The organism is Marinomonas sp., assembly GCF_039940335.1.
Lineage (GTDB): Bacteria > Pseudomonadota > Gammaproteobacteria > Pseudomonadales > Marinomonadaceae > Marinomonas.
Map to the genome: position 1 here is coordinate 115,344 of NZ_JBDVGW010000005.1, position 57,376 is coordinate 172,719.

The window sequence follows — 57,376 nt, forward strand, 5'->3', positions numbered from 1 at the left end:
CACATTTAAAGACATTGCAAGAAAGATACGAACAAGCCATGAGTCACTTTGGCTTACAAGCAATAGTCTTGGCCAGTGGTGCTAAAAGTTATTATTTCCAGGATGATCACGCATTTCCTTACCATCCGTATTCAGGCGCGCAACAATGGCTACCTTTTAGCATAGGACCTGAAACCTACATAATTATACGAGCAGGTAAGAGGCCGACATTAATTTGGCCAATACGCGATGATTTCTGGCATGCACCAAATCCAGTACCAGCAGGTGAGTGGAGTCAAGAATGGCTGATTGTCTGCGCTCGCCAAGACGATAAGGTGTTTAGCCAACTCTCTCAAGACACTGCATGGCTTGGTCCTCAGCCCCAAGATTTCACCAAGCCTTGTGATGGCCTGAAAGCATTTGTTGATTACGATAAAGCTATAAAAACAGACTTTGAAATCGCCGCCATTCAGCAAGCTAACGAGCGCTCCGTACTGGGTCATCTAGCCGCCAAACACGCTTTTTTAGAAGGCGCGAGTGAATTAGACATTCACCTTGCCTATTTACAAGCCAGCCGACAAACCGCTGACCAAGAGCCTTACCCAGGCATTGTTGGTGTGGATAAACACGCAGCGGTGTTACATTACGAGCATAAAAGTCCACAAAATAACCCTCAATCTCGCACCCTACTGATTGACGCCGGAGCCAGCCAGCATGGTTACGCCAGTGATATTACCCGTACCTTTACTCGTTATGATGATGAGTTCAGCGCATTGGTGGAAAGTATGGATGCTTTGGAGCAGAAAATCGCCAACCAAGCGCTGGCTGGAGTGGACTACCCAGCGCTTCATGAGCAAACCTTAATCGCCATTGCACAGTGTTTGAAAACCCATGATATTTGCCAATTGAGTGTAGAAGAACAGCTAGCCAAAAGAATTCCGCAAGTTTTCTTCCCCCATGGAGTCGGTCATCTACTCGGCCTACAAGTACACGATGTGGGCGGTTTTCAACAGGACCGAGCAGGTAACACTCGTAAAGTTGAACAAGCTCCCTTTCTACGTCTTACTCGCCGCCTAGAAGAAAACATGGTTGTAACTATCGAACCTGGCTTGTATTTTATCCCGATGTTACTGGAAAAAATGCAAGATGAAATTAAAGACCATGGTTGTAACTTAGAGAAAGTCAAACGCTTGCTGCCTTATGGTGGCATTCGAATTGAAGACAATGTGGTGGTGAAAAAGGAGCTAGCCCTTAACCTGACCCGCGAAGCTTTTTTGCAAGCACCTACACATTAAATCATACGCGGCCTTTGACTCCTCAAAGGCCGCGTCCAAAGCCTGTATTCGTAGTCGTTATAGTCGCTATCCTAGCACGCTTAACCGGTGAAAAATCACCCAAAAAAGCGTACTATAACAGCCTAGCTTACACCACTTAGTCACAAGCCGAGTGGACTTCAGTCAGCGTTTGAAACAGGACACATACAATGGATACAACCCTTCTTTTTTTACTGCTCGCAGGCCTACTCTCAGGCTTTTCTAAATTTTCTATCGGTGGCATGGGATTGCTTGTTCTACCGCTTCTTATGGTGGTTTTTCCGGGTCCCGAAGTATTGAGTATTTTAATACCCATTAACCTCTTGATTGATGTACTTGCCATCATTAGCTACCGCAAAGGTATCAGTTGGTCTGTACTAGCCAAAGTCATCCCTCTGGCCTTGGCCGGTGTATTACTAGGCACCTATTTACTGTCTTTTATTAATGCAGAGTCTTTTAATACCATTCTTGGGGCAATCATCGCCGGTATGCTTTTGTTGGGGCTTTGGCTCGACACCCACGATACAAGTTTTATGCAAAGCAAAACCACTGGTGGTGTGTTAGGCGCCTTTGCAGGATTCATCAGCATGGTCTCAAATGCTGCAGGCCCTCTATTCAGCCTGTATCTTATGGCGCAAAAGCTACCCAAAGAGCACTATGTCTCGACCCGTGCTTGGTGTATTTTCTTTATCAATATTTTCAAACTCCCCATGTTCTATAGTCTAGGACTACTTACAACAGACAGTCTAGGCTACAGCGTACAAGCGCTTCCTGGTTTATTAGTAGGTTGTTTAATAGGATATTGGACGGTGAACAAGCTGAAGTTTAGCCAAGTGAAGTGGCTGATACGGATTATGACCACCATTGCAGCGGTACGCCTGTTTAGTAGTCACTAATCTGGCATTTTCGTCGCCTGAGTGACATTGAGAAAGTTTATCCCCATAAAACCACTACTTAGCCGCTTTATGAGGAAGCAAGAAGGTATCAGCTAGTTTTGTGGATAAGACCTTGGATACCAAGTACATAGCCTTGTATGCCCATTCCCACCACAATCCCCGCCGCCACAGGCGAGATATAAGAATGATGACGAAACGCTTCACGGGTATGTACGTTGGAAATATGCACTTCGATAACCGGCACCTCAGCCCCTTTTATCGCGTCATGCAGCGCTACTGAGGTATGAGTGTATGCGCCCGGATTAAAGACAACACCGAGCATTTCACCCGCTTTGATACGCTGCCCTGCTTCATGTATGGCATCGATCAGCGCACCCTCATGGTTTGACTGACGGCACTCAACTTCATGGCCGTAGCGTTGTGCTTCTGCAGCGCACATGGCTTCTACATCCGCTAAAGTTTCGTGGCCATATTGCTCCGGCTCTCGACTCCCTAGTAGATTAAGGTTAGGGCCGTTTAGCACCATGATCTTCGACATTCAACACTCCTCAATTGCTTTGTACTGTCCCATTTGGGCGTAATGATAATGACCCGATAGTCTATACCAAAAAACTTAACATTACGCTCAGGGTAAAAAATGACAACACTGTTGTCACTAATAAGGCACTGGCACAGAAACCTTTCTCTCCATACTCACCAAAAATGATTGGGTAGGAAGTGAACATAGGCATAGCCGCCAGTATCACCACCGCGAGTTTTAAGTCTTGGTGCATGTTCGGGGTGAATACTAACAAGAGTGATGCAATTAGCGGAAACAGCATGAGTTTCACCACGGCCACCAAACCAATTTGGCTTAACTGCCCACGAATGGAAACCCCCACCAAGGAGCCGCCTATAACGATCAGAGCCGTAGCGGCTGCCGCACCGCCTAACAAAGTAAAACTCTGCTGCATGAACGCTGGCAACTGCCAGCCTAACAAAGAGCAAACCAACCCGCTTACCACAGATAAGAGTAATGGATTTGTCACTAGACGTTTCGCCACCACGGCCATAACCCCAGCACCAGAGTTCTGGCCATTCGCTTGACTTTGCCCTTTCATGGTTTCCACGAAAAATAGGTAAATAGGTAAAAACACCACATTCTCGACAATTAAAGCCATCGCAAAAGCTTGAGTCGGAGCGTGCTCAAAAGACTGAATAAGAACAGGCAAGCCAATGAAAGCGCTATTTGGCATACTACCACCTACACCTCGTACGCCAGATAAATCCCAGGGCTGTCGGAAGACAAAGCGAGCGATTAAAACGGTGATGCTAAAGGCCAGCAGTCCACCTACGGCGTACACAAAAATATAATCCAGATCGACTAGGTCACGGATATTCATACTGGAAAGCTTGGTAAAAATAAGTGCAGGCAAGGCTAGGTAAAGAATAAAACGACTTAAAGAAGGCAAGGCTTGGGGCGCTAAGAAACCATGACGTACAGCTAAAAAACCTAACAATATTACAAAGAAAATAGGGGCAGTAATGGTTAACATAGCTTCCATGGAAGAATACCCTTGCTAAAAAGCACTATACAGTTGCAATGAAGTTTTAACTAAAAACTGTTAACAAAAAAGAGATGTCGGATAGAGAAAATTTACAGATCCGAATATTCTATTTTGTCATACTAATAGAAACTAAAATAAGACTCAATCTTAAAAAACACCGGCTAAGTGTTTAATCTAGCAATACTTTTACATGAATCTTCTTAAATAAAGGAAGCGGACAAGATGTCACAAAATAACCCATTTAACTTACCATTTATAGGTTTAGGGTGCATGAATGTGTCCCATGCTTACGGGGAGCCATTAGCTGACGCCGAAGCTATAACACTTATCCAACGCGCGGTGGATATGGGCTATCAACATTTTGATACCGCAACCCTTTATGGTGGTGGTAATAATGAAAAGGTTGTCGGCGCAGCACTAAAGCCCAGTCGAGAATCAGTCTTCTTAGCCAGTAAATGCGGAATGGAAAACCTCAATGGCAAAAGGCAAATTAATGGCCGACCAGACAACTTACGACGCCAATGTGAAGGCAGCTTAAGACGTCTACAAACAGATCATATAGATCTCTATTATCTTCATCGCATGGACAAAGATGTCCCCATTGAAGAAAGTGTCGGTGCCCTTGGTGACCTAGTAAAAGAAGGCAAAATCGGTGCGGTGGGATTATCCGAAGTATCTGCCCCAACCCTTATCAGAGCACACAAAGAGTTTACCATCAGTGCCCTACAATCTGAGTACTCACTATGGACTCGAAACCCCGAAATAGCAGTACTTAACGCCTGCCAACAGCTTGACGTTATGTTTGTTGCTTTTAGCCCATTAGGGCGAGGTTTTTTAAGCAACCAATTGAGAGAATTAAATCAATTGGAGCGCTCGGATATGCGTCACGCCATGCCTAGGTTTTCTCCAGAAAATTTTGAGCAGAACCTACCTTTGTTAAACACTTTGCAATCCATGTCCGCAGAACTGGCCTGCACGCCGGCTCAGCTAGCTTTAGCTTGGTTAAGCTCAAAAGGTGAACATATTCGAGTCATTCCAGGCAGCCGGTCTTTACCCCACATGGAAGAAAATTTAGCTGCTAAAAGCATTTCCTTAACATCCCAGCAACTAGATTTACTAGACAATGATATAAATCAAAATAATATTTACGGTGCGCGGTACAATCAAGAGCAGCAACAAGATATTGATACAGAAGAATTTAATTGATAGTTAAAAGAACCTATATGTTGCATTCGATATATATAAATTAAATATATGCGAGACTGCTCTACTATTCCTTATTTTATGAACATTGATGATAAAAAACCAACGCATTGGTTACATAAACTTACACTATTAATCTTTGTTTACATCTATATTATTTAGACTAAAATGTAAGGATATTCCTACAGCAATTTCATCACTTTTAGAAGGTTGACTATGTTCTTTAGAAAACGCCCAGATATAGAAGCAGAAGCAAAAAACGATACGTTTCTAGAAGACAGCGCCTTTATTCAAGCAATGAATAAGTTTTGTGCCACCATCAGTTTTTTACCCGATGGCACCATCCTTGACGCCAATGAACACTTTCTTAAAGCCTCCGGTTATACCCTTTCTGAAATACAAGGCAAGAAGCATGTGATTTTCTGCCCGGTAGAAGTGGCACAAAGCACAGAGTATAAAAACTTCTGGCCTCAATTAGCCGCAGGTAAAAGTCATCAAGGCACATTCCAACGTGAACGCAAAGACGGCTCTGATTTATGGCTGGAAGCGACTTACTTCCCTGTTGAAAGAGACGGTAAAATCGTAAAAGTGGTTAAAATTGCAGCGGATGTTACTGAAGCTAAAGAAATGTCCGATCGGCAACAGGCCGTGTATTCGGCCATTGACCGCTCTGCCGCTACCATCGAGTTTTTCCCTGACGGCACGATCATTACTGCCAATGATAACTTCCTGGAGACCATGGGCTATGCCCTAAAAGATATTGCCGGACAACATCACCGTAAGTTCTGTACCGAAGAGTTTTATCAAGAGAATCCAAATTTTTGGCAGTATCTTGAAGAAGGCCATTTTGTGGCAGGGCAATTCGAACGTATAAACAAGCATGGTCGTAGAGTTTGGCTTGAAGCCAGCTACAACCCAGTTTTCCATGAAGGCAAAGTGGTCAAAATACTAAAAGTTGCTTCGGATATAAGTCAGCGCATTGAAGAGAAGCACGCGATACAAGACGCGGCTGAAGTTGCTCACACCACTTCTCTTAAAACCGCTCAAGTATCTGAAAGTGGAGCCGAAATTCTACGAAGAACAGTTGCGACATCAGACCAAATTGTTGAAGACGTTAGCTCATCCACTCACTTGATCGAGCAGTTACATCAGCAATCAGAAAACATTGCCAAAATTGTCACGACGATTGGCTCCATTGCAGACCAAACAAACCTGCTTGCTCTCAACGCTGCGATTGAAGCAGCCAGAGCTGGCGAACATGGTCGTGGCTTTGCGGTCGTCGCAGATGAAGTTCGTACTCTAGCGGCGCGCACCAGTACTTCTACCGTTGAAATTGAAGATATGGTTGCCCAGAATAGTGAGCTGACTCGTAAAGCTAAAGCAAGCATGGATAAAGTAAGTGAACGATCTAGTGAAAATGCTCAGTTAATCAATGAGGCTTCTGGTCTGATCGATGAGATCTTACAGGGCGCTGAACACGTAACGTCCACTGTCACTAAATTACTACACAATAAATAATTCCTTTACCCCACAAAAAAGGCGCTCTAATAAATCTAGAGCGCCTTTTTTATTCGCTTTAAAATAGTCTACAACTGAGATAAAACATACTCTGCTGAGCTAACTTTATATTCGCCAGGCTCATCTAACCATAGCTGCTGCACAATACCGTTATTGACCAGCATAGCGTACCTCAGGCTACGAACGCCCATTTTCGCGGCTGAAATATCTAATTCAAGACCAAGAGAGCAAGTCAGTTCTGCTAATCCGTCTGATGCCATGATAAGGTGCTCAGCGTTATGTGCCTGCCCCCACGCATGAACAACAAACACGTCATTGACTGTCAGGCAGACAATGTCATCAACCCCTTTCTCTTTAATCGCATCATAGTGCACCACATAACCCGGTAAGTGACTGGCACTACAGGTTGGTGTAAATGCTCCTGGCACAGCAAACATGAGCACTGTTTTGCCGCTAAAAAATTCAGTGACATCAAGGGTTTCAGGACCTTCTTCACCCATGACTTGGAACTGCCCATTTGGCAACATATCACCGATTTGAATCGACATTTTTATCTCCTAGCAACTAAGTTGCGCTTATCTTACAACAAAGTCAGCGCTAAGGTTGAATGCTTTTAACCGTGACACGCGTTCTAAACCGTAAACTGTTGCAGCAATGCCTTTTGACGATCCGAGAGTGAAGAAAGCTCTGTGCTCCCTGTTTCACTTTGCGCCGCACTTTGCGAGACTTTTTCAGACATATCTGCGATATTATGAATACTGCGATTGATTTCCTGTGCTACAGCAGATTGCTGACCTGCGGCGGTTGAAATCTGTGTACTTAAATGACGTATTTCTTCCATACACGTTTGCAGTTCGGTTAATGACTCACCCACTGAGCGAACATCTTCCACACTAGTGTGAGCACTCTCACAGCTGCTTTGCATACTTAGCACTGTTTCTTTGACACCTTTTTGTAGCTGTGTAATAACGCCCTGAATTTCTTCAGTTGAATCATGGGTACGGTTTGCCAACGTTCTCACTTCATCGGCGACCACGGCAAAGCCTCGGCCTTGCTCTCCCGCTCGAGCGGCTTCTATCGCTGCGTTCAAAGCCAGTAAATTGGTCTGCTCGGCTATGCCTTGAATCACTTCTAGAATTCGTCCGATGCTTTGCGAGTATTCATCCAACTGATTAACAACTTGGGCAGATTGCTCGATGTTTTTCACTAAGCTTTCTACCTCTGCAATATTACGTTGCATTTTTTGTCGGTTATCCATCGCACGTTGATCAAGGTCTTGAATCTGGTAGAAAGTAATCTCAGTATTTTTCTCCACCTCTTGCACTGTCGCCACCATTTCTGTCATTGCCGAAGCAACACTGGTCGTTTGATCATTTTGCAACGACATTTGTAATTTTGAGTCAGCAGCCAAACTAAGATTAGACTGGGCTGCACTGGCCACATCGTTAGCTGCTTGATCTATGTTCTTAATGACTTCTTGTAGGTTGCTTACTAGCTGATTGACCCAACGAGACAATTCGCCAAACTCGTCGTTACTGGTCACTTCACTACGACGAGTAAAGTTGCCTTTAGAGATATCCCCTAGCACCAACATAATTTCAGCCAAAGGTTTACGTATACTTTTACTCACCCACAACGCCACTAATACTGCAATCAAAATAGAAATACCAGAGACAACAGCCATCATCACCATTGAAAATCTAGCGACATCATTCGCTTCGTTTTTTGCTTGATTGCGCATCACCGTTGTTTCTGTGAGCAATAATGCGGTGTTGTCCACCACCACTTGCATACTACTCGCTAAGTTTTTAGCTAATACTTCAGCGCTAGCGGTCAAACTTATGTATTCATAATATTCAGCAACAACGCCTTCTGGAGAGACAACACCCTGCTCTACTTCTGCAATCAATTCGTTTATGTTGTCATCATTTACATATGACTGCTTGGACTTGATACTCGAGATAGTCGAGGCCATCTGTGATCGGAAGGATTCGAGTGACTCAAGTTCGTTTTGGTCAAAGTAATCATTCACCGTAACGGCTAAACTTTCCATTTGGCTAAGCATGTAGGAGGCCGCAAATTGGATTTCAGAAGTATCCCCTCCCTCCACGAGAAACCCTAAATCCTCAACCGAAAAATTTAGCGCGTCTTTTAAATCCAATTTCTCGTTAACAATTTTGTTTTGTAATTCCAGCATTCTTTTATGGTTTACAAAAGCAACACTACTGCTTTCAAAAAAAGCATTCGCTTGACCATCAATGTTTGTAAGAGAGTTCAACATCTCTGGTTGATTCTGAACCAGAGACATTAGCGTTTTAAATGCACTTTCATATTCTTCACGGTGATGGGTAAAATTCTCCTCCAAACTTGCCAAAGAGTCTGGGGATTTACTCAATAAATATTGCATCATTGAAGTATTGAGAAAGGCCAACTCATCACTCACATAATTACTGGTACTCACAATATCGGTGACTTCGCCCGTCACGACATTAAGTCGAGACTCGAGTTTCGCAATACCTGAAAAACCAGATGCAGCAAGCACTAGCAAGAGCAGCAATAGCACACCAAAACCCAGAACAATTCGCTGTATGACAGACAATGACATATTCCAATAACCTTTAGAGAAAGTGTTCTGTATTGACACTAAGTCACTACCACTATACAAACCCTGTATTAAAAAGTAGTGTCATTACAGATAATAAAAAAACCAAGGCGTTCTCCGAATGCCCTCAGTTTTTAGCGATTGGTCGAACTGTAAGGGTTATTTGCACGAAATTCATGCGCCCATACTTAATATCGACCATTTGGTTAACCATATAAGCACAAAGCATACCGATTTCATTCGAAGGGTCAATCTGGTAAATTAATCATCAACACTTTTGAGCTCAATGATGAAACATATGGACGCGCCCCTTTACGAGAAAATCGCCAATACAATTGAACAGCAAGTTCAGGAAGGCATTTTCCCCGCGGGTGCGAAAATCCCTTCCGTTCGAAAATCCAGTAAGCAAATGGAAGTCAGTGTTGCGACAGTCCTACAAGCTTATAGCTTGCTTGAGGATCGCGGAATTATTAAAGCGCGACCTCAAAAGGGCTATTTTGTCCAAGAGCATTACTTAACAAAATCTCCTGTCGCGCCTGACATCTCCCAAAAAGACACCAGCACCCATGCCCTACTAAGCCGATTGCTACACGCCTCTCAAGATGAAGACATCATCCAATTTGGAGCGGCGATTCCTAACAGCCAATTCCTACCGATCCGACAGCTACAACGTTCTGTGGGGCGATTAATGCGTTTAGAGCCAGAAATTTGTGCTGCTTATGAGTTTACACCCGGTTCGTTAAGTTTGCGTCGACAAATTGCCATTCGCATGCTCGATGCCGGCTGCCAGCTACAGCCTGATGATATTGTCATTACTCTTGGCTGCCAGAATGCTTTAATTCTTGCATTACAGGCGGTTGTTCAGGCGGGTGATACGATTGCTATTGAAAGCCCAACTTACCATGGCATATTGCAAGCGGTAGAAGTGCTTAACCTGAACGTGATTGAAATACCTTGTGACAGTGAGCATGGAATAGATTTAGAGCTGTTGAATGACACGGTTCATAACCAATCCATTAAAGCTTGTATCGTTACACCAAATAATCAGAATCCGACGGGAGCCACCCTCTCTTCAGCCAATCGAAAACGCTTACTAGAATGCGCTGACCAGCATAATTTCATGATTATTGAAGATGATGTTTATGGGGAACTTGGGTATTTCGCTAAACGTGAAAGAGCACTAAAAGCCGATGATAATCTCGGAAGAGTTATCTATTGCAGCTCCTTTTCGAAAAGTATTGCGCCGGGATTCCGCATTGGATGGATCATAGGTGGTGCCTTACACACTAAAATCAATCATTTAGCCTATGCTCAATCTCTGGCGATCCCGACTCTTACTCAAACTGCTATTGCAAACTTTCTAGAAAATGGTGCATACGATAGGCATTTGCGCAAAACTAGACAAACCTACCAAGAGAATCTACTACACTGTCAGCAGCTAATACAGCAACACTTCCCTGAAGGCACACAGGTCTCTAGCCCGAAAGGCGGCTTCTTACTTTGGGTGACTCTACCTAAGGAAATAGATGCTATGCAGGTGCACGCCCAAGCCCTAGAAAACAGCATAGGCATATTACCCGGCTTGGCCTTTAGCATGAGTGCTGAATTCAAACATCACTTTCGACTCAATTACGCATTGAGCTGGGATAACTACTCTGATGCCGCCCTGCGTATGCTGGGTAAACTTTGTTACCAGCAACTCAGTTGAGCCTAAATATCCCGAATAATTTACTTTATTCTCTATATATCGAGCAATTTTAGCTTGTCATTAGCAATACAATTAAAGACCGAGCGCTATATAAGCGAAATCTATAAAAATCATGACGACTAGGTCAAATTTCATCTGTACAGGCAGAACAAAAAGCGTACAATCGCTCATTCTTTTTTAAACCTTGTGCCGTACTGGCCGATAAATTAATTGTCTAGAATAAAAATTGGCTTGTTTCGATGGAATTTGTTGCACACCCAAATGAACTTCCTTTAAAGCTCACCACCATTGAGGATCAACACTTTCCTCCATGTAATAGTGAACGAACTGGATTTGCAGGCATTACCTACTTAACCTCATGCGCTTTTGACAGTGGCGCTTGTGTTGAAGTGACTCTAGAAGAAATTGACCCTAATTTCTGTGTCTGTGGACGAGTTGCCTGGTGTAATCAAGAAGAAGGCGGTTATCTGATTGCCATCGAATTCCCCACCCAAGAAGCCTGTTATTCCGTACGCATGGTAGAGCAGCTATCCCAGATAGAGCACTATCGACGCCGAGCTAAAAATGAAGGTCGCCGTCTTAATTATAATGAAGCCGCCGCCGAATGGATTCAAAAATTCGCCGCACAGTTCCCAGCATTCACCCTATAAAAAGCACACAATACCCACATGACCCAAACAATTTCTCAAGGTGATATAGATATCATCACGTCACAGCTTGGCCGCACCCCTAGTGGTATCAGTGCTATTGCTCATTATTCTCCTAATGGCATTCCTCAAGTTCTAGAAATGGAAACTTGGGTATTTAATCAGCCCTTTCCAACCCTATATTGGTTATCAAGCAAAGCCATTGATAAAGCACTAGCAAAGATTGAAAGCCAAGGCGTTGTGAAAGAGCTAGAACAGCGCATTAAAGACGATGAAGACTTAAGAGAAGCCCATCACAACGCTCATCGCGACTATATCGCACGCCGTTGGGATGTGATGCAGCCTGAGCATAAGGCGATTATTGAAGAGAAAGGCTTTAAGCCTTTGTTTGAAAAGTTAGGCATAGGTGGCATTGCTAACTGGGATCAAGTACGTTGCCTACACATGCAATATGCTCATCACCTTGCTGGCGATAATGTCATTGGTCGCATTTTAGATGAAGAGTATGGCATACGTGCCATTGCCGACGCAGAGTAACATTTTTAAAAGAAGAAAGACAGGATAAGAACGTCTAGTACAACTGTCTTTCTATTTTGTTTTTTCTAGGTAAGCGCGCAATGTTTCAGGCTTTTTAACCTTATGAAGAACCAAGCGGATTTTATTAAAAGCGGCTTGAGCCACTTCTGGTCGCTGTGCGTACGTAGTGAGCGCACCACCTGTCCAGCCAGCCAGTTTAACCATTTCATTTTTGTAGTTATTTCCATTAACTCCGTGACCACCTAAAGCCATCAAGGCATCTTCAATTTCTAAGTAGCTGGGACGTTCGCCACCAAACTTCATAAAGTCATCTTGTTGTACTTCTGCAAACTGTTTGGACATTAATCGAGCCTTCTAAGAATCAATGGGCAAATGAAGTAAACTTCATTTAAACCCATTAAGCCTTCCTGAATCAATACTAGTTACGAGTTCTTACACGCTCTACCGCGTTTTGCCAGCCTTGATATAAACGCTCGCTTGTCGCGCTATCAATTTCTGGCTCGAAGGTTTTATTAGCCTTCCAGAAGTCAGCAACTTCGTCTAGAGACTGGTAAATACCACACTTTAGTCCTGCCAAGAAAGCCACACCAAGTGCGGTGGTTTCTGTAATTTCAGGACGTTCCACACGAATATCAAGAATATCACTTAGGAATTGCACAACAAGATCGTTCACCACCATACCACCGTCAACGCGCAATGAATGGAACACAGCACCATCTTGTTGCATCGCCCCCACCAAATCTTTACTTTGATAACAAACAGAACGTAGTCCGGCACTGACAATGTCTTCCACACTGGTATCACGCGTTAAACCTATCATGGCACCTCGGGCATCCGGGTCCCAATAAGGCGCTCCAAGTCCAGTAAAAGCAGGCACCAAATATACTGAAGCATCATTTTTCGCTTGCATGGCAAGGCGTTGAGTTTCTTTGGCATCCGTAAAGAGTTTTAAACCGTCTCTGAGCCATTGAATAGCGGCCCCGGCCACAAAAATACTGCCCTCAAGCGCATAGGTGACCTCACCATTAATACGGTAACCTACTGTGGTTAGCAATTTATGCTGTGAAGTGATGGCCTTGTTACCAGTATTTAGGATCATAAAACAGCCCGTACCATAGGTGCTTTTGATCATGCCGGGTTTGAAGCAAGCTTGGCCCACTAATGCTGCCTGCTGATCTCCAGCAATACCATTCACCGGAATCTCAGCACCTAACCACTGAGCATCAATTACCCCAAAGTCATCACTACAATCCATGACTTCTGGCCACTGAACATCAGTAATACCCAAAATATCAATAAGTTGCTGATCCCATTCTTGGGTATGGATATTAAACGCCATGGTTCGTGCAGCGTTGGTTGCATCAGTTTTATAAGATTGGCCGTTCGTTAAACGCCATAGCAAGAAGGTATCGACGGTGCCAAACGCCAGACGTCCTGCTTGAGCTTTCTCTTTCGCCCCTTCCACATTGTCCAGCACCCAACGGATCTTGGTAGCCGAAAAGTAAGGGTCAATTAATAGACCCGTTTTTGCTTGCACCATCTCAGAGTAACCGTGGTCATGCAAAGACTGGCAGAATTCACTGGTTCGTCGGTCTTGCCAAACAATCGCATTGTAAACAGCTTCGCCTGTTTCTGTGTCCCACAAGATGGTTGTTTCACGTTGGTTAGTGATGCCGATACTGGCTACCGATTTGGCATCAATACCTGTATCCTTTAATACTGAACGGCACACAGCAATGGTAGAAGACCAGATGTCTTCTGGGTTATGTTCAACCCAACCATCATTAGGAAATATTTGCGGAAATTCTTGCTGGGATTGCCCTAGGCGAGCACCTTTTTCATCGAATAAAATAGCCCGTGAACTGGTCGTTCCTTGATCTATTGCAAGAATATATTGAGTCATGTGGAATTCTCTTTGATGTTGTTGGCACTCGAAAACGAGTCGCCTATTATTATTTTTGAACTTCAATATTCAAAATCGAATGTTCCATATTAAAAACCAATGCCTACACCTTTAGCAAGCATAAACATTTTGGAGTCGTAAAACCTATGGGACAACTCACTCGCCAAGAGCAAATAGTCATTCTTGTTAAGAACACCGGTTATATTAGTATTGACCAGCTTGCTGAGCACTTTGCGGTGACACCGCAAACCATACGTCGTGACATAAATGTATTAGCCAAAGCAAACAAGATTCGCCGACATCATGGCGGTGCGAGCTACGACTCCAGCACCACCAATGTTTCCTATGCTACCCGTCAGATTTTGCAGCTTTCCGCCAAGCAACAAATCGCCAAGCGAATTGCCGAACAGATCCCCAATAACGCCTCACTATTCATCAATATTGGTACCACCACAGAGACAGTGGCTAGAGCATTATTAAACCACCAAGGTCTTCAAGTCATCACCAACAATCTTAATGTAGCGACTATTCTAAGCGGTAAAGAAGACTTTAACGTGATTATTGCTGGAGGCGCTATCCGCTCTCGTGATGGTGGAATCATGGGGGAAGCCACTATTGATTTCATTAACCAATTTCGCGTCGACTACGGCATCATTGGTATTAGTGGTATCGACCCAAATGATGGCTCTTTGCTGGATTACGACTACCAAGAAGTGCGTGTTGCCCAAAGCATTATTTCCAATTCGCGCACGGTTTTCTTAGCCGCTGACAGTGAAAAATTTGGCCGCAATGCGGTGGTGCGTTTAGGTAATCTTACTCAGGTGGACCGCCTTTTCACTGACCTAACGCCCCCTAAAGCCATTATCAACCTCATGTCTGAGCATCAGGTTCACCTAGAACTTTGTAAAACCAAATAGTTTTTCCCGCCGTCATCACCTCCAGATTGCACACTTTGATCTGGAAGGTGTGCATAGTTTTTCAACAATTTTTCCGTTCATCTAGGTTGCCAGCGGCATTTTATAAGTTTAATATCGAACAATAATGTTCACTTTCGAACATACTGATATTCATTACTTATGGGGAATAGCATGGCAAACTCGCATTTTGATCTATTTGTTGTCGGTGGCGGCATTAATGGCACAGGTATCGCTGCCGATGCCGCAGGACGCGGATTGCATGTAGGCCTGTGTGAAATGGGAGATTTGGCTCAAGCAACGTCCTCTTCTAGCAGTAAGCTGATTCATGGTGGTCTACGTTACCTAGAACATTATGAATTCCGCTTAGTAAAAGAAGCCTTAACAGAGCGCGAAGTGCTGTTAAAAGTGGCGCCTCATTTGGTGACGCCGATGCGTTTTCAAATGCCTCATCGCCCACACCTACGCCCTGCTTGGTTAATTCGTATTGGGCTTTTCCTTTACGACAATCTAGGTAAGCGCGACACGCTATTAGGTTCCCATAAAGTGAAATATGGTGCGGACAGCCCATTAAAATCCGATATTACCCAAGGCTTTGAATATTCAGACTGTTGGGTAGATGACGCTCGCTTAGTGGTAACAAATGCCCTAAGCGCACAGCAAAACAAAGCTGAAATTTACGCTCGTACCCGTTGTACTGGCGCTAAACGTGTCGATGGCCAATGGCAAATTAGTCTAGAAAATCAAATCAGCCAAGAAACTACGACGATTACAGCGAAGGCACTCGTTAATGCGGCGGGTCCTTGGGTGTCTTCATTCATCGAAACCAAGCTTGAGAAAAAAGCACCCTATGGTATTCGTATGATTAAAGGTAGCCATATTGTGGTACCTAGAATTCATCAGTTCTCTAATGCCTTTATCATGCAAAACACGGATAAGCGTATCGTTTTTGCTATTCCTTACCGTGACAACTACACCCTACTTGGCACGACGGATGTTGAGTACAAAGGCAACCCTAGCGATGTAGAAATCTCAGATGAAGAAACCAACTACATACTTAATGTTGCCAACGATCACTTTAAAAAGGATCTCTCCACAGATGATGTGATTTGGCACTATTCTGGTGTCCGCCCATTATTGGAAGATGAGTCAAATGACCCTTCTGCTGTGACTCGTGATTACACTCTGCATTTGGAAGACGATAATAGCCAAGCGCCGCTATTAAGTATTTTTGGTGGCAAGATCACGACTTATCGAAAATTAGCCCTGTCCGCTATGGGTAAGTTAACACCTTACTTTGATCAGCTTGGGCCAGAATGGACCCACAGCCAACCCTTACCAGGCGGTAACTTGGGCATGTCCCTGGAAGCATTTACTTTATCACTTCAGCAGAGCTACCCATTTATCGGTTCGCATTTGGCGAAGCGCTTTGCCAATAGTTATGGAGATCGAAGCCACCTAATCTTGGAAGGCAAAACAGACTTAACCGAACTTGGTGAGCACTTTGGCGCAGATCTGTATCAAGTGGAAGTGGATTACCTACTAGAGAAAGAGTGGGCTTACACCAGTGAAGATATTTTATGGCGCCGCAGTAAACTTGGGCTGGAGTTCAACCCAGACCAAGTGACACGACTCAGCGACTATATCGCCGCCGCTAAATAAACTAATTACTACTCCTGCCTAGCCCACTTAAGACATTGTCTAAGTGGGCTTTTTTTGATCTACTAAGGTACTAAAGATTCTTCTGCCGAGATCAAAATGGACTTTTTGTTTGCTGACATTTCCCTCTGGGTATACCTAGCCTTATTCTGTGTTGCCCTAGTCGCAGGTATTATTGACGCCATCGCAGGCGGCGGTGGTTTGATCACCGTCCCCGCGCTGCTCGCAGCAGGACTATCACCTGCAGAAGCCCTAGCAACCAATAAACTGCAAGGTTGTGCTGGCACCCTATCTTCCTCTTTTCATTTCGTTCGTAAAGGTCATGTCAAACTAGCCGACATGATATTGCCAATTGCCATGACGGCGATTGGTAGCGCCTTAGGCACAATATTGGTGTCTTATATTGACAGCCGATTACTTATTCAAGCGGTGCCAATTGTCCTTATAGCAGTGGCTATATTTTTTCTCTTTTTGCCAAAAGTTCAGCCTCTCATTGCCAGTAAGGTAGCCCTATCTCAAACCCAATTTGCTTTTATCATCGGCACCAGCATTGGTTTTTACGATGGTTTGATTGGTCCTGGCACAGGCGCTTTCTTCTCAACCGCGTATTTATGTTTCATGGGCTTATCCATTATTTCTGCAACGGCACACACCAAGGTGCTAAACGCCACCAGCAACCTAGCCTCTCTTATTATGTTTGCGTTTACTGGACATATTGTGTGGATGCTAGGGATCGCCATGGGCATAGGTCAGTGGATCGGTGCTCAAATCGGCTCACAGTTAGTGATCACAAAAGGTTCTAAGTTGATTCGCCCTCTGGTGATTTTTATGTGTTTAGCCATGTCAATCAAGCTCTTAATGGACGCCTAACACGCTCTCATTGGTGTTTAGCTCACACCTTTGTTCATAAGAGTTTTGCGCATAACCATGTGCGTTTTCATCCTTTGTAAAATCCATAGCATCTGTACTAGAGTGGTGCTTATCGCTCATTGACCTAAATTGGAAAGCCCTATGCATCAGACAGAATTTTTTTCGGCTTTATGGCAGCAATACACCCAAGTCACGCCACAAGCCCAGCGTATTCAAGCTCTATTTGAACAGCAGGGAGAGTCTGTCCTAAATGACCATGTTGCCTTTCGTACCTTTAATCAGTCACCTATTTCCTTGGAAATACTGGAAGGACAACTGATCGTATTAGGCTATATTGCCTACGGTGCTTTCCGTTTCGAAACAAAGCACTTGCGCGCTCGCTGTTATAAGCATCAAACAGATAATAAAGCGCCTAAAATTTTTCTCTCGGAACTCTTGGTAGAAGAATTACCTCAAGATTGCCAAGACATCATTCAAACCCTAATCGCGCAGATCCCCGCTGATGTCGTAAAAACACCGGCTATTTTCTGGGCGGGATTATTGTGGAAAAAACTAACTGAACAAGATTATCTGACGCTGACAAAACACTCTGAGTATGCCGCTTGGTTATCCACCATGGGATTGCAAGCCAACCACTTTACCGTCAGCATTAACCATCTGAAGAATGTCACGAGCATTCAACAAGTAAACCAATTGTTGCTAGATGAAGGTTATGTACTTAATCAGGTGGGCGGTTTAGTTAAAGGCTCTCCTGAGTCCTGTTTGGAACAATCTTCTACCTTAGCCGACAAAATCGATTACGTATTTAGTGACGGAAAAAGTCGAGAGATTCCTAGCTGTTTTTACGAGTTTGCTCGTCGTCATCTTCAAGCAGATGGAAGCCTATTCGACAGCTTTATTGAGGGTAATGCCGACAAAATTTTCGATTCGACAAACTCCTAACTAAACCACTACACAGAGCCTCTTTTTGAAGTGTGCCCTGTGTATTTTCTGCTATTCCCTCCTCCCACTCCGTTTTTTGTAACTCATTGGAACCTCTTCACTATTGAAGCTAGCGAGGAAGGTAAAACTCTCTGGCAAGAAACCTCTTATAAGTGCTTTGAAGGCCCTCTGAACTATGTACCGATTCCGTTCGGCGTGTATAATGCTGGCAGTTTTAATACAGGTCTTAACTATTATGATGAATCAATTTCTTGAATTTTCGATGAACCACTGGGAAATGGTAGCTGTTTTTTTCGCTATCCTAGCCACTTTACTATTTGTTGAGAGCAAAGGCGGCGCTCAAGGTGTTAGCCCATCGACAGCAACCACCATGATCAACACTGATGATGCAATTGTGGTCGATATTCGCCCTGAAAAAGAGTTCAAAACTGGACACATTACTGGCGCAAGAAATGTTCCAGCGACAAAAATCAAAGATCAATTGTCTAGCCTTGAAAGTTACAAAGACACCCCCATCATTTTAACTTGTAAGACTGGTATCAACGCTGGTACGAGTGCGAAAGAAATGAAAAAAGCGGGTTTCAATAAAGTATTCAAATTACAGGGTGGCATTGCTGAATGGCAATCTTCTAACATGCCTCTTGTAAAATCTTAAGAGGGTTAGATTTCGCCATGGCAAATGTCACAATTTATTCAAGTAATTACTGCCCTTTCTGCATTAGAGCAAAACAGCTTTTGAGTTCAAAAAAAGTGAAATTTCACGAAATTAATGTAGATGGCAAACCTTCTGCACGTGCAGAAATGACTCAAAAAAGTGGCCGCACTTCCGTCCCACAAATCTGGATCGACAATCTTCATGTTGGCGGTTGTGATGAGTTGTATGCGCTTCAACATGCTAATAAACTGGATGATTTACTGGCCAAGTAATCGCTCTAATGAGCACTTGGGGTAAGGTCGAATTATTTATATAACACTATAGGATAAATCATGTCTGACACGACGACTGCAGCAACAGAAACACAAGAACAGCAAGCGCCACAACTGTCTTTACAACGTGTGTTCTTAAAAGATATCTCTTTTGAATCACCACGTTCTCCAATGATCTTCCAAGAAGAGTGGAAACCTGAAGTTGGCTTAGAACTAAACACTAAAAGCCGTCAGGTTGGTGAAAACGTTTATGAAGTCGTCTTAGAGATTACTGTTAACGTTAAAAACGGCGACGAGCCAGCTTACCTAGTAGAAGTACAACAAGGTGGCTTGTTTGTCATTGCCGGTCTTGATGACCAACAACTACACCACGCGCTAGGTGCTTTCTGCCCAGCGACACTTTTCCCATACGCTCGTGAAAACATCGATGCGGTGGTTGTAAAAGGCAGCTTCCCAGCAGTATTGCTAGCGCCAATAAACTTCGACGCTTTGTACCTAGAAAGCTTACAAAAGCAGCAAGCAGCTCAAACTGAGCAATAATACGCAATAAATAGCTTGATATAGAATCCAAAAGGGGACTTTGTAAGTCCCCTTTTTCATTGCTGCACATATGGGGTACAGTGTGTAAAGTTAGGTTAAGGTAAGACCCATGAAAAAACGAAAAAAAACCTGCTCCTATTGCCTTAAAGTAAGATGGTTCGTACTCTATCTAGCTTGCATAGCTCTGATTGGGTTATTGGTTGCAAATCGATTTTTAAGCTAAGGAAGCGGACGTGAAGCAGGCGGCACTTTGGATTCTAATACTTTTCCTGACAGGTTGTTCAACCTATCAGCAAGACATAGAAGAAGGACTAACGTTAGCCCAAGAAGGCGATTGGCATGAAGCTGAAAGCCAGCTCGAAAAAGCGCTTAGTAGCAAACAAGATCAGCTACTTTACTATTTAGAAATTGGCGCCTTGGCACAGAACCAAGGCGACTACGAAAGAAGCAACACGCTTTTGGAAGAGGCAGAAAAACTCAGCGACACATTCTTCCAAGAAAACTACAGCAATCGGGCCTGGGCACTGCTGACCAACCCAAGACAAAGTGACTATCGCGGCACGGGCTTAGAGCGCGTGTATATTAGTTACTTAAAATCCCTCAACTACATCGCCCTTGCGAAACAAGCCAAAACCTCGTCGCAAGCTTTAGTTTTACAGGATGCCGCTCTTGTCGAAGTACGCCGTATTGAACTAAAACTTAATGAAATCAAAGCCCAAACTCCGAGTTATCAAGATTTAGACGATGCAGATAACCAAGCCTTTTACCTCAAAGCACTTAGCTGGTTAGGGGATTTTTATAAAGGCGGACGTAATACCGATAAATACCTTTACCGTGATGATGCCTGGGCTCGTTATATGGAAGGCCTACAATATGAGCTGCAAGCAGAATACGACGATGCACGCATTAGTTATCAAGCAGCAGCCAACCTCTATGAAGCGGGTTATGCCCAGCAATACAGTCTCGCAGATTTAACCACTGAAAGAGCTTGGCTAGACACCATTCGGATGATGCAAAAAACAGGCTGGGGTAGCGATGAAATACAGCGCCTAATCGATACCAAGCTTTCCTCTAGCATGCAACAAAAGCTCAACAGCTACCAAGCCGACAGTGCCGAAATTGTCGTACTTGAGCATCAAGGCTTTATTGAAGACAAAAGCGAAATGACCTTGTTGCTCAGTGCTGACCCACGCAGCTACTCTTTAGTATTACAGCCGCTACACGGTGGCAATAACATTGAGCAAAACGACTCATTTCGTTGGTTTACCATGGCTTATGCGGACATCAGCCCGTTAAACCTTATCGCCAACTATAAAACCGGCGGCGCCTGGGGCAGTCTTTCTGGTTTATTTACCAAGCGCGTCATCTTGGGCAGCGGCATCTGGCGACAGCTGCAAGATATACACATAGAGAGCTTGCTCTCCCAATATCCAGTGCGAGTCACCGTACCTTTTTATCGCCGTTTCCAATTAGATAACCACCAGCCTAGCTTACGTTTGTCCGGGACTCTTTCGAATCAAGAAGAGTCCAATACTTCCACAATAAGAATGACCTCTCTGTCTGATATCGCCTTACAAGAGCAACTGGCCTACGCCCAAAGGGATATTTATGAGGGGCTATTACGAGAGCTTATTCGTAGCTGGCTAGCTTATCGCCTTGCCAGTAGTGTTCAAGACAGCACCGCAAGCTTATTATTAAGCCTTGCAGGACAAGTGGCGGTTTTTGCATCCTCTGCCGCAGATACCCGAAATTGGCTAACCTTACCGGCACAAATACGCTTAACTCGTGTATCGGTGCCCGCTGGAGACTACAATCCAGAATACAGTGTGAACAGCAAACAATTTAACCTAGGTGAGCTCCACCTTAAAGCGAATCAAATTGAAGTTTGGAACTTGCGAAATCCTGATTAAGCTTTCAAAATTAATCGCCTTCTTTAGGCATAACGAATAAGGAAATAGACATGAGTATCCCAATGTTTGGTAAGTTACAATGGAAAGGCCTGCTTGTTATGGTCATTGCTACCACATTAGTCGCCTGCTCCAGCGGAAGTGTGAAGCGCTTAGATAACAACGAGGAAGTCGCCCTATCGGATCGCTGGAACGATACGGACTCTCGCTTAGTCTCTGAGGAAATGATGGGCGACATGCTTACCTTCCCATGGTTCCGTGACTACAACTTCAGTCAAAAAGGTAACCCAACGGTTATCATTCAAACCATTCGCAACAAGACCGCAGAGCACATTCCTGTTGATACCTTCATCAACGATATTAAACGTAGTCTACTGCGAGCAGGTAAAGTGGACTTTGTTGTCTCAGGAGAAGAACGCGAAGAAATTCGTAATGAGCGTGAAGAGCAAGAATTGAATGCCGCACCAGATACGGTTGCGAAATTCGGCTTAGAGCAAGGTGCTGGGTTCGCGCTATCAGGTAGTATTAACTCTATTGTTGACTCAAATGGCGATCAACGTGTGAGCTTCTATCAGGTCGATTTGAAACTGATTGATATGACCACTAACCGCGAAGTATGGAATGGTCAAAAGAAAATCAAAAAACTGGCTGATAAGGGATTCTTTTAAGCATGAATACCTACAACCACCAGATACCCATGTTTAAATCTTTGTCGATCATTGCTTTGGCTATGGGTCTGGCGGGTTGTTTTGGCACAAATAGCCAATCAAGCGGTAACACGAGCGCTGAAGAAATCCCAGACTGGGTGACATCACCGCCAAAAAGCAGCACTTACCTTTACGGTGTGGGCAGTGCCTCACGTATCGAGAACCTTGCGCTGGCGTTCACGCAAGCGGAGCAAAATGGTAATGCTCAAATAGCTCAACAGCTACGTACCCAAGTAAGCCAGGTGAATACCCAAGACATTCAAGTCAATTCATCCGGTAATGGTGCAGAAGATGTAAGAAAGACCAATACGGCTTACACCCGTGTCAGTACCGCTCCGATTGAGTTAGAACAAGCTGTGAATGAACAGAGGTTTGCTGGAGAGCAGTATGTGTATGCCCTCCAGTCGGTTGATCGTTCACGTATTGAGTCCCGCCTACAGCAAAAAATCATTGAGCAAGACTCGCTAATTCGCCAACAAGCCAATCGTCTGAACCCCGGCATACAAACCCAAGATTGGTCCACTTACATGGGGTTGATCCCACTTTTCGCACAGCGTAATTCCTATCAAAGTGAGCTCAACCTTTACTCCACCAACCATGATATTCAAGGGCAGGCCGCTACCGATATTCGTGATATTGAAACCCAGCTCAATGATGCTTTACTGAGCTTTGGTTTCGATGTCTCAAACAGTGAACAAGCAAGTTCATTGGCAAGCGCCCTGTCTGGCTTTGGCTTTACGCCCAAGGCCAATGGCGTCTTCCAGTTGCAGAGTAAGACCCAGCAACATAACGAAATCCAGAATGGCCGCTATTACGTGTTTGAAGAGGGAACGCTGGACCTTATCGGCCCAACAGGTGAACATTTAGCCTCTTGGACCGTCAGCGCCCGAGGCATTGGCAAGAACCAGTTGCGAGCAACAGAGCAAGCCTCAACCGCTTGGTCGACTCAAGCTGTAGAAGCCATGTTTCTGTGGTTAACTCGCATAGACTAGGCGCTAAGTCGTTTTCAAGGTGACAAATAAAATAGGTGAATATTTCTCACCATTCGATTGAATATTGATCGTTTGTGGTTTTTATAGGCAACTCTTAATATTAACCACATAGACGATATTTAACCGAAACAGGAGATACACCATGAACAACGATTTAAAATATGACGAATTTGGCAACTTAGACACTGACTACTATGTAGAACAAGCTTACGCTATGCGCAACACTTACTACGCTGAAGCGATTAAGTCTGCAGCTAGCCGTGCAAAAGCATTCTTTTCTAACCTTGCAAACATTCGTTTTACTCAAACCCCAGTACACTCTAAATAATTATTAGTCTTTCTCCTCTCTGGAGAAAACTAAGATAGCACTCGTTACCGAAGATCTAAGGTTAAAATAACAATACAGATCCGGTTACGGGCTAGCCATTCAACACCAGCCCTTTTATCTACCTTTACATTACAATCCTCAATCTGCCATTAAACTGTCACAAATACGCAATAAACTGGTTACCTCTTCAATTTAACTAGTCGTATATGGGACATTATGAATCAAGAAAGCCTATTAGATTTGCTGAATCGCATTCTTAAAGATGGATTAGTCACCCCATATTTTCAGCCTATTTACGATTTAACCAATGGCAAAATTCACGGTCATGAAGCCTTATCTCGCGGCCCAAAAAACTCGCCTCTGTTCTCTCCCGAGCCATTATTTAGCCTTGCGTTAAAGGAAGGTAAATTACACCAACTAGAAATATTGTGCCGTAAGAAAGCTATTACGAAATTTTCGACTCTGGCCTTAGAGGGACTGCTATTTTTAAATGTCAGTGCTTCCTTGCTGTCTTCCCCAGACCACCAATCAGGTATGACGCTCGCCATTCTAAATCAGCTGGGTCTTGATCATAAGAAGATTGTCATTGAACTGTCCGAGCAACACCCCTATGACCACAATGGTTTGTCTCGTAATAGCGTTGATCACTATCGTGAAATGGGCTTTCAAGTCGCAATTGATGACCTAGGGGTCGGCTATTCGGGTTTGCAGCTGTGGTCTACATTACAACCAGACATAGTTAAAATAGACAAACACTTCATTAAAGATATTGATAAAGATGATATTAAGCGGGCATTCGTTCAATCTATTGTCACCATTGCCCAGCGCCTAGGTTGCACCTTGATTGCAGAGGGCATTGAGACACAACAAGAACTCGATCAGCTGCTCGAAATTGGTGTTAAATATGGGCAAGGTTATTTCTTGGGTCGCCCTTGTGAGCACCCAGATTTCCATGAAAACAGTTACCTAGCGAAGCAAGCTCAGCGCCGCACACATTTCCAAGAAGATTTTGGTGAGTCTGTGCTGTCTTTGTGTAAAGCAACCCCTGCGATTACTTTAGACAGTGAACTAATCGACGCTTCTCGATACTTCAAACAACATGGCGATTTATTTGCTATTCCAGTGCTGTCTGAAGGCAGCCCTGTGGGCGTGATTCGTCGCCACCAATTGCACGAGCTCTTTTCGACACCTTATGGCCGATCTCTCTACGAAAACAAACCTGTAACTCATTTATTGAGTGATGAAATACTCATTGTTGAAAGTAACACAAGCCTTTCGAGCGTTTCTGCGTTACTCACCAATCAAGAAGCCGACACCATCAGCCACGAAATTATTGTGGTTAACAATGGCCAGTATGTGGGCACAGGTCATTTAAAAGACCTACTGAAACGTATTACCGAATTAAAAATTCAGACCGCTACTTACTCCAACCCATTAACCTTGCTACCAGGTAATGTCCCCATCCATAAGGATGTAAGCCGTCGCCTATTGGCCCACGGACACTTTCATGTGGCCTATTTTGATTTGAATGACTTTAAGCCCTTTAATGATTTTTTTGGTTACGCGAAAGGCGATATGGTTATTCAGCTGCTGGGCTCCTTAATCAAAGACATCGTCAGCTTAGAGCGTAATTTTATCGGTCACATTGGTGGCGATGATTTTGTGGTAATTTTTGAGTCGGCCGATTGGCGTCAGCAATGTGAAGAAATTTTGCGACAATTCTCCCAGCGCATCCGCGAATTCTACCCAAAAGAAAATCTCAAAGAAGGAGGTGTGTGGAGTAAAAATCGTCATGGGGATATCGCCTTCCACCCTATTCTCAGCTTAGCTATTGGCGTAGTAAACCCAGACCCAAGTCTTTATCAAAACCATCATGATGTTGCGGAACTCGCGGCGTTAGCCAAAAAGTTCGCAAAACAAAATGGGGGCAATTATCTGTATCTACACAAAGAAAACACCAGCACGAATCAACTCAGCGCCTAGTGTTATAGAACTGTCACAAAGCCCACACCTGATTGTCATATTTTCCCCTTAGCCTAAGGCTATAAACTTAGGAGGCAAGTATGCAAACGACCTTTAGATCTGTGTTTATTTCTGATGTTCACCTTGGCACAAAAGCCTGCCAAGCAACTCATTTGTTGGATTTCCTACAAAATATTCAGACCGACACATTGTATCTGGTTGGCGACATTATTGACCTTCAAGAAATGCGTCACAAAGCCTATTTTGTAGAGTCCCACAACAAGATAGTCGAGCAGATTTTAGCCATGGCGAAATCGGGCACCAAGGTAATTTATATTCCCGGAAATCATGATGCCTTCTTCCGAAAGTTTGCGGGGCAAACGTTGTCTGGGATCGATATTCGACTTAACGTTCGCCACCAAACCGCGAATGGTCGAACCTTCTATGTTAGCCATGGCGATGAGTTCGATCAAATGGTGAAAATCAGCCCACTGATGCTGGCCATTGGTGACCGTGCCCATGGGCTTATGCTGTCGTTGAATCAATGGATCAATGGCATGAGGCGTTTTATCGGTTTGCCATACTGGTCTCTAGCAGGCTACCTAAAAAGCCACATTAGCAAAGCCAAAGAGTTTATCGAGCGTTTTGAAACTGCAGCGTTAAAGTCTGCTAAAAACCAGCAGGTAGACGGGTACATCTGCGGCCACATCCACTTTGCTTCTTTTCGCATGAAAGACGAGACGCTGTATTGCAACGACGGTGACTGGGTAGAACACTGTACGGCACTAACAGAATCCAAGGCGGGCGAGTTAAGCCTATTACATTGGTCAGAACAACCAAAGATCATTGCCACCGAACCTGCACCACAGAGCTGGGGCTTTCAACCCATCCCCAATCGCGGTTAGCCCCTATTAGCTTGACGTCAGCTTAGTTTGACCGCCACCTAATTGATTCAAGTCTTGTAGCTGGCAGTCTTTGCCTTGATAAGCCACTTGCGCCAACAAAAGTTCTGCGGTCGCCAAGGCATCCGTCAAGGCATCATGACCTTGATAGTCAGGTAGCCCATAACGCTCTCGGCATTTGCCAAGGCGAAAACCACCTTCTTGAATAGGTTGTTGGGCACGGTGTGATTTATGCCGCTCTATAGCTAGGGTATCTAGCCATACCAAAGGAAAAGGCGCTAAGTTTTCCGTCTTCCAGCCCTGTTTCAAAAAGCTCAATTCTAAAGGGGCGTGATGCATGACTAAAATTTTCCCCCGCAGTAAGTGTCGCAAGTACCTCAACACACTGAGCTGTTTCTTACCTTGGGACTCTATGTCTTCATCCGTAATAAGATGAATACCTATCTGACTAGACACATCTGCCGCTTCCAAGAGAATATGACGGGCACTGTCTAGATCAATCCGGCCATTCCGAATACACACCCAACCTACACTGACAATATGCCCTTGTTTGGCATCCAGGTGGCTGGTTTCCATATCCAGCACAAGATAATCCCACTCAGACCAATGCTTCTTAGCCGACTGCCAATAGTGATATTTTTGCTGAAGTGTTTGCCAAACATAGCCCAACATCTAGCTGTAACCTCTTAGAAAGTGCTGCTGAGCCACTTCTTGAGCCTCACTAATGATGCTAAAGGTGGTTTTCAAATGCTTACGCTCCAAGGAGCTAAGCGCTTTCGGATCAAGATAACCACTGGCGCTGCCGTTTTCTTGCCAAGCGCGGCGCTGCGCGTCCAAACGCAGATGATTTAACTCGTTCCACGCATCCATCAAACTACGAGCTACCTCTTGGCTTAGGTGTTTCTCCCGCATGGCTTGCGCAATACGCTCTAGGGTCGAAGTACGGTAGGTCGTGCAGGATAATCCATAGAGTCGTCCTAGATCGTTAACCAGTGCCAAGCCTTGGTGTTTTAAATCTAGCTGATTTTTATGCTCCCCCGAAGACTCCAAAACGAAGTGACGGAAAAAACCCAGCGGGGGCTTAGCTACTAAAGCGCTGCGGGTCAAAGTGGCCAAAAACAAGCTATTTTTAGCTACCTCTCGTTGCATCTCTGCCACCAATTCTGCCACATGGCGTTCATCCCCATAAATGCAACGTATATCGAAAAAGATACTGGCGTGTAGCAAAGCGCTAGGAGCACTGCTGGTTATCCATTGGCGAAATGTCTGCTGCCATTGGTCTTTAGACATTCTCCACTTAGGGTTAGACGCCATGATATTGCCGGGGCAAGTACGTATGCCACAAGCAGCCAAGCCCTCACAAACAAATAGTCCTAAGGCACTAAAATACTCCGCTTCTATTTCGTTAGGGGGGCGCTCTAACATCAAGCCATTATCCTGGTCACTGCCCAGAGATTGGTCTTTGCGTGCTTGGGAGCCAAATACCAAAAACTGAAACCCCATAGGCGCAGGGCCTAGCTGGTCGATTGCCAGTTCTATCAGGCGTTTGGTAAGGTTATCGCTCAAGGTCGCTAACACCTTGCCAATGTCCGCAGGCTTCATATCGGTGACGATCAAGTTAACCAGTAACGTTGGCCATTGCTGACAGACTCTCGCCAAACTCTGCACATCAGTTTGACGGTTAATCTGGTTGATTAACAACAGCGGGCTCAATTCCTGATGACGCAATAAATCTGCCGCCGTCAGCAAGCCGATAGCGCGTTGCTGTGTATCGATAATGGGTAAGTGATGCACGTTTTGCTCACTCATTAGAATTTGCGCATGCATCACCAAGGCCCCACTGGGCAAACAAGTGGGTTGAGTCGTCATAATCGTTTTTACCGGCTGTGAAGCATCGCCTGCCAGTGCCAGCACTCGAGACCTTAAATCCCTATCCGTCACTATGCCGAGTAAACGTTCTTCTTCGATCACCAGAATCGAGCTAACCCTAGCTTGGGTCATTTGCTGAGCAACACACTGAATGGATGCCTCTGCCCCAGTCTGTATCAATTGCCGAGTCATAATATGATCAACGGCAATGGATAATTGTAATGTTGGTGAAGTGAGATTGGTTTTTAGACTGCGGGAGAGTTTTCGTAGACGATTATGACGGGTATGTTCAAAGAAAATCGCAAAGGCTTCATTCTTTTCCAATGTCTCAGTAAAACGTGTCTTATCTAAGCGATACACCAGACTGTCTTCTAGGGCCACAACGTCAAGGTTATCAGGGTTCTGAGCCATGGCACTGGACACTCCAAAGCACTCTCCATCAGCGATTTGATCCACCAGCACGCCTTTGGCGGTGCGAATTTCACAAGCGCCTCGACGAATTAAATGTACCGTCGCGTCCTCTCCTTGCAAAGGAACTATCTGCCCTTGGCGAACATAAGTCATAGAAACAGCGCGCAATAAATGACTGCATTCGAGTGCCGACAAACTGGAGAAAGGTGGAATCGTCGTTATAAATTTTTGCACTTCAGGAATGTCTAACGCAGCCATATTTTTCCCCTATCTTCTTATTGTTATTCAGTGTGCACTTTTATCCGACAGAAAAAAATGCTCTTTAGACTAAGGTCTAGCTCGCCAAACCAGAAAAAGAATTCTTTATATATCAAGCAAGTATAGAAAAGCCGCAAAAATTGCAACGTTATCTATTGACGGCAGCAAAAAGTTACCGGTAACATTGCGCTTAGTTACCGGTAACATTACACTGTAACAATTAACTATTTCCTAAAAAGAATAAACATCAGGAAGACATATCATGAGCAAATTCAGCACCGCACTTCTTAGCACAGCCTTGGCTGGCGTACTTTCTACTTCAGCATTTGCTGCCGATTACAAATTCAAATTTCAATCCTCTGACCCAGCGGGCGATAAAAACTTTCAGGTACAGAAAGAATGGGCCGAGCGTGTAGAAGTCATGACGGGTGGTCGAGTTCATATCGACCTACTACCAGTAGGCAGTGTTTTCAAACATACTGAGACATTAGACGGCATAAAACTGGGTATTCTGGACGGCCATATCACCGCGACAGAGTTCTTTTCAGGGAAAGATCCTGCGTTCGGCCTAATCGGCAACACTGTTGGAGCTTGGTCAAGCACCCAGCAGCTTTTACAGTACGTTAACTATGGTGGCGGCTTCGAGTTAATGACTGAGTTGTACGCCCCTTACGGTGTTAAATTTATTGGTGGCTCAACAACAGGCGTAGAGTCTTTTGTTTCTCGTGTCCCTCTTAATGGAGTTGAGGATCTAAAAGGTCTAAAACTGCGCGCACCAGAAGGCTTGGTTCAAAAAGTTTTTGCTGCAGCGGGCGCTGCACCGGTTAACTTACCTGGCTCTGAAGTGTTCACTGGTCTTAGTAAAGGCGTTATTGATGCTGCCGACTACACGGTATTCTCTACCAACCAAAAAGCAGGCATGAATGACATTGCTACGCACCCAGTACAGCCTGGTTTCCACTCTTTGCCATTAATCGACATTTCAATGAGCCAAAAGAAGTGGGATAAATTGCCTGCAGATATCCAAGAAATCTTAACGGTTTCAGTACGAGATTTTGCTAAAGATATGACAACTCAGCTTCGCATTGCTGATCAAATTGCAGTGAAGGCAGCGCAAGAGAATCCAAACATTACGGTCCACGACTGGTCCGCAGAAGAGCGTAAAAAGTTCCGTGCTATTGCCCGCACCCAGTGGGAAGCGTTCGCGAAAAGCTCTCCAAATGCGCAAAAAGTCTATGACTCTATTACCAACTACCTAGAAGCAAACGGCTTACTATAAGACCTCGCGCTTACTAATAGGCTTTTAAACCACGCAAAGCAGGTGCCTTACCCCCACCTGCTTTTCACTGGACCCCTGACTATGAAAGACCAAAACCAGCCAACAGAAACTGACCCTGCAGAGCAACCAAGGAACCTTTTAGATAACGCTATCTTTAAACTTGGCAATGCTTTGAGCTTACTTTTCATTGTGACCGTGGCGATATCATTTTACGAAGTACTGATGCGCTATGTGTTTAATGCGCCCACTATTTGGGTGCATGAGACAGCCTCCTTTTTAGGGGGCTGCTTATTCGTTTACGGTGGTATTTATGCCTTATCCATCAATAAACACGTTCGCGTGGTACTTATTTATGACCTAGTTACAACACGGACACGCCGCTGGCTAAATGTTTTCCATCATATTATGGGGTTATTTTTTTCAGCTTTGTTGAGTTGGGCGGCCTATCAAATGGTGCAAGATTCTTGGTTTTCACCCTTTGGAGAAATGCGCTTAGAAACCTCCGGATCTGCTTGGAACCCTGTCTTTCCCGCGCTTGTTAAAGGCATGATTTTCCTCACATTAAGTGTCATGTTTCTACAATTTTGCTTACACCTTATTCAAGAAATCAACGGCCTAAGGAAAAATGACGATGTTTGATTTATCCGCAATGGGCATAGGTTATGGCAGTCTGCTGATGCTAGGCTCTATGATTCTATTACTGCTGACTGGTATGCAACTGGCCTTTGTTACTGCATTAGTTGCTTTAGTTTTTGCGATCGGCTGGTTTGGCGTTGGGGCGCTACCACTTATCACTAGTCGTTTATACGCCTTTGTTGGCGGTTATGTATTTCTCGCCGTGCCCATGTTTGTGTTGATGGCCGCACTACTTGACCGTTCTGGCATCGCTAGAGACTTGTTTGATGCCATGAAGGTATTTGGCCGTAAACTGCGTGGTGGCGTGGCGGTACAAACCCTAATGGTTGCGATTGTGCTAGCGTCTATGTCTGGGGTAATTGGTGGCGAAACTGTACTGCTAGGTATTCTGGCGTTACCTCAGATGCTGCGTTTAGGTTATAACCGCAAACTCGCCATAGGCACCACTTGTGCCGGTGGCGCATTGGGTACCATGCTACCGCCTAGTATTGTGCTTATTATTTATGGCTTAACCGCTAGTGTGTCCATTGGTGACCTCTTCAAAGCCGCTTTTTTACCGGCTTTTATTCTCGCTCTGGCTTATATGGCCTATGTGCTGATTTTGTGTCGGATTCATCCAGAATATGCACCTTTACCAACGGCAGAAGAGTTGGCAGAAGATAAAGACATAAACTATTTCAAGGCACTATTCTTCCCTTTGCTTACCGTCATTATGGTACTTGGCAGCATCTATGGCGGTGTTGCTTCGGTTACTGAAGCTTCTGCTCTTGGGGTTGTAGGTATTCTTATTAGTGCAGCAATTCGTGGTGAACTTGACTTGGCCATGCTAAAAGACAGTGCCAAAGCCACCATGAACACCTGTGGCATGATTATTTGGATCGGCATAGGTGCTACCGCTCTGGTGGGTGTTTACAACCTAATGGGGGGGATCGACTTTGTTGAAGAACTCATTCTATCGCTAAGTGGCGGCAGTGTAATGGGCACCATTTTGATCATGATGGTCATCCTATTAATACTGGGTATGTTCCTTGATTGGGTAGGTGTCGCACTCTTAACAATGCCGATTTTTGTACCCATTATCACGGGGCTAGGGCTCGACCCAATCTGGTTCGGGGTTGTATTTTGCTTAAATATGCAGGTTTCTTTCTTATCCCCACCATTTGGTCCAGCTGCTTTCTACTTGAAGTCCGTGGCCCCCAAAGACATTAGCTTAGGTGAAATCTTTAGCTCATTAATGCCATTTATTTGCTTACAGGTAATGGTCCTAAGCTTAGTGATTTTCTTCCCACAACTCGCTCTTTGGTGGAAATAACTTCTGTAGTTATCCCATTGTAGACAAACGACTGATGGATTAAACCTTGCCCATGGCAAGGTTATGAGGACGTGTTTAAATGAGTAAAAAAATTGTAGTATTAGGCGTTTCTGGCTCGGGTAAATCTTCCATCGGCCAACGTGTTGCACAAAGCCTTGGGTTAGCATTTTTTGATGGTGACGATTACCACAGCCAAGCCAACATAGACAAAATGAGCAATGGTATTCCGCTAAATGATGAAGACCGGAAAGACTGGCTCATCACCCTAAACCAGTTACTTAAGGATAACGATACGGCAGTTGTGGCTTGTTCTGGGCTAAAGCCTGAATATCGTGCTGCATTACGTGACGGTATTGATGAGCTAATCATGGTGTACCTAAAAGGCAGTATTGAAACCATTTGGCAGCGCCACCAGCAAAGAAACAGCCACTATTTCACTGGTCGCGACATGCTAGAAAGTCAGTTTGCGACGCTGATCGAGCCAACTGCGGACGAAGCCATTATCGTGGACATCGCTCAAGCGCCGGAGGCTGTATTAAAAGAGACCCTCGGAAAACTACAGACTAAATCAACACTATAAGTAATCCGGCAGGCTAATGATGACAAAGCCTGCCGAGATTATGCTTATTTGTAATCATTACAGCGTTTAAGCTTACTCCTCACTCGATTCCCACGCTTCTAACTTTTAACTTCCTTCTACTAAATCCTCCTAGTAAACATACTTTAGATGTCATTATTTTACTTCTTTAGCCTTGTGCACCGTGATAATGTTACAGGTAACAATTTAAGGATTTTTATTTTTATGAAAAAGAAACGCCCTACATTACAGGATGTTGCAGACCTTGTCGGGGTGACAAAAATGACAGTGAGTCGTTTCTTACGAAACCCAGATCAAGTTTCAGCCCCGTTACAAAAAAGTATTGCTCATGCCCTTGATGAATTGGGCTATATTCCTAACCGAGCACCGGATATATTATCTAAATCCAAAAGCCACTCCATAGGCGTATTGCTGCCATCATTAACAAATCAGGTATTTTCCGAAGTTATCCGTGGCGTTGAATCTGTTTTAGAACCCGCTGGGTACCAAACCATGCTAGCCCATTATGGTTACAGTAAAGAAGCGGAAGAAGCCCGCATAGTGACTTTACTTTCTTACAATGTTGACGGCTTAATTATTTCCGAAAGCTACCACACAGAGCGTGTGCGAAAAATGCTAAAGGTCGCGGGTATCCCAGTGATTGAGATTATGGATTCAGTTTCCCCTCCGATTGAGCAGGCCATAGGCATTGATAACCAAGCCGCCGCCTATGCAATGACCTCGCGAATGATTCAAAAAGGCCATGATAAAATTGTCTATTTTGCTGCACGCATGGACCAACGCACCCTGTTTAGGGTTCGTGGCTACGAGGCCGCTATGCATGATCATGAGCTTAAGCCGTTCTGTATGTCTACTGACAGTTCCTCTTCTTTCTCCTTAGGGGAGCGCTTTATGAAGGAAGCGATTGAACGCCACCCAGACACCAACGGCATCTTTTGCACCAACGATGACTTAGCGATTGGTGCGCTCTACGGTTGCCAGAAGGCAGGTATAAAGGTGCCTGAAGATATGGGCATTGCCGGTTTTCATGGCCACGATATTGCCCGAGTGATGACACCATTATTGGCCACCGTCATTACCCCCAGAGAAGAAATGGGGCGACTAGCCGCCGAGCACCTTTTAGCCCGCTTAAAAGGGGAAAAAGTGAATCAAAGAGTGATCAATCTTCCCTTTAAAATTGAGGAAGGGGAAAGCATCTAACTTTACAAACATCTGCTGGGTCATTGGCTGATATTATGGTTGATAAGTGTTATCATTCGTGTTTCCTATACCTTCTTAAAAGGACATTTCCGATGGTACGTTTGGCCCATTTCTTTCTTCTTAGTCTATCTTTATTAATATCTTCTTTTGCTAGTGCCGTCGAAGTACAAGACAGCAAAGGCACTTTCACATTAGATTACACTCCGCAACGTATCGTCGTTTTAGAGTTTTCATTTGCCGATGCTCTCGCATCAGTGGGTGTCAGCCCAATAGGTATTGCAGACGATAAAGATGCTACTCGAGTTTTAAAGGAAGTACGTGATGTCATTGGTGTGTGGCAGTCTGTCGGTACTCGTTCCCAACCTAGCCTAGAAACCATTGCGTCATTAAAACCAGATCTAATTATTGCTGACATTGAGCGCCATGAAAGTGTTTATGAAGAACTGCAAAAAATCGCCCCAACGTTGATTTTACCTTCACGCCGTGAAACCTATGAGGACAATCTAAAAGCGGCAGCCATTATCGGCAAAGTGCTTAATAAAGATCATCAAATGCAAGAGCGCTTAGCTGTACATAAGAAAACCATGCAAAGCTATAAAGAACAGCTTCCTCAAAGCGCACAACTGCAATTTACCGTCGCCAGAAAAGATAGCCTTTACTTGCATACTTCAGACTCATACGCTGGCGGTGTTATCACCGCATTGGGGTTAACTCAGCCAGAATTGGACTTGAGCGATAAAAAATCTAGCCGTCAGATTGGCTTAGAACAATTACTAGCCGTGAACCCTGAGTACCTGATTGTTGGCGAATATGTTTCACCAAATATTATCGACACGTGGCAAAGTAACCCTTTATTTGGTTTATTGAGAGCCTCTCAATCTCAGCATATTTATGCAGTAGACGGCAATGTGTGGGCGCGTTGCCGAGGAATTATGGCCGCAGAACGTATGGCACAAGATCTCGTCGCTCTTATTTCTCACTAGCGAGCCAACGATGCTTATAAGGTTCTCAAGCATGCTTACTATGTGGTTAAAGCGCTCTTTTCTACTTTTAGGTTTGATCGCCAATACAACAATGGCGGTGACGGTTAAAGACATGAAGGGAGACTTCACTTTAGAGTATGTGCCACAACGAATCGTTGCGTTAGAGTATTCGTTCGTGGATGCACTAGCTATTGTCGACATCAGTCCCATCGGCATCGCCGATGACAAAGATAAAACACGTATTCTGTCAGCGGTTCGCCAGCGCATTGCGCCATGGACATCGGTCGGCACGCGCTCTCAACCTAGCTTAGAAATGATAGCCTCATTAAAGCCTGACTTAATCATTGCTGATATTGGACGCCATGCAGCCGTGTATAGTGATTTGCAAAAGATTGCCCCGACCCTAATGCTTAAATCTCGGCATGATACCTATGATGGACACTTAAAAGCCGCCAGTTTAATCGGTCAAGTGGTTGGTCACGACGCCCAAATGCAAGCCAGACTGGCACAACATAAAGTAACCATGGCGAAAATATCACACCAACTTCCACAAGGTATAGAAGTCCAATTTGGCATTGCTCTTGACGATTATATGGCGCTACATCCCGGTCAATCTTATGTAGGTACGTTACTGCAAAGTCTCGGTTTTAAAACACCAACTATCGTCGCACAAGAATCCAGCTCGGTGCATACGGGGTTAGAGCAGCTCCTCGCGAATAATCCTGAATACCTCATTATCGGCCATTACCAGCAGCCAGACATTAGTACTAAGTGGCAACAAGAGCCTCTTTGGCAATTGTTGCAAGCCGTGCGCAACAAACATGTTTATCACATTGATAACCCGAGTATTTGGTCGCGCAGTCGTGGTGTACTGGCTGCAGAAGCAATCGGTCAAACCCTTGTTAGTTTATTAAAACCATGAAATTACCCCTACCTACTTATCTAGCCTACAGCCTGATGTTGGTGCTTTTATTGGTCGTGACGTTTCTTACCAGTCTCTTTACTTGGTCGAGCTTTCCTATCACCTTTAATGACGCTGTTTCGACACTTATCCACTTTGATGAACAGTCTATTGCTCAGCATATTATTTACGATATTCGTTTGCCAAGGGCATTGTTAGCGGCAACGGTCGGTGCTTGCTTGGCCGCCGCAGGCGTCATTATGCAAGGGCTTACCCAGAACCCTCTGGCATCGCCTTCGGTACTCGGCATTAATGCTGGTGCGGCCTTAGGCATGGCAACAGTCTCCACTATTTCGCCTTGGTTTGGCCTGCTAGGCACGTCGATGGCGGCCATGATAGGCGGCGGTATTGCATGGTGCTTAGTGATGGTGCTGTCGAGCGCCTGGCGAGTAGGAGATGATAATGGTCGCCTAGTATTAGCTGGCGTAGCGATTTCTGCTCTGTGTGCCGCCTTAACAAAAGCTCTCGTGATCATGGAAGAAGATCAAGCCTCTGCAGTCCTTTCTTGGTTGGCGGGCAGTTTCGCTAATTCTAGTTGGCAGCGCTGGTCTATGTTCTGGCCCATTGCCATGTTTGGTCTTATCGGTTGTCAGCTACTAACGCCTCGATTAAACCTCTTACAGCTAGGCGATGATAATGCACAAAACCTAGGTGTATCACTACTTTGGGTAAAGTTAGGTGGCAGTGTCTTAGTATTATTTTTAGTCGGTAGCTCTATCAGTGTCTCTGGCAGTATTGGCTTTGTCGGCTTACTCATTCCTCATATGGCCCGGCTCATTTGTGGACGAGATCATCGATATTTTTTGCCGATGGCGATGCTATTAGGTGCAATATTAGTAGTGATTGCCGACACGCTTAGCCGTGCCATTGTGTTTCCCCTAGAAACACCCGCTGGTGCAATTTTAGCGCTAATCGGTGCCCCTTTCTTTATTTACCTTGTTAAGAAGAGAACCGTGTGATGAACACTAAAGCCTTGCCTATATTGGTCTTATGCGTTTTGTCACTCTTCGTCGTCAACTTAATGTTTGGTGCTGTTTCGATTCCCATAGCAGAGCTTCTAGACGGCTTTCAGCCCGACAGTGCAAACTATTTTACCTTGCACGAATATCGTCTACCTCGAGCTATTATCGCCATGCTGGTCGGTGCAATGATGGCGCTTGCTGGCACATTGGTACAAGGGGTTATTCGCAACCCTTTAGCATCTCCAGATGTATTAGGGGTAAGTCACGGAGCAGGTTTAGCCGCTGTTGTTTACATGACAGTTTTTCCTGATGCCGATATTGGTTGGCTACCCGGTATTGCCCTGTTGGGAGGACTCAGCGCTGCGCTCATTCTTTGGTGGCTATGCGGGCAGCACAGTAGCGCCATTAAACTGGCCATTACAGGCGTCGCGCTAGGAGCACTGTATGCAAGCTGTGTAGATTTTCTCATGCTTGTGAAACCTTTAGAGATCAATAACGCCTTACTTTGGCTAACGGGTAGTTTATGGGGTCGAGGCTGGCAGCAACTCACGACCTTATTACCTTGGTTAGTATTAATACCCTTGGCCTTTTGGCTCGCTAAACCTTTAAATTTGATTGTACTGGGAGACGAAAGTGCGGTTAGTTTAGGAGTGAATGCTCACTCTTTACGACTCATTTCTTTGGCAACCGCCGTGGGTCTAACCGCGTCTTGCGTGGCTATTTGTGGTCCAATTGGTTTTTTAGGCTTAGTCGCTCCGCATTTGACTCGAAAACTCGTGGGCGGCCGTCACCAGGTTTTATTACCCAGTACAATGCTCGTCGGTGCAACCTTGTTGTTACTGGCCGATTTGGCCGCACGTACGATTGACCCACCGATTGAATTATCCGCGGGCATCATGACCGCAATTATTGGCGCGCCTTACTTTCTTTGGTTACTTTTTCGGACAAAATAGATATGTCACTTAGCATTCACCAACTTAACGTTGGCTATCAAGACAAAACCATCGTCAAGCAAATAACCTTGGACATTCCGGATGGTAAAATAGTGGCATTGCTAGGACCAAATGGCTGCGGTAAATCTACTTTATTAAAAGCCATCGCAAGAATTCTGACACCACAAAGTGGTGAAGTACGCTGGCAAGGTACAAACTTACATAAATTGCCTTCTCGACAATTGGCCACTCAATTGGCGCTTTTACCGCAAACCCAGCCAATACCTGAAGGCGTCAAGGTCAAAGATCTTGTCGCTTACGGGCGCAGCCCTTATACCGGTTTTTGGGGACGTTTAAACAAAAAGGATCACGTCATCATTCAACAAGCCATGCAGCAAGTAGGTGTCGATATTTTAGCTGAGCAATACGTCAGTGAGCTTTCTGGAGGACAAAGGCAACGTGTTTGGTTAGCGATGACACTCGCTCAAGACACACCTTATTTACTGCTGGATGAACCTACAACCTATATGGACCTCAACCACCAGGTAGAACTAATGAAGCTATTACGGCAGTTGAACCAAAAGGGAAAAACAATTATCACTGTTTTGCATGATATTAACCAAGCGGCTCGTTATTGTGACCACTTAATTGTTATGAGAGATGGAGATGTCGTCACTCAAGGCAGTCCAGATAGCGTGTTGACCCCAGAATTACTTCTGTCTGTTTTTAATGTGGATGCTCAAATACATACAGACCCAATTGCCAACACCCCTATGTGTATCGTTAGATAGCTTAAAACGCTTCAGCTGAGAGGTGTTTTATCGCCTGATCTTTGTGGATAATCTCGGCATATTCGCTCTGTAAATTGGCCAATGACATAGCGTGTACATCTTCTGCACTGCGTAACACGCCATTGAAATCCACTTTATCGAAAGTGAAACAAGCACTTGCTACCACATAGGTGTTAAAGCCTAAATTTCCTGCACTTCGCACACTCGCTTCTACTGAATTATTGGTACTCACACCCACCACAACCAAATCCCTAATGGCTTGCTCGTGTAACCATTGCTCAAGACCTGAATGGGTAAAAGCATCGGGTACAGATTTCTTAAGCACCTTTTCGTTTTCTAAGGGCACGAGGGCTGGCTGAAACAACACCCCCTCTTGCTCAGGCCAAAATAATGAGTGGGGGTCACGGGAATGATGGCAAACATGGAGGATAGGGGCTTGTTGCTGGCGCCAATGGCTAAGTAATTCCGCAATATCGTGTTCTGCATTAGGGTTATTTCGCTTCCCCGCCTGCGGCCACGACATACCTTGCTGCATATCAATGATCATTAGTAGAGGTTGCATCAGCTGTCTCCTTCGGTGGAAACCTTGAGCTTGTTGAGGGCTTTCTGCGTATTCCGCAATTGATAAGCAACAACAAGTAATGCCACCAGCATGATAAAAACAAAGCAGATGAGAAAATTAACCTTATCTTGCAAGGAGCGATTCTCTGCAACGTGTTCCGCTAAGCTTTGGTAGTCGCTTAATCGCGCAGTAGAAAGCTGTAATATGGCCAAACTGCGCTCAAGCTCAAAAACCGTCTCCGCCAAATTATCGGGTTCATCGGCTATGTTTTCATGAGGCAATGTTTGTTGGGAACTGCTCGCCTGTAGACTAAGACTAAATAGCCCGATGAATAGAGCAATAGCAACACGCTGAAACAACATAGCAGACTCCTTATCCTGATGAGTTACTTCGCCTGACATATCTCATAAAGCTAAGCTATTTCGACAACTAGTCTATCAACTGCTGTTCAATGGCGTATTTGACCAAGCCGGCTGAGGTATGTATATCGAGTTTGTTCTTAATGTTCTGACGGTGTGTTTCAACAGTACGCACACTAATGTCTAAAGCTTGGGCGATTTCTTTATTAGACAAGCCCATGGCCACTTCGGTGAGCACAGAGATTTCACGCTTGGTTAGCTCTTCCGCTTGTTGATTCACTTCCGTTGGGGAGAAGAGCGAAGCTGACGCCCCAGCACTAAAGTAAGTACCGCCCTGATGAACCGTGTTAATCGCTTGCACTAACTCTTCCGAGGACACGTCTTTTAATACGTAGCCATTGGCACCCGATTGTATGAGTGACAGTATGTATTCTTTGTCATTATGCATACTTAGCATGAGGATTTTCACATTGGGTTGTTCTGCTTTAAAACGCTTAGTCGCTTCTAAACCATTTAAAACGGGCATAGAAACATCCATCAAGATTAAATCTGGCGTTAATTCAGCAGATTTTTGCAGCGCTTCCAAACCATTGCTGGCCGTACCGATAATGTCCATATTATCTTCTAGCTCAAGGCGAGCTTGCAAACCATCCAACACCAAGGTGTGATCATCTACCAATAACACTCTTAATCTAGAAGACGCCTTTGACATAATGAATTCTCTATCGTTATTTTCAGGACTATACCCTACCATCAAACCGGAAAGGCTGCATAAATTCTTGTGCCCTGCCCTTTATTAGAGGAAACACTAAATTCACCACCAATCAACTCTAGGCGTTCACGCATATTGATAAAACCAATGCCAGGAGACGTTTTGCCCGTTTTATTTATGCCGACGCCGTTATCTTGACAGGTAAACTCAAGCTGTTGATTTGTTTGAGTAAAACTCAATACCACGAGAGTTGCCTGAGCATGTTTCTCTATGTTTGTCAGCGCTTCTTGCGTCAGTCGGTAGATAGACGTTTCCACCTCATCGGCCATCTCAAAGGCGACTTTATAGCGGTAGTCCACCTGCATACTAGTGCGCTCAGTAAACTGATCAATAAGAGAGCGTAATGCGGAATCTAACCCTAAATCATCCAGAATAGTCGGTCTAAGGTTGTGAGAAATCTGCCGCACCTCACCGATAGTTTGATTGATTAAATCGTTGGCTTTCTCAAGCTCTAATTGCACCGCTTCATCATCAATGGCTCGACGCAGTTTGTTGCCCGCCAACTCCACTCGAAATTTACAGCTGACCAATAACTGATTAATGCCATCATGCAATTCACGGGAGAAGCCACGCCTTTCATTAACCTGTAAACGCATAAAACGTTGCGCCATTTCATTAAGTCGGGTGTCTGCTAACTTATGCTCATGAAGATTGATCGCCACCCCGAGCAGGATAACCAGAACCACAGTAATCACAACGACAATCAACACACTGATAAAGCTACGCTGAATGTTCTCATTCATGGTTTGCTTGGTTTTTGCCAGCTCATCATAGACATCATCTAGATATAACCCCGTGCCCATCATCCAATTCCAACGATCAATAGACACTACGTAACTGATTTTTTCCTCTTGAGTCATGAGAGGTGGCTTTTCCCAGATGTAGCGGTAATAGCCGCCACCCGCTTGAGCAATACTGATTAAACCCTGGATAAGATGGTTGCCGCTACTGTCTTGGAAGCTCCACAAATCCTTACCCACGAACCCGGGAATCGTTGGGTGAACAAGGTTTACCCCAGACATTTCGTAGGCAAAAAAGTAACCGTCGTCACTGTAACGTAGATTGGTAAGCGTTTTTTTGACTTGCTGCTGTGCCTCTAAATCCGTCAGGCTGTCATCATCTAGTACTTGCTGAATAGCAGTTAACGCGATATCTACATGATTAATAAGCGCTTCTTTTTTCGCGTTAACTAAATTAAATTCGTAAATGGACAGCTCTTCTTCGGCCAGCTCTCGTGCAGATTGCAAACTGAGAAACGTAATAATGGATGTGGCCATAATCAGTGGCACAAGTGCTAACAAGAAAACCTTACTCTTTAACCCCACTATTACTATCCTCTTAAAGCACTTAGCAAAGCGTCACTTTACTCTGTCTGTGTCAAAAAACAAAAAGCGGATCATGATGATCCGCTTTAGTATGTCAGTACGATGTATTAGATCACTTTATTAACCCATGCCATACCAGCTTGGGAAGATCATAATACTGGCCAATACCGCGATTTGAATCAGGATAAACGGCGTTACCCCTTTATAAATATCGGTGGTGCGTATCGACTTAGGTGCCACCCCTTTGAGATAGAATAAACTAAATCCAAAGGGCGGTGTTAAGAAGGATGTCTGTAGGTTCATGGCGATCAAGATCGCGAACCATACCATGTTCACTCCTAACGCTTCCGCGACTGGTGCCAAAATCGGTACGATAATGAAAGCAATTTCTACGAAGTCGATAAAGAAGCCTAAGATCAAAATCGCGATCATCGCTAGAATGATGAAGCCCCATTTCTCACCCGGTAGGTTTAGCAATACTTCTTCTACGATGTAATCACCACCAGTATAACTAAAAGCCATAGAGAAGGCGGTCGCACCCATTAAGATAGCGAATACCATGGCGGTTACTTTGACTGTCTCTAGACCACTGTCGTAGATCATTTTCCAGCTAAACTGACCATAGATAAGGGCTAGAACAATCGCACCGACACCACCTAAAGCAGACGATTCTGTTGGTGTTGCGACACCTGTGAAAATAGAACCCAATACAATCAGTACCAAGGCAAGCGGTGGAATAATCGCTTTGAGTGCACTGCGAATCTGTTGCGCACGGGTTTCAGTATCATCTTCGTTTGGAATTGGTGGCGCCATTTCAGGATTCAAATACGTCAGAATCAAGATATAAACAATGTAACAACCAATCAACACCATACCAGGCATTAAGGCCGCTTGGAAAAGGTCACCGACTGGAATGCCTAATACATCACCAAGAATGATCAAGATGATCGACGGTGGAATGATTTGCCCCAGAGTACCAGACGCACAGATGGTGCCGCACGCTAATGATTTGTTGTATTTGTACTTCAACATTACCGGTAGTGAGATAAGCCCCATGGCGACCACACTTGCCCCTACCACACCGGTAGAAGCCGCTAGCAATGCACCAACTAAGATAGTCGAGATAGCCAAACCACCTCGTACACCGCCAAATAATTTACCCATGGCTTCTAGCAACTGCTCAGCCAACTTGGTTTTTTGTAACACTATGCCCATGAAGACAAACAGGGGGACCGCCATCATAACGGTATTTTCCATGTAGCTTTGTATGCGGAAAGGCATAAAAGCAAACATATCGAAGCCTTCGGCAAATACACCGAAGATCAATGCCACGCCGCCAAACGTAAAGGCCACGGGGAAGCCTAGTAGTAACAATACTAGGGCAACGAAAAACATAATAATGCCAATCATAAACAACCTACTCGCTGAGAATAAAAACTTGAATTAGTGCTGAATAGGGGGATGAGAGAAACCTTCTTCACTCACGCCTCGAATCACATTAATAGAGCGAATCAACATGCCTAAGCCACTGATCGCCATAGAGAAAAAGGCAAAAGGAATGACCGCCTTGATAATCCAGCGATAAGGTAATCCACCTGGATCGCCACTGGTCTCACCTAAAGCATAAGCCTCGTGGGCAAAACCAACACCGTAATAACCCACCAAAATAGTGAAGGGTAATAGGAAAAACACACAACCAAATAAATCAATCCATGCTTTACCACGAATGGATAAATTTTCGTAAATCAAATCGACTCGAACATGACCACCGTGCTGAATGCCGTAAGGAATACCTAACAAGAAGATGGCCGCATATAAGTGCCACTCCAGCTCCTGCATTGCAATAGATACGTCGTTAAACACATAACGCATAAGGACATCGTAAAAAACGTTAAACAGTAAAACGATGAACAGAACCGTGGAAACCACACCCAGTAAATTTGAAAAACGAGTAATACCTCGTTCTAGGTTAAGTAACACCATATAAAGCTCCTAGAAAATGATAAGGCGAGTCACAAATGTTTTGTGGCTCGCCTTAAGAGAGGTTTTAGTCTGCTAGGGAATCAACACTATCTAAGTAAGCACGGTCAGAAATATTCGTCCAAACGCGAGCTTTTTCCATGTAAGCGGCTTGAGAATCAAGAATTTCTTTCGCTAGTGGATCCGCTGCTGCTTTTTCATCTAGCAATTCTTGGTTAGCTTTTTCCATAGCTACTAGAACGTCATGAGGGAAGGTTTTTACCTGAACATTCGGGTATTCGGTCTTCATTGTTACCCAGTTTTCAGCACTTTCGTGGTAAGACTGAATGTACATATCGTAAGACGCAAGCTTCATAGAAGTGTTCAAGATAGCACGAAGGTCATCTGGCAATTTCTTCCAAGTACGCTCATTTACTAAGAACTGAAGTTCCGTTGCAGGCTCATGCCAGCCTGTGTAGTAGTAAGGGGCGATTTTGTGGAAGCCCATACGTAGATCAAGAGAAGGACCTACCCACTCAAGTGCATCGATAGTGCGACGCTCAAGGGCTGTGTATAGCTCGCCAGAGGCAATGTTCGTTGGTTTAGCACCCAGTTTCGCCATAACTTCACCAGCGAAGCCAGGGATACGCATTTTTAGACCTTTAAGGTCGTCAAGAGAGTTGATTTCTTTTTGGAACCAACCACCCATTTGGTTACCTGTGTTACCACCTGGGAAAGACAACAGGCCAAATGGCTTGTAGACTTTTTGCATCAAGTCCATACCACCACCGTGATAGAACCATGCATATTGCTCTGGCGCTGTCATACCGAAAGGCATCGTTGTGAAATACAACGTATTTGGCACTTTACCTTTCCAGTAATAAGACGCTGAGTGGCCCATGTCGTATTGACCAGAGCGAACCATGTCAAAAACACCAAATGGCGCTTTATGCTTATTCGCTGAGTCGATGGTGATTTTTAAACGTCCGTTAGACATTTCTTCTGCAATGCGGGCCATGTTACGTGGCGCATCACCAAAAATTGGGAAGTTAGAGGACCAAGTTTCGGCCATCTTAAGTTTGTATACGCGATCTGCAGAGAAAGCAGGTAGAGAGAAGGTACTAATGGTCACTGCCGCAGCAGCGATTAGAGTGGTAAATTTCAAGGATTTCATTGTTTTTATCATCCTGTTATCAAATTAAGAAGTAACCATTGCATCAAGTAACAGGAAAACATCAACAAATTAGGCAGGACACCCTTACCTTAATCTGCTTTACCTATGCCTATGATGGCTATGCACTTCGTTTATTTTTATTGAACGGTTAAAGCAGGATGGATCATGCACCGCTTAGAAAGCGCAAACAATTCGTACGAATACCGAAAAGGACGTAAAAACTACGCAGACAGATAAGTATTAATACGTAGAAACTAGAGATGTTTTTGCAAAAAGACCTCGATGGCACTCGCCCAAAGGGGATATTGGCTGGCATTTGGGTGCAAATAATCCGCCATTACCTCACCACTCAAGTAGCCCTCCCTATCTAAAAAAAGGGCAGATAAATCACGATAAAAAACCGTTTCCTCATCAGCAAATTTCTCAACTAAGGTATTTATCTTATCATTTAGGCAACGCAATTTTTGTGTTGGCTTGGCGCTACGAGGAAAAACCGCGAGTAACAAAATTTTAGTAGTAGGGAGTCTCTCTTTCAGCTGCTCGAGAATGCACTTCACCCCAAGTGCCGTCTCTTCAGCTGGGTCCTGACGGTGGCCAGTATTGTTCGTTCCAACTAACAGCACCAGCACCTTAGGGGCAATACCATCCAACTCTCCGTTGGCAATACGCCACAACACATGCTCGGTACGATCTCCAGAAAAGCCTAAGTTTAAGGCTCCTCGGGGCTGATAGTATTCTTGCCAGACAGAAAGACCTTTATCTTCCCAAGCATGGGTAATGGAATCCCCAAGAAACACCAGATTAACGCTTTCCATGGCCGACTTTTCTTGCTGCTTTTGCTGATGGCGTGGCAGCCACCATTCTGCTTCTTGAGGACAAGCTTGAATGGCTAATGGTGTATTGTCCGTGGTGGACATAAAGGCTCCTTCTTTAGTGGTGAAATTCTAGTGAGCGATTGTCACCTTGCTCGTGGTCACTGTCACAAATTCGTTTCCATCGTCTGGCAATATCTTTACCCTAGAGACATGAATTCATAAAGCTATTAAGTTGAGTAAAACGTTATGAGCTGGGTGTTATTTTATCTTAAAAAAGTCATTGGCATGTTACTCATGCCCATCCCCTTCACCTTAATGCTACTGATCGTCAGCTTATTCCTCATGAGAAAATGGCCAAACATGGCTCGATTAGGTTTGGTTGCGAGTATTTTATTACTCGCAACCACCAGTTGGGAGCCTATATCGAATCGACTGATTACTACGGTCGAACAGGATTTTGCAGTGTTTAATACCCAACAAAACATTGATTTCGTGGTGGTATTGGGAAGCGGTCATAAAAATATCAGCAATCAGCCAGCAGTAATGGCTTTAGGGCAGAGCGCGTTATTTCGCCTAGAAGAAGGGCTACGCATCTTAAAAGCTAACCCTAAAGCACAGTTATTTGTCTCCGGCTATTCTGGTCCCATGCAAGAACCTCATGCCTATGTCATGCGCAAAGCCGCCATGGAACTCGGCGTTTCCGAGGATCGCATCCGTTCTTTCCCTGAGGCCAAAGATACCCAAGAAGAAGCTCAAAGCATGGCCCCTTACCTAACCGGAAAGCGGGTGGCCTTAGTGACCGAAGCTTCCCATCTGAAACGTGCCAAGATTTATTTCGACACCCTCGATGCCCAAATTTATCCTGCGCCAGCGCTGTTTCTGGGTTCCGATACTAGCGGCTGGAAAATCAGTGCTTACGGTGCGTACCAGAGTGAAAGAACTTTTTATGAATGGCTCGGACGCATTTGGCAATGGCTAAAAGATACGCCTTCAGAGACCTAACCTGATACAAAAAGACCGCTTCGATAAGCGGTCTTTTTGCGATATAACGACTTAGTTAGGCTTGAAATAAAAAGTTTTTAATCAAGTCTTTGCCGCCTTCCGTAGCAAAAGATTCTGGGTGAAATTGAATGCCTTGAATCGGATACTCTTTATGACGAACCCCCATCAATTCAAACTCACCTCCCTGATGAATGGCTGCCAAGTTGTTAAAGTCTGCTGACGCTAACTCCCCAACGGATGCGGTAACTTCCAGCACATCAGGGAAACTTTCGGCTTGAGCAATTAATGAGTGATAACGCATGACTTCAAGCTGGTCGGGAATATCGTAAAAGATGCCTTCGCCGTTATGGTTGATCGGGCTGGTTTTACCATGCATCGGCAAAGGCGCTTTCACAACTTGGCCGCCAAATACATGACAGATACCTTGCATGCCTAGGCACACGCCCATTAACGGAATGGTTTTACCAAACTCTAAAATTACCTCAGCGCACACACCAAAGTAAGCTTTATCGTCTGGTGAGCCCGGCCCCGGAGAAATGATAATTCTATCGGGCGCCGCTTGGCGGATATCTTCTAGGGTGACTTCGTCATTACGTTTTACGATCACTTCAAACTGGTGCAGTGCACCTTGGCTCACTTCCGTTTCCAAAACCTCACCAATAAACTGATACAGGTTATAAGTGAAGGAGTCGTAGTTATCGATAATATAAACTTTCATCTTGCCTTCCTTAAACCTTATCTTGTGAATTATCGGGAGCGAAACTGTCTAATACTCGTTTCGTGCCCGCAAATTTACGCTGAATTTCTTCGTACTCATCTTCTGCATTGGAGTCATAAACATTACCACCGCAGGTTTGTACATAGGCTTTATTGCCATTAGCGAACACAGTACGAATCGGAATGGCAAACATGCAATCACCGTTAAATGAAAACTGACCTACCGCACCGCCGTATGGCCCACGACCGTCGTTTTCTAGATCATCAATGATCTTCATGGCTTCAATTTTTGGCGCGCCGGTCAGCGTACCGGCAGGAAAATTACTCGCCAGGGCGGAGAACATGTCATGATCTTCCGCCATAATGCCAACAATCTCACTGGAGATATGCTGCACGTGACTAAAGCGCTTAATGTCCATGAGTGAGCGCACTTTCACCGTACCAAAACGTGCCACACGGCCAATATCGTTACGGTGCAAGTCTACGATCATGTTATGTTCCGCAATTTCTTTCGGGTCATTCAGTAAGGCACGCGCCAAAGCGGTGTCTTCTGTGGCATTTTTACCACGTTTTGCCGTTCCCGCTAGTGGGAAGGTTTCCATTTCTCCCTGACGGACGCGGAACAACAACTCAGGGCTAGCCCCAATGACTTTTTGTTCACCAAATTTGATGTAATACATTTGCGGAGATGGGTTAACCTCACGCAACTGCTCGTACAAATTGATGGTGTCGCCTTCTAGGTCAAACCACTTTTTGAAGCCCACCTCACATTGGAAAATCTTACCGTCGATGATGTCTTGTTTAACCTTCGCTACCGCATCTGCATGATCCGTCTTGGTCATCGACTCCCCTACTGGGCGAACCACAAAAGGGCCATTTTCAGGGGTAGGTTCCGCCATCATTTCCTTCACAAGATCCACACGATTACCGGTTAAATCGCCGTCCTCGTAGTAGAAATAGAAAACTTCACCTGTCATCTTGTCTAAGATCAAACCGTCTTTGAACAGTCCAAAGCGGAATGCATCGAACATTTCACTGGCTTGTAGATCTAAACTCGGCTCGAAGTAGTTCATACTATCGTAACCAATATAACCCGTTAACCCACCAGCAAAACCACGAGACAAGATGTTTTGTGGCACGATATCCCGCAATAAATAGTAAGGGTTGTCCGATTCATAAGCTTCTGTAGTGCCATCTCGCTCTTGAATAAACAGCTTCTTACCTTCTGCCCAGATCAGTTTTTCAGGGTCAAAACCTATGATGGAGTGACGGGAGATAAAACTCTCTTCCCCAAGTGACTCCAACATAAAGCAGTTGTCAAAACGCTTCTCCACCTTCTTGAATAAGGCAAAAAAGTCACAATCCGAACTGATGGTAATGTACTTAGGCTTTCTCGGTAGCGTAATACGCTCCGGTCTTTTTTGATAATAAGACTGGCTGCTCATGATTCTTTTAATTCCTTAAATGCTCGGGAGCCACGGGTCACCGTAGCAATTCCAACCCCTAGCTGTTTGGCTATCTCGCGCTGGGGCACACCTTGCTCTAGCAAGGCAAAAATCTGTAAACGATGCTGAAGTTCACCCAGCTCGTTAGGGGTTAGTAAAGCGGTCAAACGCTTGGCCAACTCGCCATCATCGTTCGCGACCTTTAGAAACTGAATTAAGTCCTGCATAAATTCGACTCTTGCTTGGGGCTTTAATTTACGCCATGTATTCGCGTACTAGTACAGTAATTCATTTCTTATCATTAGGCAACTGGATAACCAGCAAGAAGAGAATTAATATTTTGGTTATTTAAAGCGCAAATGCTATTAATATGGGCAGCCCTGTAGATTGACTAATCTCAACCTTACAAAACTTAAAAAATCCATCTCCTTGCTCGAATGCCATGTTCAACATGGCGGCCTTCTTCAGGCAACCTCACTCTACTTTTCTTGTAAATTTGTGTAAGAAACGTTCACCCTATTACGACTAATCGTTATTCTCACACTTTATAGAACATTTTTTCATCACTTAGGGGTAAATCTGATGGGTATTGTAATGACTGTTTTTATGGCGCTTGCATTACTTTTATTAGTACCAAACCCTTTTCGTGCAAGGCTGAAAACTCAGCAAGATTGGTTATCGACTCTCATTCTGCTCGCCGGTATTTGGAATCTCTTTTGGTACGGTAGTCAGCATTTAGGTGAATTTTGGGGGAATATGGCCTGTGTATCTGGCGCATTAATGATACTGGCGAGTTTCCCAATGTTGCCAGCGAAACGTTGGCCAGCTCCCATAAGCAGCCGGTTGCAAAGTTTACAAAAAAAAGCCCGAGGGTTTCCGCAAGGGCTATTTGAACTCAGCTTAGCTGGCTTATTTTTATGCTTCTGTTTCTACTGCTACACCATTATCAGCCTTAACCTTTAAGGGGGTCTTTTGGTTATTTTTTGCTCATAATTTATCGCGACAACCATATTCCAAAAAAGTTCAATTCGATCAATTGTAATAACAAAATCTTTTAAGTAGAATCTCCCTCACAATTGAGAATAACTGTTATTTCCGCTGAGGGACCTATGAAATTGAAATCACGCTTTTACCAATCTATTGCTGGTGCTGTCTTACTAACGAGTGCTGCTCAAGCCTCTGCAGCGGATCAGACTATCCTAAACACCTCATACGACATTGCACGTGAGTTGTTCGCGACTTATAACCCTACTTTTGAAAAACACTGGCAAGAAAAAACAGGACAAACGATCGAAATTAAACAGTCTCACGCGGGCTCTTCTAAGCAAGCCAACGCTATCATGAATGGCTTACAAGCCGATGTGGTGACCTTTAACCAGGTGACAGACGTTCAAGTTTTGCATGATCGCGCAAAAATGATCCCAGCGGATTGGAAAGACGCTTTCCCGAATGCCAGCTCTCCTTATTACTCCACGACGGCTTTCTTGGTTCGCAAAGGCAATCCAAAGAATATTCAAAGCTGGGGTGATTTAGTTCGTGATGACGTCGCGCTAGTTTTCCCGAATCCGAAAACATCTGGTAATGGTCGCTACACGTATTTAGCGGCTTATGGCTATGCTCAGAAAACCTTTGGTAAAGACAAGGAAAGCCAAATTGATGACTTCCTTGCGAGTTTCCTAAAAAACGTTGCGGTATTTGATACCGGCGGTCGTGGTGCGACGACAACATTTGTTGAGCGCGGCATTGGTGACGTACTGATTACTTTTGAATCTGAAGTAAACAACATTCGCAACCAATACGGGGCTGACGAATACCAAGTGGTGGTACCAAAAACGTCCATCTTGGCCGAATTCCCTGTGGCCGTTGTCAGCAAAAATGCTAAAAAACACGGCACAGAAGAAGTATCAACGGAATACTTAAACTACCTATACAGCGAAGCATCTCAGCGTCTGTTAGCCGGCTTTAACTACCGTATTCACAATGATGTTGTAAAAGCTGAATTTGCTGAGACATTCCCTGAAGTAACACTGCTTACTGTTGAAGAAATCGCGGGCGGCTGGCCAAAAGCGACCCAAGAAATCTTTAAAAACGGTGGCAAGCTCGACAAATTACAACGTCGATAACGGTCGCTGAACGACTAAGCCGGGTACGCATTGCGTGCCCGGCTTTTGTGCATTCTATTGGCAACGCTTTATGGCGTATTTCAACCACTCCATTAGCGGCTTCTACTAAGCCCGATTCGCATAGGCATATACATGGCAACAAATTTAAGCGTGTCTGCAACACGCCCTAAACATAAACGCGTACTACCTGGCCTAGGTTTAAGCCTCGGGACTTCGTTGTTGTTTATCAGCCTTGTCATGCTATTGCCCATGACAGGTTTAGTCATGCAGTCCGTTGAGATGGGCTGGGATGAATACTGGTATGTAATCAGTGATGAACGGGTAGTTGCCAGTTATAAAGTCACTCTCTGGGCCGCCTTTCTTGCCTCTATTTTCAATGGCTTCTTAGGTTTATTGCTGGCTTGGGTACTAGTGCGCTATGAATTCCCAGGGCGACGCATCCTTGATGCCCTTGTGGATTTACCCTTTGCTCTGCCCACTGCTGTGGCGGGCATTACCCTCGCCACCTTGTATGCGCAAAATGGCTGGTATGGGCAAGTGCTCAGCAGCCTAGGCATCAAGGTCGCCTACACACCTGTTGGCATCGTGCTCGCTATGGCCTTCACCAGCATTCCTTTTGTTGTGCGGACGGTACAGCCTGTTTTAGAAGAACTCTCCGCGGAAGAAGAAGAGGCAGGGATGACCCTTGGTGCTTCAGATTGGTCGGTCTTTCGTCGGGTTATCTTTCCAGCCCTCTGGCCATCGCTAATGACAGGTGTAGCCCTGTCGTTCACTCGCAGTCTCGGTGAATTTGGCGCTGTTATCTTTATTGCGGGCAACATGCCTTATGTGAGTGAAATCACTTCACTGATGATTTTTGTCAGCCTACAGGAATTTAACTTCCCTGCTGCCAGCGCCATCGCCTCGGTAGTGTTAATGGCTTCTTTAGTGTTGTTATTTGCCATCAACCTTTGGCAGGCTCGCTACTTGCGCCGCCTACACGGCCGTCGCTAGGAGATTATTATGAGTAAGCAGAAACACGCTTCCCAATTACGCGTCGGCGATAGCCCTTGGGTAAAATGGTCTTTAATCGGGCTGACGCTAATCTTAACGATGCTGTTACTGGTCGTACCGCTAATCAGTATTTTCCAGCAAGCCTTTGCACTGGGCGTATCTCACTACTTTAGTAGCCTCATTGAAGCCGATACATTGCATGCCGTTGGCTTAACGCTCTTGGTCGCCGCCTTAACCGTTCCCATTAACTTGGTCTTCGGGGTTATGCTGGCATGGTCCGTCACACGCTTCGAATTCCCTGGCCGTAAGGTGTTAATGACGCTATTAGACATCCCATTTGCCATGTCGCCCGTGGTCGCCGGTTTGTTGTATCTTTTGTTGTACGGCAACAATGGTTGGATAGGCGCCATGCTATACGATGCTGACATTCAGCTAATGTTTGCCTGGCCAGGTATTGTCATGGTGACTGTCTTTGTGACCTGTCCTTTTGTGGCTCGGGAGCTCATTCCGCTTATGCAGCAGCAAGGCCGAGAAGATGAAGAAGCCGCCGTCATTTTAGGCGCCTCCGGCTGGCAACTGTTCCGTCGAGTCACTTTGCCGAACATTAAATGGGCGCTGATTTACGGAGTGATTTTAACCAACGCTCGTGCCGTAGGAGAGTTCGGGGCAGTCTCTGTGGTTTCCGGCAATATTCGCGGAGAAACCAACACCCTACCTTTGCATGTACAGTTGCAATATGAGGACTACCAAGCCGCGGCAGCCTTTGCCAGTGCGTCTCTATTAGCCATTATTGCCCTAATAACCCTGCTCTTTAAAGCCTTCGTCGAGTGGCGACAAGAACGCAGTTTGAACATTGATACAGATAAATAGGTGACACCATGAGCATACTTATTGAAAACATTTCCAAGCAGTTCGGTAACTTTCAAGCCCTGTCGCCTCTTTCTTTGTCGATCGATGAAGGTGAGATGATAGGACTACTTGGCCCTTCTGGGTCAGGCAAGACTACTTTGTTGCGGATTATTGCTGGCTTAGAAGGTGCGGATAGTGGTCGTATTCAATTCGCTGATAGAGACGTAACCAACTTGCATGTACGAGATCGTCGCGTAGGTTTTGTGTTTCAAAACTACGCCCTGTTTCGCCACATGACAGTGGCTGATAACGTTGCTTTTGGCCTTGAAGTACTACCAAAACAACAACGCCCTAACAAAAGCGACATTCAGCAAAGGGTCAAACACTTGCTTGAAATGGTACAGCTTGGTCACCTTGCTAATCGCTACCCGTCACAACTATCTGGCGGCCAAAAGCAGCGTATCGCGCTAGCAAGAGCGTTAGCCACAAAACCAGAAGTATTACTGCTTGATGAGCCGTTTGGCGCGCTTGATGCGAAAGTCCGTAAAGAGTTGCGTCGTTGGCTAAGAGGTCTTCACGACGAGCTAGGCTTTACCAGCGTATTTGTGACCCATGACCAAGAAGAAGCCTTAGAACTGTCTGATCGCGTTGTGGTGATGAGCAATGGACATATTGAGCAAATCGACGCGCCTGGCGCTTTATACAGCACGCCAAACAGTCGCTTTGTATTTGATTTCCTCGGTAATGCCAATGTCTTTGACGCCACAGTCAGCAATAACCAATGGCAAAACGGTGACGCGAGCCTAACCCTACCAGAAGGGCTTTCCCCACAGGATGGACAGGTCTACATTCGTTCCCATGAATTCACGATAGGAACAGAAGCCTCAGCACAAGCGAATTTACCATTGAGGATCCTCGCCATTAATCCTATTGGTGCAGAAGTACGCTTTGAACTAGAGCCTGTAGGCTGGCAAAGCCAAGAGGTTTGGGAAATTGACCTGACTCACAAATACTGTGACCAACAGAGTTTTGAAAAAGGCCAAATTCTCTACGCTACGCCTAAACACGGCTACTTTTTTGCTCAAGACACACAACAGCCTAGGCAGATTAACTGGTCATTAAAACTCTGCTAATATACTGGCCAAGTTTTAGCCCAAGGAATTAGAAATGTTAGGTCATAGTAAGAATAAAACTAGCGTGGATTCTAATTTCAAAAGTCATCTAAGACATTCGAACTTGGTACGAAGCAAGCCACAGACAACGCCATCAAAACCGTTAAGAAAAGCAAGTTTTGTGCTACTTGATCACTTTTCAATGTCATCTTTTTCCGTTGCTCTCGACTCTCTCGTGACATTTAATTTGATTAATGATGAACAAGTCTACGAATGTGATACCTACAGTGTAGGTTGCCACAATACGGTAATGTCCGACATTTCAATTGAACTGAATACTAGCGGCAATATTAACGACATTCAGGTCGATAAGAACTCAATTTTGATTATTTGCGGTGGATTTCGAAATCAACTCCAACCTTTCCCTCTATTGAATAAAAAAATTCTTGAAGCAGACCAACATCAAGCGACCATTATTGGACTATGGAATGGTAGCTTTTACATCGCGGATAGTAAGATCAAAAAGAACAGCCCAATCTCTATTCATCAAGAAAACAAAGCCATCATGGGGGAGCGATTCCCGGACTTAAACCTATCCTCGTCACCGTATTCAGAAGATAATTTTGTCTTAACTTGCTCTGGACCGAATAGCACTCTAGATATGATGCTAATGTTTATAGAAAAGGAGCATGGCAAAGAAAGCGCAAAGGCCATCGTAGAAGTCATCGCATCAGATAGATCCCCTACAACTGACGCCAAAATAACCAATCATTTTTTACTAGCGGATTCCAATATTCCTGAGTGCATTAAAGAAGCAATCACTCTGATGGAAAATAATATTGAAGACATCTTAACGATTGATGAAATAACTCAGCTTGTCGGTATCTCAAGAAGACAGATAGAGCGACTATTTAAGAGTAATATCGGTGTCACACCAGCTCGCTATTACATGGAGCAGCGGTTAACTCGTGCCAGACAGCTCCTACAGCAATCGCGCTTAAGTATTTTACAGGTCGCTATAGCTTGTGGCTTTGTTTGTACAGCTCATTTTAGCCGAACCTTCCATCGCTTCTTTAACCAATCACCGACCGAAGTGAGAAATAGCGCAGCTTGCAAAGACAATCGATAAGCGTGCTAACCAATACAGCCATGATGTATCGCTGTATTGGTAACACGCCATTATCTTATGCTTTGGTTGAATTAAATAAGGTTTTCCGGGCCAAAAGAGAAGGGCAATAACTCTTCCATGGTCATGGATTTTCGCACACCTTGCGGGCCACAGATATGGATCATGGTGTCTGCGGAGGCGAACTCGCGAATCTTCTGGCGACAACCGCCACAAGGGGTCACAAGTTGTTCACCTTGCCCAGTGACATAGATGTCTTTAATCTGAGTCTCTCCAGCCAGCACCATGGCGGCGATAGCACCCGCTTCGGCACAAGTCCCTTCTGGATAGGCGGCATTCTCAACATTACACCCCGAGAAATGATGGCCGTTACTTGTTTCGATCGCCGCACCAACCGAGAATTTTGAGTAAGGCACATAGGCCTTACTCATGGCTTGCTGAGCCAAATCCAGCAGTTCTGTTTTAACCGCTGCCATCTTAGGCTCGCTCTTTAACATAAGGTCGACCAACGGCTTTTGGCCCTACCGCTTTACCGATAAAACCAGCCAGTAAGAGTACCGTCAATACATAAGGTAATACCTCGATCGCTTGTACTGGTACTTCACCAATACCAGGGATGACGACACCTTGTAGACGAACCGCAACCGCATCAAGGAAGCCAAACAGCAAACAAGCAAATAACACAGGCACTGGACGCCACTTACCGAAGATCAAGGCAGCCAAGGCCATGTAGCCCTTACCAGCACTCATGTCTTTCAAGAAGCCTGCGTTATGAGCCGTAGACAAATAAGCCCCAGCGATACCACAAAGCACACCACAAATGATCAAAGCGCGATAGCGAACCAAAGCAACTGAGATACCCGCGGTATCTACGGCATGAGGGTTTTCCCCTGTGGCGCGTAAACGCAAGCCAAAGCGGGTTTTATAAACCACCCAGTAGGTTGCAGGGACCATCAAGAAAGCCAGATAAACCAATACGTTATGACCACTTAACAATTCAGAGTAGATAAGCCCGATAACAGGCACATCCGCTAAAGCATCGGCGAATGGGAAAGTAATAGACAGGAAGCGTGCATCACCGCTCAGTGTTGGCGTTTGTCCGCCCATACCGAACCAATCTAACCCCAAGGTCACGGTTAAGCCTGCGACCACTGTGTTGATGGCCACACCCGATACAATGTGATCACCACGATGGGTAATACAAGCAAAGCCGTGCACCATGGCTAAGAAAACCGATGCCAGAATACCAAAGCCAAGCCCAATCCAAGCCGAGCCGTATACGGCAGCACCTGCTGCAGCGGCAAAGGCACTACCGAGGATTTTGCCCTCTAGGCCGATATCTACGATACCTGAACGTTCAGCGTACAAGCCAGCCAAGGCCGCTAAGATCAGTGGCGTCGATACGCGCATAGTCGCATCTAAAATAAGTATTAATGTCTCAAACATAATTTATCTCCTATGCCACCGCTCGACGAATAAAGAAGCCTTCGATGCGGTCCTTAAACATATGTTCAAGCGCGCCTGAGAATAAGATGACCAAACCTTGAATCACCACGACAATTTCTGGGGTAATGGTGGGAATTTCAAACGCCAACTCCGCACCACCTTGATATAGAGCACCAAACAAGATCGATGCCATGATGATACCAACCGGATGATTACGCCCCATCAATGACACAGCAATACCGGCAAAACCGTAACCCGCTGTAAAGTTAAGCAAAAGGTTGTGGTTCACCCCCATAATCTCGTTAATGCCCACAAAGCCAGCTAACCCACCCGAGATCAGCATGACCCAGATGGTCACTTTCACTGTATCGATACCCGCGTATTTAGCCGCCGTTGGGTTGGTTCCCAAAGTTCGTAGTTGGTAGCCCCAGCGAGTATGCCAGATCAAGCCCCAAACTAAGACACAACATACTAACGCCCACAAGAAAGCCATGTTTAACGGTGAATCACCGATTTCAATGCCAAGTGGGGAAAGTAGCTCATGCAAGTAAGGAAGCCACGCACTTTCCTCGAAAGTACGACTGTTCGGTGCCATGCGGCCATCTTCTTTTAGCCAGTTCACCATCAGGTAAACCATTAAAGAAGAAGCGATAAAGTTAAACATGATGGTCGTGATTACGATGTGGCTACCTCGCTTGGCCTGCAAGTAGGCAGGAATATACGCCCAACCAGCACCAAACACCGCCGCACCAATAATCGCTAATGGTGCAATCACATAAAAAGGCAAAGTATGGTCAAAAGCCAAACAAACTAAACCAACCCCAAGACCACCAATGTAAGCTTGGCCTTCACCACCAATGTTAAATAGACCCGCTTTAAATGCCACAGATACAGCTAGGCCG

At 44.9% G+C, this 57,376-nt stretch carries 59 protein-coding genes (2 of these 59 only partly in view); 37 read left to right on the forward strand and 22 right to left on the reverse strand.

The window, feature by feature from the left end:
* Together pepQ and ABJF92_RS02550 are read left to right on the forward strand one after the other, a co-directional pair.
* A protein-coding gene (gene pepQ / locus ABJF92_RS02545; protein ID WP_446814282.1) for a Xaa-Pro dipeptidase crosses the window boundary here: on the forward strand, positions 1–1,274 show its 3' portion. 43 nt of this gene lie to the left of the window's left edge; only the last 1,274 of its 1,317 coding nucleotides appear in the window; the start codon falls outside the window, past its left edge; its stop codon occupies positions 1,272–1,274.
* Between the two features lie 188 nt (positions 1,275–1,462).
* The gene (locus tag ABJF92_RS02550) at positions 1,463–2,188 is read left to right on the forward strand and encodes a sulfite exporter TauE/SafE family protein (protein WP_446814283.1); all 726 of its coding nucleotides are present in this window, start codon (positions 1,463–1,465) and stop codon (positions 2,186–2,188) included.
* Positions 2,189–2,276: 88 nt separating this feature from the next.
* Here ABJF92_RS02550 and aroQ read toward each other — a convergent pair whose 3' ends face one another.
* Positions 2,277–2,726 (reverse strand): type II 3-dehydroquinate dehydratase, encoded by a 450-nt coding sequence (gene aroQ, locus ABJF92_RS02555; protein ID WP_446814284.1) that lies wholly within the window; start codon positions 2,724–2,726, stop codon positions 2,277–2,279.
* A 61-nt stretch (positions 2,727–2,787) separates the two neighbouring features.
* Positions 2,788–3,732 (reverse strand): AEC family transporter, encoded by a 945-nt coding sequence (locus tag ABJF92_RS02560; protein WP_446814285.1) that lies wholly within the window; start codon positions 3,730–3,732, stop codon positions 2,788–2,790.
* A gap of 225 nt (positions 3,733–3,957) precedes the next feature.
* Here ABJF92_RS02560 and ABJF92_RS02565 point away from each other — a divergent pair, with 225 nt between their 5' ends.
* Together ABJF92_RS02565 and ABJF92_RS02570 are read left to right on the forward strand one after the other, a co-directional pair.
* A complete protein-coding gene (locus ABJF92_RS02565) occupies positions 3,958–4,941 on the forward strand; it encodes an aldo/keto reductase (RefSeq protein ID WP_446814286.1) in 984 nt (327 codons plus the stop codon).
* A gap of 213 nt (positions 4,942–5,154) precedes the next feature.
* A complete protein-coding gene (locus ABJF92_RS02570) occupies positions 5,155–6,456 on the forward strand; it encodes a methyl-accepting chemotaxis protein (RefSeq protein ID WP_446814287.1) in 1,302 nt (433 codons plus the stop codon).
* Positions 6,457–6,524: 68 nt separating this feature from the next.
* Here the strand turns inward: ABJF92_RS02570 and ABJF92_RS02575 are convergent, their stop codons facing one another.
* Together ABJF92_RS02575 and ABJF92_RS02580 are read right to left on the reverse strand one after the other, a co-directional pair.
* A complete protein-coding gene (locus ABJF92_RS02575; RefSeq protein ID WP_446814288.1) occupies positions 6,525–7,004 on the reverse strand; it encodes a redoxin family protein in 480 nt (159 codons plus the stop codon).
* A gap of 83 nt (positions 7,005–7,087) precedes the next feature.
* Positions 7,088–9,061 (reverse strand): methyl-accepting chemotaxis protein, encoded by a 1,974-nt coding sequence (locus ABJF92_RS02580; RefSeq protein WP_446814289.1) that lies wholly within the window; start codon positions 9,059–9,061, stop codon positions 7,088–7,090.
* Positions 9,062–9,356: 295 nt separating this feature from the next.
* On the opposite strand from ABJF92_RS02580, the gene ABJF92_RS02585 reads away from it, so the two are divergent.
* The 3 genes from ABJF92_RS02585 to ABJF92_RS02595 all read left to right on the forward strand — a co-directional run bounded on the left by ABJF92_RS02585 (position 9,357) and on the right by ABJF92_RS02595 (position 11,950).
* Positions 9,357–10,766, forward strand: coding sequence for an aminotransferase-like domain-containing protein (locus tag ABJF92_RS02585; RefSeq protein WP_446814290.1), 1,410 nt, complete (start codon positions 9,357–9,359; stop codon positions 10,764–10,766).
* 239 nt (positions 10,767–11,005) lie between these two features.
* The gene (locus tag ABJF92_RS02590) at positions 11,006–11,416 is read left to right on the forward strand and encodes an energy transducer TonB (RefSeq protein ID WP_446814291.1); all 411 of its coding nucleotides are present in this window, start codon (positions 11,006–11,008) and stop codon (positions 11,414–11,416) included.
* Between the two features lie 18 nt (positions 11,417–11,434).
* Positions 11,435–11,950 carry a DUF501 domain-containing protein gene (locus ABJF92_RS02595; RefSeq protein WP_446814292.1) on the forward strand — a complete coding sequence of 172 codons (516 nt, stop codon included), beginning with the start codon at positions 11,435–11,437 and terminating at the stop codon, positions 11,948–11,950.
* A gap of 51 nt (positions 11,951–12,001) precedes the next feature.
* Here ABJF92_RS02595 and ABJF92_RS02600 read toward each other — a convergent pair whose 3' ends face one another.
* Together ABJF92_RS02600 and glpK are read right to left on the reverse strand one after the other, a co-directional pair.
* Positions 12,002–12,292, reverse strand: a complete 291-nt coding sequence (locus tag ABJF92_RS02600; protein ID WP_446814293.1) for a hypothetical protein — start codon at positions 12,290–12,292, stop codon at positions 12,002–12,004.
* Between the two features lie 76 nt (positions 12,293–12,368).
* Positions 12,369–13,853: a glycerol kinase GlpK gene (glpK, locus tag ABJF92_RS02605; protein ID WP_446814294.1), complete on the reverse strand. Its 1,485-nt coding sequence runs from the start codon at positions 13,851–13,853 to the stop codon at positions 12,369–12,371.
* Positions 13,854–13,999: 146 nt separating this feature from the next.
* Here glpK and ABJF92_RS02610 point away from each other — a divergent pair, with 146 nt between their 5' ends.
* The 13 genes from ABJF92_RS02610 to ABJF92_RS02670 all read left to right on the forward strand — a co-directional run bounded on the left by ABJF92_RS02610 (position 14,000) and on the right by ABJF92_RS02670 (position 26,506).
* On the forward strand, positions 14,000–14,770 hold the full coding sequence (locus ABJF92_RS02610; RefSeq protein WP_446814295.1) for a DeoR/GlpR family transcriptional regulator: 771 nt from the start codon (positions 14,000–14,002) through the stop codon (positions 14,768–14,770).
* 171 nt (positions 14,771–14,941) lie between these two features.
* Positions 14,942–16,429, forward strand: a complete 1,488-nt coding sequence (gene glpD, locus ABJF92_RS02615) for a glycerol-3-phosphate dehydrogenase (RefSeq protein ID WP_446814296.1) — start codon at positions 14,942–14,944, stop codon at positions 16,427–16,429.
* A 96-nt stretch (positions 16,430–16,525) separates the two neighbouring features.
* Complete coding sequence (locus tag ABJF92_RS02620; RefSeq protein WP_446814297.1) at positions 16,526–17,296, forward strand: TSUP family transporter; 771 nt, start codon at positions 16,526–16,528, stop codon at positions 17,294–17,296.
* 141 nt (positions 17,297–17,437) lie between these two features.
* Entirely contained in the window at positions 17,438–18,238 is an 801-nt protein-coding gene (locus ABJF92_RS02625) for a 2-oxoadipate dioxygenase/decarboxylase family protein (RefSeq protein ID WP_446814298.1), read from the forward strand.
* A gap of 235 nt (positions 18,239–18,473) precedes the next feature.
* Entirely contained in the window at positions 18,474–18,893 is a 420-nt protein-coding gene (locus tag ABJF92_RS02630; RefSeq protein WP_446814299.1) for a rhodanese-like domain-containing protein, read from the forward strand.
* A 17-nt stretch (positions 18,894–18,910) separates the two neighbouring features.
* Complete coding sequence (grxC, locus tag ABJF92_RS02635) at positions 18,911–19,165, forward strand: glutaredoxin 3 (protein WP_446814300.1); 255 nt, start codon at positions 18,911–18,913, stop codon at positions 19,163–19,165.
* Positions 19,166–19,225: 60 nt separating this feature from the next.
* A complete protein-coding gene (gene secB, locus ABJF92_RS02640; RefSeq protein WP_445976700.1) occupies positions 19,226–19,705 on the forward strand; it encodes a protein-export chaperone SecB in 480 nt (159 codons plus the stop codon).
* A gap of 233 nt (positions 19,706–19,938) precedes the next feature.
* Complete coding sequence (locus ABJF92_RS02645) at positions 19,939–21,615, forward strand: hypothetical protein (protein WP_446814301.1); 1,677 nt, start codon at positions 19,939–19,941, stop codon at positions 21,613–21,615.
* A 50-nt stretch (positions 21,616–21,665) separates the two neighbouring features.
* On the forward strand, positions 21,666–22,280 hold the full coding sequence (locus tag ABJF92_RS02650; RefSeq protein ID WP_446814302.1) for a penicillin-binding protein activator LpoB: 615 nt from the start codon (positions 21,666–21,668) through the stop codon (positions 22,278–22,280).
* 2 nt (positions 22,281–22,282) lie between these two features.
* The gene (locus tag ABJF92_RS02655) at positions 22,283–23,311 is read left to right on the forward strand and encodes an LPP20 family lipoprotein (RefSeq protein WP_446814303.1); all 1,029 of its coding nucleotides are present in this window, start codon (positions 22,283–22,285) and stop codon (positions 23,309–23,311) included.
* Positions 23,312–23,453: 142 nt separating this feature from the next.
* On the forward strand, positions 23,454–23,639 hold the full coding sequence (locus ABJF92_RS02660; RefSeq protein WP_446814304.1) for an RSP_7527 family protein: 186 nt from the start codon (positions 23,454–23,456) through the stop codon (positions 23,637–23,639).
* Between the two features lie 216 nt (positions 23,640–23,855).
* Complete coding sequence (locus ABJF92_RS02665; RefSeq protein ID WP_446814305.1) at positions 23,856–25,622, forward strand: EAL domain-containing protein; 1,767 nt, start codon at positions 23,856–23,858, stop codon at positions 25,620–25,622.
* A gap of 80 nt (positions 25,623–25,702) precedes the next feature.
* Positions 25,703–26,506 carry a UDP-2,3-diacylglucosamine diphosphatase gene (locus tag ABJF92_RS02670; protein ID WP_446814306.1) on the forward strand — a complete coding sequence of 268 codons (804 nt, stop codon included), beginning with the start codon at positions 25,703–25,705 and terminating at the stop codon, positions 26,504–26,506.
* A gap of 6 nt (positions 26,507–26,512) precedes the next feature.
* Here ABJF92_RS02670 and ABJF92_RS02675 read toward each other — a convergent pair whose 3' ends face one another.
* Together ABJF92_RS02675 and ABJF92_RS02680 are read right to left on the reverse strand one after the other, a co-directional pair.
* Positions 26,513–27,175 (reverse strand): 3'-5' exonuclease, encoded by a 663-nt coding sequence (locus ABJF92_RS02675; protein ID WP_446814307.1) that lies wholly within the window; start codon positions 27,173–27,175, stop codon positions 26,513–26,515.
* A complete protein-coding gene (locus tag ABJF92_RS02680; RefSeq protein ID WP_446814308.1) occupies positions 27,176–29,041 on the reverse strand; it encodes a DUF294 nucleotidyltransferase-like domain-containing protein in 1,866 nt (621 codons plus the stop codon). It lies immediately after the preceding gene.
* A 262-nt stretch (positions 29,042–29,303) separates the two neighbouring features.
* Here ABJF92_RS02680 and ABJF92_RS02685 point away from each other — a divergent pair, with 262 nt between their 5' ends.
* The 10 genes from ABJF92_RS02685 to fecE all read left to right on the forward strand — a co-directional run bounded on the left by ABJF92_RS02685 (position 29,304) and on the right by fecE (position 38,695).
* Positions 29,304–30,320, forward strand: a complete 1,017-nt coding sequence (locus ABJF92_RS02685; protein ID WP_446814309.1) for a TRAP transporter substrate-binding protein — start codon at positions 29,304–29,306, stop codon at positions 30,318–30,320.
* A gap of 81 nt (positions 30,321–30,401) precedes the next feature.
* On the forward strand, positions 30,402–30,959 hold the full coding sequence (locus ABJF92_RS02690; RefSeq protein WP_446814310.1) for a TRAP transporter small permease subunit: 558 nt from the start codon (positions 30,402–30,404) through the stop codon (positions 30,957–30,959).
* Complete coding sequence (locus ABJF92_RS02695; protein WP_446814311.1) at positions 30,952–32,268, forward strand: TRAP transporter large permease; 1,317 nt, start codon at positions 30,952–30,954, stop codon at positions 32,266–32,268. The genes ABJF92_RS02690 and ABJF92_RS02695 overlap by 8 nt, the downstream gene beginning before the upstream one ends.
* Positions 32,269–32,347: 79 nt before the next feature.
* Positions 32,348–32,848, forward strand: coding sequence for a gluconokinase (locus tag ABJF92_RS02700; protein WP_446814312.1), 501 nt, complete (start codon positions 32,348–32,350; stop codon positions 32,846–32,848).
* A gap of 222 nt (positions 32,849–33,070) precedes the next feature.
* Positions 33,071–34,066: a gluconate operon transcriptional repressor GntR gene (gene gntR / locus ABJF92_RS02705; protein ID WP_446814313.1), complete on the forward strand. Its 996-nt coding sequence runs from the start codon at positions 33,071–33,073 to the stop codon at positions 34,064–34,066.
* Between the two features lie 92 nt (positions 34,067–34,158).
* Entirely contained in the window at positions 34,159–35,049 is an 891-nt protein-coding gene (locus tag ABJF92_RS02710) for a Fe(3+) dicitrate ABC transporter substrate-binding protein (protein ID WP_446814314.1), read from the forward strand.
* A 31-nt stretch (positions 35,050–35,080) separates the two neighbouring features.
* Positions 35,081–35,971 (forward strand): Fe(3+) dicitrate ABC transporter substrate-binding protein, encoded by an 891-nt coding sequence (locus tag ABJF92_RS02715; protein WP_446814315.1) that lies wholly within the window; start codon positions 35,081–35,083, stop codon positions 35,969–35,971.
* Complete coding sequence (locus ABJF92_RS02720; protein ID WP_446814316.1) at positions 35,968–36,969, forward strand: iron chelate uptake ABC transporter family permease subunit; 1,002 nt, start codon at positions 35,968–35,970, stop codon at positions 36,967–36,969. Before ABJF92_RS02715 ends, ABJF92_RS02720 begins: the two co-directional genes overlap by 4 nt.
* Entirely contained in the window at positions 36,969–37,925 is a 957-nt protein-coding gene (fecD, locus tag ABJF92_RS02725; RefSeq protein WP_446814678.1) for a Fe(3+) dicitrate ABC transporter permease subunit FecD, read from the forward strand. Before ABJF92_RS02720 ends, fecD begins: the two co-directional genes overlap by 1 nt.
* A 2-nt stretch (positions 37,926–37,927) precedes the next feature.
* Positions 37,928–38,695: a Fe(3+) dicitrate ABC transporter ATP-binding protein FecE gene (gene fecE / locus ABJF92_RS02730; protein WP_446814317.1), complete on the forward strand. Its 768-nt coding sequence runs from the start codon at positions 37,928–37,930 to the stop codon at positions 38,693–38,695.
* A 1-nt stretch (position 38,696) separates the two neighbouring features.
* On the opposite strand, the gene ABJF92_RS02735 is transcribed toward fecE, so the two are convergent.
* The 8 genes from ABJF92_RS02735 to ABJF92_RS02770 form a co-directional block, all read right to left on the reverse strand.
* Positions 38,697–39,257 (reverse strand): cysteine hydrolase family protein, encoded by a 561-nt coding sequence (locus ABJF92_RS02735; protein WP_446814318.1) that lies wholly within the window; start codon positions 39,255–39,257, stop codon positions 38,697–38,699.
* Complete coding sequence (locus tag ABJF92_RS02740) at positions 39,257–39,619, reverse strand: hypothetical protein (protein ID WP_446814319.1); 363 nt, start codon at positions 39,617–39,619, stop codon at positions 39,257–39,259. Before ABJF92_RS02740 ends, ABJF92_RS02735 begins: the two co-directional genes overlap by 1 nt.
* A 67-nt stretch (positions 39,620–39,686) precedes the next feature.
* Positions 39,687–40,328 (reverse strand): response regulator transcription factor, encoded by a 642-nt coding sequence (locus ABJF92_RS02745; RefSeq protein ID WP_446814320.1) that lies wholly within the window; start codon positions 40,326–40,328, stop codon positions 39,687–39,689.
* A 41-nt stretch (positions 40,329–40,369) separates the two neighbouring features.
* Positions 40,370–41,713 (reverse strand): cache domain-containing protein, encoded by a 1,344-nt coding sequence (locus ABJF92_RS02750; protein ID WP_446814321.1) that lies wholly within the window; start codon positions 41,711–41,713, stop codon positions 40,370–40,372.
* A gap of 120 nt (positions 41,714–41,833) precedes the next feature.
* A complete protein-coding gene (locus ABJF92_RS02755; RefSeq protein ID WP_446814322.1) occupies positions 41,834–43,123 on the reverse strand; it encodes a TRAP transporter large permease in 1,290 nt (429 codons plus the stop codon).
* Positions 43,124–43,156: 33 nt separating this feature from the next.
* A complete protein-coding gene (locus tag ABJF92_RS02760; protein WP_446814323.1) occupies positions 43,157–43,696 on the reverse strand; it encodes a TRAP transporter small permease subunit in 540 nt (179 codons plus the stop codon).
* 64 nt (positions 43,697–43,760) lie between these two features.
* Positions 43,761–44,846, reverse strand: a complete 1,086-nt coding sequence (locus ABJF92_RS02765; protein WP_446814324.1) for a TRAP transporter substrate-binding protein — start codon at positions 44,844–44,846, stop codon at positions 43,761–43,763.
* Between the two features lie 254 nt (positions 44,847–45,100).
* A complete protein-coding gene (locus ABJF92_RS02770) occupies positions 45,101–45,763 on the reverse strand; it encodes a GDSL-type esterase/lipase family protein (RefSeq protein WP_446814325.1) in 663 nt (220 codons plus the stop codon).
* A gap of 144 nt (positions 45,764–45,907) precedes the next feature.
* On the opposite strand from ABJF92_RS02770, the gene ABJF92_RS02775 reads away from it, so the two are divergent.
* Positions 45,908–46,663 (forward strand): ElyC/SanA/YdcF family protein, encoded by a 756-nt coding sequence (locus tag ABJF92_RS02775; RefSeq protein ID WP_446814326.1) that lies wholly within the window; start codon positions 45,908–45,910, stop codon positions 46,661–46,663.
* Positions 46,664–46,718: 55 nt separating this feature from the next.
* On the opposite strand, the gene ABJF92_RS02780 is transcribed toward ABJF92_RS02775, so the two are convergent.
* Genes ABJF92_RS02780 through ABJF92_RS02790 form a run of 3 tightly spaced genes read right to left on the reverse strand, consistent with a single transcriptional unit; the run spans position 46,719 to position 49,052 of the window.
* The gene (locus ABJF92_RS02780; protein ID WP_446814327.1) at positions 46,719–47,381 is read right to left on the reverse strand and encodes an anthranilate synthase component II; all 663 of its coding nucleotides are present in this window, start codon (positions 47,379–47,381) and stop codon (positions 46,719–46,721) included.
* Between the two features lie 10 nt (positions 47,382–47,391).
* Positions 47,392–48,825 carry an anthranilate synthase component I family protein gene (locus tag ABJF92_RS02785; RefSeq protein WP_446814328.1) on the reverse strand — a complete coding sequence of 478 codons (1,434 nt, stop codon included), beginning with the start codon at positions 48,823–48,825 and terminating at the stop codon, positions 47,392–47,394.
* Entirely contained in the window at positions 48,822–49,052 is a 231-nt protein-coding gene (locus ABJF92_RS02790; protein WP_446814329.1) for a Trp family transcriptional regulator, read from the reverse strand. Before ABJF92_RS02790 ends, ABJF92_RS02785 begins: the two co-directional genes overlap by 4 nt.
* Before the next feature lie 355 nt (positions 49,053–49,407).
* Here ABJF92_RS02790 and ABJF92_RS02795 point away from each other — a divergent pair, with 355 nt between their 5' ends.
* From ABJF92_RS02795 to ABJF92_RS02820, 6 genes are all read left to right on the forward strand, one after another.
* Positions 49,408–49,788, forward strand: a complete 381-nt coding sequence (locus ABJF92_RS02795; RefSeq protein ID WP_446814330.1) for a hypothetical protein — start codon at positions 49,408–49,410, stop codon at positions 49,786–49,788.
* 146 nt (positions 49,789–49,934) lie between these two features.
* Positions 49,935–50,948, forward strand: a complete 1,014-nt coding sequence (cysP, locus tag ABJF92_RS02800) for a thiosulfate ABC transporter substrate-binding protein CysP (RefSeq protein WP_446814331.1) — start codon at positions 49,935–49,937, stop codon at positions 50,946–50,948.
* A 132-nt stretch (positions 50,949–51,080) separates the two neighbouring features.
* Positions 51,081–51,941: a sulfate/thiosulfate ABC transporter permease CysT gene (gene cysT / locus ABJF92_RS02805; protein ID WP_446814332.1), complete on the forward strand. Its 861-nt coding sequence runs from the start codon at positions 51,081–51,083 to the stop codon at positions 51,939–51,941.
* A gap of 9 nt (positions 51,942–51,950) precedes the next feature.
* Positions 51,951–52,811, forward strand: a complete 861-nt coding sequence (cysW, locus tag ABJF92_RS02810; RefSeq protein ID WP_446814333.1) for a sulfate ABC transporter permease subunit CysW — start codon at positions 51,951–51,953, stop codon at positions 52,809–52,811.
* Positions 52,812–52,819: 8 nt separating this feature from the next.
* Positions 52,820–53,923, forward strand: coding sequence for a sulfate/molybdate ABC transporter ATP-binding protein (locus ABJF92_RS02815; RefSeq protein WP_446814334.1), 1,104 nt, complete (start codon positions 52,820–52,822; stop codon positions 53,921–53,923).
* Positions 53,924–53,957: 34 nt separating this feature from the next.
* A complete protein-coding gene (locus ABJF92_RS02820) occupies positions 53,958–55,031 on the forward strand; it encodes a GlxA family transcriptional regulator (RefSeq protein WP_446814335.1) in 1,074 nt (357 codons plus the stop codon).
* Positions 55,032–55,102: 71 nt separating this feature from the next.
* Here ABJF92_RS02820 and cdd read toward each other — a convergent pair whose 3' ends face one another.
* The 3 genes in view from cdd to ABJF92_RS02835 are tightly spaced (at most 10 nt apart) and all read right to left on the reverse strand, a layout consistent with a single transcriptional unit that may run on beyond the window.
* The gene (gene cdd / locus ABJF92_RS02825; RefSeq protein ID WP_446814336.1) at positions 55,103–55,504 is read right to left on the reverse strand and encodes a cytidine deaminase; all 402 of its coding nucleotides are present in this window, start codon (positions 55,502–55,504) and stop codon (positions 55,103–55,105) included.
* A 1-nt stretch (position 55,505) separates the two neighbouring features.
* On the reverse strand, positions 55,506–56,474 hold the full coding sequence (locus ABJF92_RS02830; protein ID WP_446814337.1) for an ABC transporter permease: 969 nt from the start codon (positions 56,472–56,474) through the stop codon (positions 55,506–55,508).
* A gap of 10 nt (positions 56,475–56,484) precedes the next feature.
* Positions 56,485–57,376, reverse strand: the 3' portion of a protein-coding gene (locus ABJF92_RS02835) for an ABC transporter permease (protein WP_446814338.1). Its footprint extends 206 nt past the window's final position; the window shows 892 of its 1,098 coding nt (coding positions 207–1,098); its start codon lies beyond the right edge, outside the window; the stop codon is at positions 56,485–56,487.

Bases quoted from the DNA above. Each gene is read 5' to 3' on its own strand.
- ABJF92_RS02550 (WP_446814283.1), top strand. From the start codon at position 1,463: ATGGATACAACCCTTCTTTTTTTACTGCTCGCAGGCCTACTCTCAGGC.
- aroQ (WP_446814284.1), bottom strand. From the start codon at position 2,726: ATGTCGAAGATCATGGTGCTAAACGGCCCTAACCTTAATCTACTAGGG.
- ABJF92_RS02710 (WP_446814314.1), top strand. From the start codon at position 34,159: ATGGTACGTTTGGCCCATTTCTTTCTTCTTAGTCTATCTTTATTAATA.
- ABJF92_RS02780 (WP_446814327.1), bottom strand. From the start codon at position 47,381: ATGAAAGTTTATATTATCGATAACTACGACTCCTTCACTTATAACCTG.
- ABJF92_RS02735 (WP_446814318.1), bottom strand. From the start codon at position 39,257: ATGCAACCTCTACTAATGATCATTGATATGCAGCAAGGTATGTCGTGG.
- ABJF92_RS02580 (WP_446814289.1), bottom strand. From the start codon at position 9,061: ATGTCATTGTCTGTCATACAGCGAATTGTTCTGGGTTTTGGTGTGCTA.
- ABJF92_RS02670 (WP_446814306.1), top strand. From the start codon at position 25,703: ATGCAAACGACCTTTAGATCTGTGTTTATTTCTGATGTTCACCTTGGC.
- ABJF92_RS02720 (WP_446814316.1), top strand. From the start codon at position 35,968: ATGAAATTACCCCTACCTACTTATCTAGCCTACAGCCTGATGTTGGTG.
- ABJF92_RS02570 (WP_446814287.1), top strand. From the start codon at position 5,155: ATGTTCTTTAGAAAACGCCCAGATATAGAAGCAGAAGCAAAAAACGAT.
- ABJF92_RS02785 (WP_446814328.1), bottom strand. From the start codon at position 48,825: ATGAGCAGCCAGTCTTATTATCAAAAAAGACCGGAGCGTATTACGCTA.
- ABJF92_RS02830 (WP_446814337.1), bottom strand. From the start codon at position 56,474: ATGTTTGAGACATTAATACTTATTTTAGATGCGACTATGCGCGTATCG.
- ABJF92_RS02660 (WP_446814304.1), top strand. From the start codon at position 23,454: ATGAACAACGATTTAAAATATGACGAATTTGGCAACTTAGACACTGAC.
- ABJF92_RS02820 (WP_446814335.1), top strand. From the start codon at position 53,958: ATGTTAGGTCATAGTAAGAATAAAACTAGCGTGGATTCTAATTTCAAA.
- ABJF92_RS02585 (WP_446814290.1), top strand. From the start codon at position 9,357: ATGGACGCGCCCCTTTACGAGAAAATCGCCAATACAATTGAACAGCAA.
- ABJF92_RS02560 (WP_446814285.1), bottom strand. From the start codon at position 3,732: ATGGAAGCTATGTTAACCATTACTGCCCCTATTTTCTTTGTAATATTG.
- ABJF92_RS02655 (WP_446814303.1), top strand. From the start codon at position 22,283: ATGAATACCTACAACCACCAGATACCCATGTTTAAATCTTTGTCGATC.
- ABJF92_RS02765 (WP_446814324.1), bottom strand. From the start codon at position 44,846: ATGAAATCCTTGAAATTTACCACTCTAATCGCTGCTGCGGCAGTGACC.
- ABJF92_RS02790 (WP_446814329.1), bottom strand. From the start codon at position 49,052: ATGCAGGACTTAATTCAGTTTCTAAAGGTCGCGAACGATGATGGCGAG.
- ABJF92_RS02595 (WP_446814292.1), top strand. From the start codon at position 11,435: ATGACCCAAACAATTTCTCAAGGTGATATAGATATCATCACGTCACAG.
- cdd (WP_446814336.1), bottom strand. From the start codon at position 55,504: ATGGCAGCGGTTAAAACAGAACTGCTGGATTTGGCTCAGCAAGCCATG.
- ABJF92_RS02650 (WP_446814302.1), top strand. From the start codon at position 21,666: ATGAGTATCCCAATGTTTGGTAAGTTACAATGGAAAGGCCTGCTTGTT.
- ABJF92_RS02775 (WP_446814326.1), top strand. From the start codon at position 45,908: ATGAGCTGGGTGTTATTTTATCTTAAAAAAGTCATTGGCATGTTACTC.
- cysP (WP_446814331.1), top strand. From the start codon at position 49,935: ATGAAATTGAAATCACGCTTTTACCAATCTATTGCTGGTGCTGTCTTA.
- ABJF92_RS02680 (WP_446814308.1), bottom strand. From the start codon at position 29,041: ATGGCTGCGTTAGACATTCCTGAAGTGCAAAAATTTATAACGACGATT.
- ABJF92_RS02760 (WP_446814323.1), bottom strand. From the start codon at position 43,696: ATGGTGTTACTTAACCTAGAACGAGGTATTACTCGTTTTTCAAATTTA.
- ABJF92_RS02770 (WP_446814325.1), bottom strand. From the start codon at position 45,763: ATGTCCACCACGGACAATACACCATTAGCCATTCAAGCTTGTCCTCAA.
- ABJF92_RS02610 (WP_446814295.1), top strand. From the start codon at position 14,000: ATGGGACAACTCACTCGCCAAGAGCAAATAGTCATTCTTGTTAAGAAC.
- ABJF92_RS02675 (WP_446814307.1), bottom strand. From the start codon at position 27,175: ATGTTGGGCTATGTTTGGCAAACACTTCAGCAAAAATATCACTATTGG.
- ABJF92_RS02690 (WP_446814310.1), top strand. From the start codon at position 30,402: ATGAAAGACCAAAACCAGCCAACAGAAACTGACCCTGCAGAGCAACCA.
- ABJF92_RS02745 (WP_446814320.1), bottom strand. From the start codon at position 40,328: ATGTCAAAGGCGTCTTCTAGATTAAGAGTGTTATTGGTAGATGATCAC.
- ABJF92_RS02665 (WP_446814305.1), top strand. From the start codon at position 23,856: ATGAATCAAGAAAGCCTATTAGATTTGCTGAATCGCATTCTTAAAGAT.
- fecD (WP_446814678.1), top strand. From the start codon at position 36,969: ATGAACACTAAAGCCTTGCCTATATTGGTCTTATGCGTTTTGTCACTC.
- ABJF92_RS02700 (WP_446814312.1), top strand. From the start codon at position 32,348: ATGAGTAAAAAAATTGTAGTATTAGGCGTTTCTGGCTCGGGTAAATCT.
- ABJF92_RS02755 (WP_446814322.1), bottom strand. From the start codon at position 43,123: ATGATTGGCATTATTATGTTTTTCGTTGCCCTAGTATTGTTACTACTA.
- gntR (WP_446814313.1), top strand. From the start codon at position 33,071: ATGAAAAAGAAACGCCCTACATTACAGGATGTTGCAGACCTTGTCGGG.
- cysW (WP_446814333.1), top strand. From the start codon at position 51,951: ATGAGTAAGCAGAAACACGCTTCCCAATTACGCGTCGGCGATAGCCCT.
- ABJF92_RS02695 (WP_446814311.1), top strand. From the start codon at position 30,952: ATGTTTGATTTATCCGCAATGGGCATAGGTTATGGCAGTCTGCTGATG.
- ABJF92_RS02590 (WP_446814291.1), top strand. From the start codon at position 11,006: ATGGAATTTGTTGCACACCCAAATGAACTTCCTTTAAAGCTCACCACC.
- ABJF92_RS02620 (WP_446814297.1), top strand. From the start codon at position 16,526: ATGGACTTTTTGTTTGCTGACATTTCCCTCTGGGTATACCTAGCCTTA.
- ABJF92_RS02740 (WP_446814319.1), bottom strand. From the start codon at position 39,619: ATGTTGTTTCAGCGTGTTGCTATTGCTCTATTCATCGGGCTATTTAGT.
- ABJF92_RS02565 (WP_446814286.1), top strand. From the start codon at position 3,958: ATGTCACAAAATAACCCATTTAACTTACCATTTATAGGTTTAGGGTGC.
- grxC (WP_446814300.1), top strand. From the start codon at position 18,911: ATGGCAAATGTCACAATTTATTCAAGTAATTACTGCCCTTTCTGCATT.
- secB (WP_445976700.1), top strand. From the start codon at position 19,226: ATGTCTGACACGACGACTGCAGCAACAGAAACACAAGAACAGCAAGCG.
- ABJF92_RS02685 (WP_446814309.1), top strand. From the start codon at position 29,304: ATGAGCAAATTCAGCACCGCACTTCTTAGCACAGCCTTGGCTGGCGTA.
- glpD (WP_446814296.1), top strand. From the start codon at position 14,942: ATGGCAAACTCGCATTTTGATCTATTTGTTGTCGGTGGCGGCATTAAT.
- cysT (WP_446814332.1), top strand. From the start codon at position 51,081: ATGGCAACAAATTTAAGCGTGTCTGCAACACGCCCTAAACATAAACGC.
- ABJF92_RS02815 (WP_446814334.1), top strand. From the start codon at position 52,820: ATGAGCATACTTATTGAAAACATTTCCAAGCAGTTCGGTAACTTTCAA.
- ABJF92_RS02600 (WP_446814293.1), bottom strand. From the start codon at position 12,292: ATGTCCAAACAGTTTGCAGAAGTACAACAAGATGACTTTATGAAGTTT.
- ABJF92_RS02630 (WP_446814299.1), top strand. From the start codon at position 18,474: ATGATGAATCAATTTCTTGAATTTTCGATGAACCACTGGGAAATGGTA.
- glpK (WP_446814294.1), bottom strand. From the start codon at position 13,853: ATGACTCAATATATTCTTGCAATAGATCAAGGAACGACCAGTTCACGG.
- ABJF92_RS02795 (WP_446814330.1), top strand. From the start codon at position 49,408: ATGGGTATTGTAATGACTGTTTTTATGGCGCTTGCATTACTTTTATTA.
- ABJF92_RS02715 (WP_446814315.1), top strand. From the start codon at position 35,081: ATGCTTACTATGTGGTTAAAGCGCTCTTTTCTACTTTTAGGTTTGATC.
- ABJF92_RS02575 (WP_446814288.1), bottom strand. From the start codon at position 7,004: ATGTCGATTCAAATCGGTGATATGTTGCCAAATGGGCAGTTCCAAGTC.
- fecE (WP_446814317.1), top strand. From the start codon at position 37,928: ATGTCACTTAGCATTCACCAACTTAACGTTGGCTATCAAGACAAAACC.
- ABJF92_RS02625 (WP_446814298.1), top strand. From the start codon at position 17,438: ATGCATCAGACAGAATTTTTTTCGGCTTTATGGCAGCAATACACCCAA.